This is a genomic window from Burkholderia sp. MSMB1498 (assembly GCF_001526245.1).
GTDB classification, from domain to species: Bacteria; Pseudomonadota; Gammaproteobacteria; order Burkholderiales; family Burkholderiaceae; genus Burkholderia; species Burkholderia savannae.
Map to the genome: position 1 here is coordinate 54834 of NZ_LOYJ01000016.1, position 57671 is coordinate 112504.

42 protein-coding genes and 1 riboswitch (2 of these 43 cut by a window edge) are annotated in these 57671 nt (G+C 69.6%); of the genes, 21 read left to right on the plus strand and 21 right to left on the minus strand.

The window, feature by feature from the left end:
* Positions 1-346, minus strand: the start of a protein-coding gene (locus WS91_RS03720) for a DUF1223 domain-containing protein (protein ID WP_038744837.1). 494 nt of this gene lie to the left of the window's left edge; the window shows 346 of its 840 coding nt (coding positions 1-346); it begins with the start codon at positions 344-346; its stop codon lies off the left edge, out of view.
* 196 nt (positions 347-542) lie between these two features.
* Positions 543-815, minus strand: a complete 273-nt coding sequence (locus WS91_RS03725) for a pentapeptide MXKDX repeat protein (protein ID WP_038744791.1) — start codon at positions 813-815, stop codon at positions 543-545.
* Positions 816-1134: 319 nt separating this feature from the next.
* Positions 1135-1252: riboswitch (TPP riboswitch) on the plus strand.
* Positions 1253-1374: 122 nt separating this feature from the next.
* On the opposite strand from WS91_RS03725, the gene thiC reads away from it, so the two are divergent.
* The 4 genes from thiC to WS91_RS03745 all read left to right on the plus strand — a co-directional run bounded on the left by thiC (position 1375) and on the right by WS91_RS03745 (position 5444).
* Positions 1375-3306 (plus strand): phosphomethylpyrimidine synthase ThiC, encoded by a 1932-nt coding sequence (gene thiC / locus WS91_RS03730; protein ID WP_038744790.1) that lies wholly within the window; start codon positions 1375-1377, stop codon positions 3304-3306.
* Between the two features lie 216 nt (positions 3307-3522).
* Entirely contained in the window at positions 3523-3735 is a 213-nt protein-coding gene (locus WS91_RS03735; RefSeq protein WP_059669761.1) for a hypothetical protein, read from the plus strand.
* A gap of 365 nt (positions 3736-4100) precedes the next feature.
* Positions 4101-4319 carry a hypothetical protein gene (locus WS91_RS03740; RefSeq protein ID WP_059575330.1) on the plus strand — a complete coding sequence of 73 codons (219 nt, stop codon included), beginning with the start codon at positions 4101-4103 and terminating at the stop codon, positions 4317-4319.
* 192 nt (positions 4320-4511) lie between these two features.
* Positions 4512-5444, plus strand: coding sequence for a DMT family transporter (locus WS91_RS03745; protein WP_059575328.1), 933 nt, complete (start codon positions 4512-4514; stop codon positions 5442-5444).
* Positions 5445-5956: 512 nt separating this feature from the next.
* Here WS91_RS03745 and WS91_RS03750 read toward each other — a convergent pair.
* Positions 5957-6304: a hypothetical protein gene (locus tag WS91_RS03750; protein ID WP_059669762.1), complete on the minus strand. Its 348-nt coding sequence runs from the start codon at positions 6302-6304 to the stop codon at positions 5957-5959.
* 503 nt (positions 6305-6807) lie between these two features.
* Between WS91_RS03750 and WS91_RS03755 the strand changes: the two genes are divergently transcribed.
* Positions 6808-8112: a sensor domain-containing phosphodiesterase gene (locus tag WS91_RS03755; RefSeq protein ID WP_059575322.1), complete on the plus strand. Its 1305-nt coding sequence runs from the start codon at positions 6808-6810 to the stop codon at positions 8110-8112.
* 230 nt (positions 8113-8342) lie between these two features.
* Here the strand turns inward: WS91_RS03755 and arfB are convergent, their stop codons facing one another.
* The 4 genes from arfB to recC are packed head-to-tail and all read right to left on the minus strand — an operon-like array spanning position 8343 to position 18557.
* Positions 8343-8747 carry an alternative ribosome rescue aminoacyl-tRNA hydrolase ArfB gene (gene arfB, locus WS91_RS03760; protein ID WP_038744785.1) on the minus strand — a complete coding sequence of 135 codons (405 nt, stop codon included), beginning with the start codon at positions 8745-8747 and terminating at the stop codon, positions 8343-8345.
* Positions 8744-11395 (minus strand): AAA family ATPase, encoded by a 2652-nt coding sequence (locus WS91_RS03765; protein WP_059669763.1) that lies wholly within the window; start codon positions 11393-11395, stop codon positions 8744-8746. The genes arfB and WS91_RS03765 overlap by 4 nt, the downstream gene beginning before the upstream one ends.
* On the minus strand, positions 11392-15210 hold the full coding sequence (recB, locus tag WS91_RS03770) for an exodeoxyribonuclease V subunit beta (RefSeq protein ID WP_059669764.1): 3819 nt from the start codon (positions 15208-15210) through the stop codon (positions 11392-11394). The genes WS91_RS03765 and recB overlap by 4 nt, the downstream gene beginning before the upstream one ends.
* Positions 15207-18557, minus strand: coding sequence for an exodeoxyribonuclease V subunit gamma (gene recC / locus WS91_RS03775; protein WP_059669765.1), 3351 nt, complete (start codon positions 18555-18557; stop codon positions 15207-15209). The genes recB and recC overlap by 4 nt, the downstream gene beginning before the upstream one ends.
* Before the next feature lie 22 nt (positions 18558-18579).
* Here recC and WS91_RS35455 point away from each other — a divergent pair, with 22 nt between their 5' ends.
* From WS91_RS35455 to WS91_RS03785, 4 genes are all read left to right on the plus strand, one after another.
* The gene (locus WS91_RS35455) at positions 18580-18837 is read left to right on the plus strand and encodes a hypothetical protein (protein ID WP_156432278.1); all 258 of its coding nucleotides are present in this window, start codon (positions 18580-18582) and stop codon (positions 18835-18837) included.
* Between the two features lie 122 nt (positions 18838-18959).
* Complete coding sequence (locus WS91_RS03780) at positions 18960-21236, plus strand: FUSC family protein (RefSeq protein ID WP_059669766.1); 2277 nt, start codon at positions 18960-18962, stop codon at positions 21234-21236.
* Positions 21233-21424, plus strand: coding sequence for a rod shape-determining protein MreB (locus WS91_RS32000; RefSeq protein ID WP_081989369.1), 192 nt, complete (start codon positions 21233-21235; stop codon positions 21422-21424). The genes WS91_RS03780 and WS91_RS32000 overlap by 4 nt, the downstream gene beginning before the upstream one ends.
* Positions 21421-22785 carry an amino acid permease gene (locus tag WS91_RS03785; RefSeq protein WP_059575315.1) on the plus strand — a complete coding sequence of 455 codons (1365 nt, stop codon included), beginning with the start codon at positions 21421-21423 and terminating at the stop codon, positions 22783-22785. The genes WS91_RS32000 and WS91_RS03785 overlap by 4 nt, the downstream gene beginning before the upstream one ends.
* A 122-nt stretch (positions 22786-22907) precedes the next feature.
* Here the strand turns inward: WS91_RS03785 and WS91_RS32005 are convergent, their stop codons facing one another.
* The gene (locus tag WS91_RS32005) at positions 22908-23084 is read right to left on the minus strand and encodes a hypothetical protein (protein ID WP_038744779.1); all 177 of its coding nucleotides are present in this window, start codon (positions 23082-23084) and stop codon (positions 22908-22910) included.
* A gap of 240 nt (positions 23085-23324) precedes the next feature.
* Here WS91_RS32005 and WS91_RS03790 point away from each other — a divergent pair, with 240 nt between their 5' ends.
* From WS91_RS03790 to WS91_RS03800, 3 genes are read left to right on the plus strand one after another with little or no spacing between them, the layout of a single operon-like run.
* A complete protein-coding gene (locus tag WS91_RS03790; RefSeq protein ID WP_059669767.1) occupies positions 23325-24368 on the plus strand; it encodes a Fe(3+) ABC transporter substrate-binding protein in 1044 nt (347 codons plus the stop codon).
* Positions 24358-26064, plus strand: coding sequence for an ABC transporter permease (locus WS91_RS03795; protein WP_059669768.1), 1707 nt, complete (start codon positions 24358-24360; stop codon positions 26062-26064). Before WS91_RS03790 ends, WS91_RS03795 begins: the two co-directional genes overlap by 11 nt.
* Positions 26065-26074: 10 nt before the next feature.
* Positions 26075-26845 carry an ABC transporter ATP-binding protein gene (locus WS91_RS03800; protein ID WP_059575313.1) on the plus strand — a complete coding sequence of 257 codons (771 nt, stop codon included), beginning with the start codon at positions 26075-26077 and terminating at the stop codon, positions 26843-26845.
* Between the two features lie 207 nt (positions 26846-27052).
* Here WS91_RS03800 and WS91_RS03805 read toward each other — a convergent pair whose 3' ends face one another.
* Positions 27053-27520, minus strand: coding sequence for an Lrp/AsnC family transcriptional regulator (locus WS91_RS03805; RefSeq protein ID WP_038744775.1), 468 nt, complete (start codon positions 27518-27520; stop codon positions 27053-27055).
* Positions 27521-27665: 145 nt separating this feature from the next.
* On the opposite strand from WS91_RS03805, the gene WS91_RS03810 reads away from it, so the two are divergent.
* Positions 27666-28286, plus strand: coding sequence for a cysteine dioxygenase family protein (locus WS91_RS03810; protein WP_059575311.1), 621 nt, complete (start codon positions 27666-27668; stop codon positions 28284-28286).
* 318 nt (positions 28287-28604) lie between these two features.
* Here WS91_RS03810 and WS91_RS03815 read toward each other — a convergent pair whose 3' ends face one another.
* From WS91_RS03815 to WS91_RS03835, 4 genes are all read right to left on the minus strand, one after another.
* A complete protein-coding gene (locus tag WS91_RS03815) occupies positions 28605-31178 on the minus strand; it encodes a mechanosensitive ion channel family protein (RefSeq protein WP_082758077.1) in 2574 nt (857 codons plus the stop codon).
* A 424-nt stretch (positions 31179-31602) separates the two neighbouring features.
* On the minus strand, positions 31603-32244 hold the full coding sequence (locus tag WS91_RS03825; RefSeq protein ID WP_059575308.1) for an NAD(P)-dependent oxidoreductase: 642 nt from the start codon (positions 32242-32244) through the stop codon (positions 31603-31605).
* 330 nt (positions 32245-32574) lie between these two features.
* Positions 32575-33036 (minus strand): Rrf2 family transcriptional regulator, encoded by a 462-nt coding sequence (locus WS91_RS03830; RefSeq protein WP_059646437.1) that lies wholly within the window; start codon positions 33034-33036, stop codon positions 32575-32577.
* Positions 33037-33126: 90 nt separating this feature from the next.
* Positions 33127-33600: a hypothetical protein gene (locus WS91_RS03835; RefSeq protein ID WP_038744771.1), complete on the minus strand. Its 474-nt coding sequence runs from the start codon at positions 33598-33600 to the stop codon at positions 33127-33129.
* A gap of 306 nt (positions 33601-33906) precedes the next feature.
* Here WS91_RS03835 and WS91_RS03840 point away from each other — a divergent pair, with 306 nt between their 5' ends.
* The 6 genes from WS91_RS03840 to WS91_RS03870 all read left to right on the plus strand — a co-directional run bounded on the left by WS91_RS03840 (position 33907) and on the right by WS91_RS03870 (position 46863).
* Entirely contained in the window at positions 33907-35868 is a 1962-nt protein-coding gene (locus tag WS91_RS03840) for a PhoX family protein (protein WP_059669770.1), read from the plus strand.
* Between the two features lie 553 nt (positions 35869-36421).
* A complete protein-coding gene (locus WS91_RS03845) occupies positions 36422-37249 on the plus strand; it encodes an IclR family transcriptional regulator (protein ID WP_038744769.1) in 828 nt (275 codons plus the stop codon).
* A gap of 508 nt (positions 37250-37757) precedes the next feature.
* Positions 37758-39086, plus strand: a complete 1329-nt coding sequence (locus WS91_RS03850; RefSeq protein ID WP_038744767.1) for an MdtA/MuxA family multidrug efflux RND transporter periplasmic adaptor subunit — start codon at positions 37758-37760, stop codon at positions 39084-39086.
* 13 nt (positions 39087-39099) lie between these two features.
* Positions 39100-42210 carry an MdtB/MuxB family multidrug efflux RND transporter permease subunit gene (locus tag WS91_RS03855; RefSeq protein WP_038744766.1) on the plus strand — a complete coding sequence of 1037 codons (3111 nt, stop codon included), beginning with the start codon at positions 39100-39102 and terminating at the stop codon, positions 42208-42210.
* On the plus strand, positions 42211-45513 hold the full coding sequence (locus tag WS91_RS03860; protein WP_038744765.1) for an efflux RND transporter permease subunit: 3303 nt from the start codon (positions 42211-42213) through the stop codon (positions 45511-45513).
* 720 nt (positions 45514-46233) lie between these two features.
* A complete protein-coding gene (locus WS91_RS03870; protein ID WP_038744764.1) occupies positions 46234-46863 on the plus strand; it encodes an SDR family oxidoreductase in 630 nt (209 codons plus the stop codon).
* Between the two features lie 222 nt (positions 46864-47085).
* Here WS91_RS03870 and WS91_RS03875 read toward each other — a convergent pair whose 3' ends face one another.
* Positions 47086-47634 carry a peroxiredoxin gene (locus WS91_RS03875; RefSeq protein ID WP_038744762.1) on the minus strand — a complete coding sequence of 183 codons (549 nt, stop codon included), beginning with the start codon at positions 47632-47634 and terminating at the stop codon, positions 47086-47088.
* A gap of 290 nt (positions 47635-47924) precedes the next feature.
* On the opposite strand from WS91_RS03875, the gene cdpA reads away from it, so the two are divergent.
* Both cdpA and WS91_RS03885 read left to right on the plus strand, forming a co-directional pair.
* Positions 47925-49667, plus strand: a complete 1743-nt coding sequence (cdpA, locus tag WS91_RS03880; protein ID WP_081989375.1) for a cyclic di-GMP phosphodiesterase CdpA — start codon at positions 47925-47927, stop codon at positions 49665-49667.
* Between the two features lie 34 nt (positions 49668-49701).
* Positions 49702-51159: an HDOD domain-containing protein gene (locus WS91_RS03885; RefSeq protein WP_038744760.1), complete on the plus strand. Its 1458-nt coding sequence runs from the start codon at positions 49702-49704 to the stop codon at positions 51157-51159.
* 471 nt (positions 51160-51630) lie between these two features.
* Here WS91_RS03885 and WS91_RS03890 read toward each other — a convergent pair whose 3' ends face one another.
* From WS91_RS03890 to WS91_RS03920, 7 genes are all read right to left on the minus strand, one after another.
* Positions 51631-52419, minus strand: a complete 789-nt coding sequence (locus WS91_RS03890) for a c-type cytochrome (protein ID WP_059669772.1) — start codon at positions 52417-52419, stop codon at positions 51631-51633.
* Positions 52416-54041 carry a b(o/a)3-type cytochrome-c oxidase subunit 1 gene (locus tag WS91_RS03895; RefSeq protein WP_059575299.1) on the minus strand — a complete coding sequence of 542 codons (1626 nt, stop codon included), beginning with the start codon at positions 54039-54041 and terminating at the stop codon, positions 52416-52418. Before WS91_RS03895 ends, WS91_RS03890 begins: the two co-directional genes overlap by 4 nt.
* Complete coding sequence (locus tag WS91_RS03900; RefSeq protein ID WP_059575298.1) at positions 54028-54585, minus strand: cytochrome C oxidase subunit II; 558 nt, start codon at positions 54583-54585, stop codon at positions 54028-54030. Before WS91_RS03900 ends, WS91_RS03895 begins: the two co-directional genes overlap by 14 nt.
* Before the next feature lie 25 nt (positions 54586-54610).
* The gene (locus WS91_RS03905; protein ID WP_004534842.1) at positions 54611-54793 is read right to left on the minus strand and encodes a hypothetical protein; all 183 of its coding nucleotides are present in this window, start codon (positions 54791-54793) and stop codon (positions 54611-54613) included.
* Between the two features lie 7 nt (positions 54794-54800).
* On the minus strand, positions 54801-56093 hold the full coding sequence (locus WS91_RS03910; protein ID WP_038744755.1) for a c-type cytochrome: 1293 nt from the start codon (positions 56091-56093) through the stop codon (positions 54801-54803).
* A complete protein-coding gene (locus WS91_RS03915; RefSeq protein ID WP_052145011.1) occupies positions 56093-56809 on the minus strand; it encodes a c-type cytochrome in 717 nt (238 codons plus the stop codon). Before WS91_RS03915 ends, WS91_RS03910 begins: the two co-directional genes overlap by 1 nt.
* A gap of 394 nt (positions 56810-57203) precedes the next feature.
* Positions 57204-57671, minus strand: the 3' end of a protein-coding gene (locus WS91_RS03920; RefSeq protein ID WP_059669773.1) for an aspartyl protease family protein. It continues 774 nt past the right edge of the window; 468 of the gene's 1242 nt are visible here — the last part of the coding sequence; its start codon lies beyond the right edge, outside the window; its stop codon occupies positions 57204-57206.

The following is a 57671-nucleotide window of genomic DNA, read 5'->3' on the forward strand; positions in this document are numbered from 1 at the left end:
GGCCGCCGCCGCGCGATGCGAGCGCGTGCTGCCGTTCGGTGAAGCGATGCTGCGCGAAGCGGTCGGTCCAGCCGAGGCCGTCCCAGTAATCGACGTGCAGCGCGAGCGGCACGACCCGCAGCGCGGCGCGATGCGGGGCAAGCCGCGCGAGCCAGTCGTCGGCGCTCGGGCAGCTGCTGCAGCCCTCGCTCGTATAAAGCTCGACGAGCGCCTGCCGGCCGTCGGGGCTGCGGGCGACGCAGGCGCCGCCCGCGGCCGCCTGCGCGATGCCTGCGGCGGCAAGCGCGAGCGCCGCCGCAACGGCGCGCATCGAAACGGAAAATGAATTCGACATGGGAAAGCTCATCGTTCGGCGCCGGAGCGCGGGCGCGGTGCGCCGCGCGCGCCGGCATGCGCGCCGGCATGCGCGACGCGAACTGCGCGACGCGATCCGGCATCGCGCGACGCACCGCGCCGCGAAACACGGGCCGCCCGCACGGCGAGCGAGCGGGCGGGCGGGCCGAGCCGGATCGCGCGTTCAAGCGCGCGTTCGACGACGCCGCTCAGTTCGACATCGGGCTCATCTTGTCGGACGACATCGGCTTTTTCATCGCGTCCTTCGGCGTGTGGCCCTTCTTCATGCCGCCCTTCGCCATGTGATCTTGCTTCTTCATGCCCATCTCGTCCTTCGACATCGCGCCCTTCGACATCTCGCCCTTCGACATCGCATCCTTCGACATCGCATCTTTCGACATCGCGTCGTTCTGCGCATGGGCGAGCGGCGCGGCGAGCGCGAGACCGGCGACACAGGCGAAAGCAAACAGATTCCTTTTCATGGGATAGCTCCATCGTTATTGATTGAGGAGCCGAATAGTCGGGATGCGACGGCGAATATGACAACGGCCGCAAAATTTTTTTTCGGCACCGGCGCTTGCGCGGGCGACGGGCGCTCGCGCGGCGCACCATCGCGCCGCCGCGCACGCCGACCGGGGCCCCGCGCCCCAAGAAGCGGCGCCCGCGCGGCCCGGATGCCTGCGCGACGACCCGATCCGCACCCGCCGCGCCGCGCCGCAGCATGCGCGCCCGACCGCGCATTCGCGCGCAACCAATCTGTCCCCTGTTGAAACCTCGGCCGACCCGGTGTATCTTCTGCGCTTGCTAACGCGGGGGTCCTGCATTGCGCTCGGTCAAGCGATCGTGCGGCGCGGGTGAGAAATACCCTTTGAACCTGATCTGGGTAATGCCAGCGCAGGGAAGCGTCCGGGTTTCGCCGCCGTTCCACGTCAGAATCCCGTCGCGTCGCGAATCTCGTCTCCTGCTTAGCGCCCCACACCCGCTTTGCATGGGACCCGAGTCAGCGCTCAAGCGCCAGCTCGAGTCGACACAGGAGATCGCATGAACGCCAATCCCAAATTCCTGTCGGCCGACGCCCGCGTCGACGCCGCCGCCGTCGCCCCGCTGCCGAACTCGCGCAAGATCTACGTGACGGGCTCGCAGCCCGACATTCGCGTGCCGATGCGCGAGATCACGCAGTCGGACACGCCGACGAGCTTCGGCGGCGAACGGAATCCGCCGATCTACGTGTACGACACGTCGGGCCCGTACACGGACCCCGACGCGAAAATCGACATCCGCGCCGGCCTGCCCGCGCTGCGCCAGCGCTGGATCGACGCGCGCGGCGACACCGAGACGCTCGAGGGCCTCACGAGCGAGTACGGCCGCGAGCGCGCGGCCGATGCGGCGACGGCCGAGCTGCGCTTCCCCGACCTGCACCGCCATCCGCGCCGCGCGAAGGCGGGCAAGAACGTCACGCAGATGCACTATGCGCGTCAGGGCATCATCACGCCCGAGATGGAATTCATCGCGATCCGCGAGAACCAGCGCCGCGCCGAGTATCTCGAAAGCCTGAAGGCGAGCGGCCCGAACGGCGCGAAGCTCGCCGCGATGATGGGCCGCCAGCACGCGGGCCAGGCGTTCGGCGCCGCGGCCTTCGGCGCGAGCGCGCTTGCGCAGATCACGCCGGAGTTCGTGCGCGACGAAGTCGCGCGCGGCCGCGCGATCATCCCCGCGAACATCAATCACCCGGAAACCGAGCCGATGATCATCGGCCGCAACTTCCTCGTGAAGATCAACGCGAACATCGGCAACTCGGCCGTCACGTCGTCGATCGGCGAGGAAGTCGACAAGATGACGTGGGCGATCCGCTGGGGCGGCGACACGGTGATGGACCTGTCGACCGGCAAGCACATCCATGAAACGCGCGAGTGGATCATCCGCAACAGCCCGGTGCCGATCGGCACGGTGCCGATCTACCAGGCGCTCGAAAAGGTCAACGGCAAGGCCGAGGACCTGACCTGGGAAATCTTCCGCGACACGCTGATCGAGCAGGCCGAGCAAGGCGTCGACTACTTCACGATCCACGCGGGCGTGCGCCTGCAGTACGTGCCGCTCACCGCGAACCGGATGACGGGCATCGTGTCGCGCGGCGGATCGATCATGGCGAAGTGGTGCCTCGCGCATCACAAGGAAAGCTTCCTGTACGAGCATTTCGAAGAGATCTGCGAAATCATGAAGGCGTACGACGTGAGCTTCTCGCTCGGCGACGGCCTGCGCCCCGGCTCGATCTACGATGCGAACGACGAAGCGCAGCTCGGCGAGCTGAAGACGCTCGGCGAGCTCACGCAGATCGCGTGGAAGCACGACGTGCAGGTGATGATCGAAGGCCCCGGCCACGTGCCGATGCAGCTGATCAAGGAAAACATGGATCTGCAGCTCGACTGGTGCAAGGAAGCGCCGTTCTACACGCTCGGGCCGCTCACCACCGACATCGCGCCGGGCTACGACCACATCACGTCGGGCATCGGCGCGGCGATGATCGGCTGGTTCGGCACCGCGATGCTGTGCTACGTGACGCCGAAGGAGCACCTCGGCCTGCCGAACAAGGACGACGTGAAGGAAGGCATCATCACGTACAAGCTCGCCGCGCACGCGGCCGACCTCGCGAAAGGCCACCCGGGCGCGCAGGTGCGCGACAACGCGCTGTCGAAGGCGCGCTTCGAGTTCCGCTGGGAAGACCAGTTCAACATCGGTCTCGATCCGGACAAGGCGCGCGAATTCCACGACGAAACGCTGCCGAAGGATTCGGCGAAGGTCGCGCACTTCTGCTCGATGTGCGGCCCGCACTTCTGCTCGATGAAGATCACGCAGGACGTGCGCGAGTTCGCCGCGCAGCAGGGCATGTCGGAAAACGACGCGCTGAAGAAAGGCATGGAAGTGAAGGCCGTCGAGTTCGTGAAGAGCGGCTCGGAGATCTATCACCGGCAGTAATGCCGGCGTACGCTCCGCCGCGCCCCGAAAGCCCGCCTCGCGCGGGCTTTTTTGCGTCCGCGCAACGGCGCTTCGGGGGACGAAACAATTGATTACGAAAGCCGCGGCGCTCTAACAAGTCCTTACAGCGCATAACGGACCGCCCGCGTAGATTTTGAATGTGGGCTGCATCGAAGCATGCGTGCCCACGCGTCTCTTTCATCCGAGGAATGAACAATGAAATCGATTCGGCGTATTGGGGTATGCGCAATGCTCATCGCGGCAGCCGCCAGTCTGTCGGCTTGCGACACGATGACCCATCAGCAACGTAACGCAGCAATCGGCGCGGGCATCGGCGGCGGCGCCGGCGCGGCGATCGGCGGCAACGCCCTGTCGACGATCGGCGGCGCGGCCGCGGGCGGCCTGATCGGCAGCCAAGTCGGCAAGTAAGCCCGCGAATCGGGCGCACCGTGCAGACGGGCCGCGCCCTTGAATGCGGACGGCGTGCGCCGCCTTCGTCGCGGCGCGCACCGTCCGGCCGTTTCGCGCAGCCGGTTCACGCAACCGTTTCACCCGGCCGTTTTACCCGGTCGTTGCCCGCTCGTTGCCCGCTCGTTGCCCGCTCGTTGCCCGCTCGTTGCCCGCTCGTTGCCCGGTCGCGCCGCATAGCGTCGCGAGCATGGCGATGCACGCGACGCCCGCGCCGCGCCCGCGGCGGAAATGATCCGTTACCGTTTCACACAGCGTTTCACACGAGAGCGGTCTAAGCTCGCAAGCATCGAATCCTGCCCCGCACGCACGACTGCGGAACCATCATGAACAAGACACTTGTCGCCGCCGCGCTCGCGAGCGTCGCGCTCGCCGGCTGCTATTACCCGTACGGCTACTACCCGGCGGGCGGCTATTACGCGGCGCCGGTGGAAACCGCGCCCGTGTACGTCGCGCCCGCGTATCCGTCGTACTACTATCCAGCGCCGTCCCTGTCGCTGAACTTCGGCTACTGGGGCGGCGGCCGCGGCTGGCACCGCCACTGACCCCGCGCCGCGCGCGAACTTCCCGCGCGCGGCGCGACGGCCCCGCTTTCGCATCCGCCGCACGTCGTCGATGCGCGGCCCGGGCGTTCGTTCTCGAATCTTGCTGTTTCATCTCAGCCTGAAACATCGCGTAACAGCGCGGTGTAAGATGCTTGGCCAGCCCTCCGTCGACAGCCAAGTGCCCGATCCTCGATGAACCTCAAGAACGCCTTCCTGCTGATCGTCCTCGCCGCGCTCTGGGGCGCGTCGTTCCTCTTCATTCGCGTCGGCGTCACCGAATTCGGCGTCGCGCCGCTGATGGCGCTGCGCGTCGGCATCGGCGCGCTCTTTCTCGTCGCGCTGATGCTCGCGCGCCATTCGCCGCGCGAGCTGGCCACGCTGCTGCGCAAGCACGCATGGCCGCTCTTCGTCGTCGGGCTGCTCAACTCCGCCGCACCGTTCTGCCTGTTCGCGTTCGCCGAGCTGACGCTGTCGGCGGGCGTGACGTCGGTCATCAACGCGACGACGCCGCTCTGGGGCGCGCTCGTCGCGTATCTGTGGCTCAAGGATTCGCTGTCGCTGCCGCGCGCGCTCGGCCTCGTAGTCGGCTTCGCGGGCGTGCTGACGCTCGTCTGGGATCAGGTGTTCTCGCCGCACGGCGCGAATCCGGGCTCGCCCGCGACGGCCGCGCTCGCCGCCGCCGCCGCGCTCGGCGCGACGTTGCTGTACGGAATCGCCGCGAACTTCACGAAGCGCAAGCTCACGGGCGTCGATCCGCTCGTCAACGCGACGGGCAGCATGATCGGCGCGACGATCCTGCTTCTGCCGTTCGCGCTCGCGACGTGGCCCGCCGCGCCCGTCTCCGCGCACGCGTGGGGATCGGTGCTCGCGCTCGGCATCGCGTGCACGGGCATCGCGTACTTCATCTTCTTCTACCTGATCGCGCACATCGGGCCGGCCCGCGCGATCACCGTCACGTTCGTGATCCCGGTGTTCGGCATTCTGTGGGGCGCGCTCTTCCTCGGCGAACACGTGTCGCTCGCGATGCTCGAAGGCTGCGCGATCGTGCTGCTCGGCACCGCGCTCGCGACTGGTGTGATCAAGCGGATTCCCGGCGTTCGGACTCGGCGGAACGAGGCGGCCTGACGGTCGTGCGGGAACCGGGCGGCACGCCGCATCGCGTCGCGTCGCGTCGTCGGCGGATGGCGCGGAGGTCGTTCGCGAAGCTCGAAGACCGGTCGAGCACGCTGCTCGGCGCTGTGCTCGCGATCGGCGTGATCGAGCGGGTTCCCGGCGTTCAGGTTCGACGAAACGGGGTGGCGTGCCGCGTCGTCAGTGGATGGCGCGGAGGTCGTTCGCGAAACTTGAAGGCCGGTCGAGCACGCTACTCGGCGCTGCGCTCGCGATCGGCGTGATCGAGCAGGTTCCCGGCGTTCAGGTTCGACGAAACGGCGTGGCGTGCCGCGTCGTCAGTGGATGGCGCGGAGGTCGTTCGCGAAACTTGAAGGCCGGTCGAGCACGCTACTCGGCGCTGCGCTCGCGATCGGCGTGATCGAGAGCGTTCCCGGCGTTCAGGCTCGACGAAACGGGGTGGCGTGCCGCGTCGTCAGTGGATGGCGCGGAGGTCGTTCGCGAAACTTGAAGGCCGGTCGAGCACGCTACTCGGCGCTGCGCTCGCGATCGGCGTGATCGAGCAGGTTCCCGGCGTTCAGGTTCGACGAAACGGCGTGGCCTGACAGTCGAACGAAAGTCGGATGCCGCGCGGCAACGCCGGCCGGCGTTGCGCCGTTGCGCCGTTGCGCCGTTGCGCCGTTGCGGCGGTACGGCGGTACGGCGGTACGGCCGGGCGTGCAACGCGACACAGCGCGTGCGGCGGGCCGGACGGCCGGCGAGTCGCGGATGTCGTCCGCGCGCGACGATCCCTCATGTTTCAGACGCCATGGTTCGCCCGACAAGCGAATGATCGGGCGCTGCAGCCCGGCACCGGTAGCAAACGCGCGCTGCAAGCAGTGAATGCGCCGACCCGCGGCGCACGCGCAACCGTTTGTCCGCCGGCCGACGGCGCGCGGCCCGATCCGCAGTGCGCGGCCGACGTGCGTCCGGCGTCGCCCGTCTGAACCGACTGGTGAGTCGGATTCGCCTCGATCGGCGCGCAGCCTCGCCCGTCGCCACGGAAAATCCGCGAATACCCTCGTTCCGGCGACGCCGCACGGATGTCGGAATCCCCCGCCCCGCCGGCCTCCGCCGGCTCGCCGCCGCTTCGTGCGCGCGCCTCGTCGGCCGCCGCGAGCCGGCGCTCGCCCGGCCCGCGACGCGACATTGCGACGCCGGGTTAAGCGTATCCCCGATGCGCAAGACCCACCGACATTCGTTACACTCGATTCAATTCCCCGCCGGACAGCAGAAATGACGCGTATCGTCTTTCGCCGCGTGGCCTTCCCCAGCGCTCGCGCGCACGTCCGCCGCGCGATGCGCGCCGTTTTCCGCTCATAGCGGCGAAGCTGACAACATGCCGAAAACGCAGGGGCTCTCACTCGAAAGCCTGCTCTCGCAGCTCGCCCGCTGCGACGATGGCTGGTGCGCGCAATATCACGATGTCGCCCTTGCAAGCGCCTTTCAGCCGGTGATTTCGATCACGCACAAGCGCGTCGTCGGCTACGAGGCGCTCGTGCGCGCGACCGACGCGAACGGCGCGCCGATCTCGCCCGACACGCTGTTCGCGCGCGCGCAGGCGCGCGGCGAGACGATGCTGCTCGACCGGATGACACGTTGCCTGCATGCCGCGAACTTCGCCGCGCAGGATACGGGCACGTGCTGGCTGTTCCTGAACGTGCTGCCGCAGATGTTCGACGCCGGCGTCGCGCCGCGCGAATTCATCGAGGCGCTCTGCGCGCACTTCAAGCTGCCGCCGACGCGCGTGGTGCTCGAGGTGATCGAGCAGCCGTCGCGCAACGAGGCCGCGCTCGCCTGCACGCTCGACATGATCCAGCACGGCGACTTCCTGATCGCGATCGACGATTTCGGCACCGGCTTCTCGAACTTCGATCGCATCTGGCAAATGAAGCCCGACATCGTGAAGCTCGACCGCTCGATTCTCGAGCGATCGCTCGCGGCAAGCGACGCGCACCGGATCGTCCATCATCTCGTCACGATGCTGCACCATGCGGGCACGATGGTGCTCGCGGAAGGCGTCGAGAACGAAGACGCGCTGCAGATCCTGATGGACGCCGACGTCGATTTCGTCCAGGGCTTCTGCTTCGGCCAGCCGGATCAGTCGATCGAGCGCGCGCGCAGCGACGCGCCGGCGCGCATCGAGGCCGCGTGGAAGCGTTTCGCCGAGCGCGCGAAGGAGCGGCGCAGCGACGCCGTGCACCCCGGCTTCGACACGATCGAGCGGATCGTGCTCACAGGCGCCGCCGACTATACGCAGACCCGCAATTTGCGCGGCACCGCGCAGCGGCTGCTCACGAATTCGATCGTGCGGCGCGTGTTCATCGTGGAGGCGAACGGCGAGCAGATCGAGCCGTCCGTCACGGCCGAGACGCCGGATGCGCCGGACGCGACGACGCGCCGGCTCGCGCCGCTGCTGCCGGACTTGCACAGCAACTGGTCGCGGCGCGCGTACTTCCAGCGCGCGATCGCGGTGCCCGGACGCGTCGCGCTGATGGGGCCGCACTTCTCGCTGACGGACGGCCGCGACTGCTACACGGCTGCCGTCGCGATCCATCTCGAAACGACGCTGAAGGTGTTCTGCGTCGACTTCGATTTCTCGTCGTCGGGCGAGGACGAGGGCTACGGCGAGGGCGAGGGCTAGGGCTGGGGCGAGGGCCAGGCACGGCGACACGGTCGCGCATCGCGTTCGGCGCACGGGACGAGGGTCTTCGGGATGCACGGGATGCACGCGCCGCCGCTCGAGGCATGCGGCGACATCGGCGAAACGGCGGTTGCGCGAATTTGCCCGCCGCCATCGCGCCGAGCATGACCGCTAACGGCCGGCGCATGCCGACCGCAAACGGCGCACCGCACCCGGAAGGCCGAACGCGTTCATTCGATGACCCTGCCGCGCCCGGACTTCACCTCGCCGCGCCGGCTCTTCTCCGCAAGCCGGCGTTCCTTCGACGCGCGCGTCGGCCGCGTCGCGACCCGCTTGCGCGGCGCGACGCCCGCGCCGCGGACGAGCGTGTCGAGCCGCGCGAGCGCGGCCGCGCGGTTCTTTTCCTGCGTGCGGTACTCCTGCGCCTTGATGACGACGACGCCCTCGCGCGTGATCCGCTGATCGGAACGCGCAAGCAGCCGCGCCTTCACTTCATCGGGCAGCGACGATGCGCGAATGTCGAAGCGCAGGTGAATCGCGCTCGACACCTTGTTGACGTTCTGCCCGCCCGCGCCTTGCGCGCGCACCGCGCTCAGCTCGACTTCGTCCGGCGAGAATGCGTAATGCAGCGTCATCGCGCCGCCTCCTGTCGGGCACGCAGCGCGTCGGCGATCCGCGCGGCGAGGCCGGAGTCGCGCGCCGTACGCGTCGCGATCGCGAGCGCGAGCACGGCGCGCGAGCCGATCACCTGCACGCGCGAACGCGCGCGCGTGATCGCCGTATAGACGAGCTCGCGCGACAGCACACGGTTGAACGACGCCGGGAGAATCAGCGCCGCGTCGTCGAACTCCGAGCCCTGAGATTTGTGGACGGTCAGCGCGAACGCCGTGTCGTGCGGCGGCAGCGCGGCGGGCGACACCGCGCGCGCGCGGCCGTCCGCGCCGCGGAACCAGACGCGCAGCGCACCGCGCGCGTCGGGCAGCGCGATGCCGATGTCGCCGTTGAACAGCCCGAGCGCGTAATCATTGCGCGTCACCATCACGGGCCGCCCCGCGAACCAGTGCGCGCCGATCGCGAGCGGCACGCGCACCGCGCGGCGCACCTCGGCCGCGATGAGCGCGTTGACCTCGTCCGCGCCGCGCCCGCCCCTGCGCGTCGCGCAAAGCACGCGAAAGCGGTTGAGCACGTCGAAGAGCGGCGGCGGATCGGGCTCGGCCGTCGCGAGCGCGTCGCGCAGCGCGGCCGCGTAGCCGGCGAACCCCTGCGCGAGCCGCTCGATCGTCGCGGCCGACAGCGTCGCGCCGCCATCGTCGAAAAAGCGCGCGGCCGCGTCGTCTTCCGTCGACAGCGCATCGAGCGCGTCCTGCACCGCGCCGCTGCGAATCGCCAGCGACAGTCTGCCGATCGGCGAGTCGAGGCCGAAACGATAATTGCGTTCGAGCCAGACGACGCAGTCGGTCAACGGCGCGACGGCGGGCAGCGCCGACGATGCGGGCCCGGCGGGCATCGTCGATATCGCTTCTTCCGGTTCGGCGTCAGGCTTGACGCTCGCGGCCGTCAGTCGACCGGCACGCGTGCGCTCGCCTGCATCGGCGGCCGCTGCGGTTCGCCGCGCATCGGATGCGGTATTCGTCGATGCGGGTTCGGGCGCCGGAAAATCCGCGTCGTCGAGCCACGCGAGTTCGCCCGCGTCGATCCACGCGGCCGGCTCGCCAAAGGATGCGCCCCACGGCAAGCCGTCGGGGAATCCTTCCTCGGCCTTCGCCTGCGCGCCCTTTGCGTGCTCGACGCGATGAACGCGTTGCGGGCCCGACGGCGAGTGCGACTGCGGCGTGTTGCGCCGATTTCGCGGATCGTCGACGAATGCGGATGCACCGCCGCCCGGCTGATCGGTGCCCGGCGTGTCGCCGCCCGGCACGTCTTCGTCGTCGAATGCGAACAGCGATCCCTGCGCGTCGTCGACGGCCTGTTTGGTTCCGCGCATGCCGCCGCGCCGGCCCGCGCGTGGCGACGCCGCGCTCGGCGCGGATACCGAAACGGCTTTGGCCGACGCAGCGGCGGCCGCCGCTCGCGCAGCCCGAGCGGCGTCGCCAGCCGACGCGAAAGCCGTTGCGTCCGCATCGACCGAAGCCGCGCGCGTATCGGCGCCCGTTTCCGCGTGCGTCGTCCCGGCCGCGCCGCGAGCGAACCCGTCCGGCAGCGCCGCCGCGAACTCGGCCTCGCCGATGCCGAGCGCGCGCGCGATCGCCGCACACGCCGTCGCGCTGAACGCGGGCTGCGCGCTCAGCTCCGCGAACACCGCGCCCGCCTCGACGGCCGCGAGCTGATCCTTGTCACCGAGCAGCACGAGGCGCGTGTTCGGCGCGAGCGCGTCGAGCAAGTGCGCGGCGAGCGCGACGTCGATCATCGACGCCTCGTCGACGACGACGAGATCGTACGGCAACGGGTTGTCGCGGTGATGCGCGAAGCGCCCGTTCGGGCCGCCGCCCAGCAGCCGGTGCAACGTATAGGACGTCTGCGGCAGGCGCGTCGCGAGCTCGGCCGGCAGGCTGCCGGCGCGCGCGTGCAGCGCCTCCTGCATCCGCTGCGCCGCCTTGCCGGTCGGTGCGGCGAGCGCGATTCGCAAGTCCGGATGCGCATCGAGCAGGCATGCGATCACGCCGACGACGGTCGTCGTCTTGCCGGTGCCCGGCCCGCCGCTCACGATCGTCACGCGGCCCGTGAGCGCGACGAGCGCCGCGACGCGCTGCCAGTCGACGCCCCGCTCCTTCTGCGGCCCGAAATAGCGGGCGAGCCGCTCGCCGAGCGCATCGGGCGCATCGGATGCGAGCCCGCCGGCGCCGCCCGACGATGCGTCGCCGGCAAGACGGCTGCGCGCGACGAGCGCGCTCGCAAGGCGCGTCTCGTATTCGAAGTAGCGCGCGAGATAGAGGCGCGCGTCGCGATCGACGACGAGCGGACACTCGCCGCCGCGCGCGATCGCGTCGAACGCGGTCACGCCGCTCGCGGCGAGCGCGTCGCGCACGTCGTCGAACGGCTCGTCGTAGCGCTGCGCGAGCGCGCGCAACGACACGCACACGTGCCCCGCCGCCGTCGCGCGGCTCGCGGCGAACGCCGCGCGCGCCGCCCAGCGCGCCGCCGCCGCGGGCGCGCCCAGGCGGCGCGACAGCATCCCGATGCGGCGCGCGAAGCCCTCGGCGAGCGCGAGCCCGAAATCGGCCGGCTCGGGCAAGCGGTCGGCGAGGCCGCCCGTCCATGCGAAGCGATCGTCGACCGTGGTCATGCAGCCCCCTCGCGCATCAGCGCGTCGAGCGCCTCCACCAGCGCGCGCGCCGGCCGGCGCACATGCACGCCGGCCGGCGCGCCGCCGCTGCGCCAGTCGGGCCGCACGCCGCGCACGAACAGGTACAGGTAGCCGGCGATGTGCGTGTCGTAGTCGTAATCGCGCACGCACACGCGCAAATAGCGATGCAGCGCGACCGTATAGAGCAGCGCCTGCAGGTGATACGCGTGGTGCGCCATTGCGGCGTCGAGCGCGCGCGCACCGTACGCGTCGGGCGTCGTGCCGAGATGGTTCGATTTCCAGTCGACGATCCAGAAGCGGCCGTCGTGCTCCACGATCATGTCGATGAATCCCTTGACGAATCCGGCGAGCGTGCCCGCTTCGAGCGCGACGTCCGGATAGCCGTGTGCGGCGAGCAATCGCCGCAACGCGTTGAAATCGAGCGCGGGCGCCGGGAACAGGAACTCCATTTCCGTCAGGCGCCGCGCCGGATCGAGCGCCGCCAGGCGCATGCCCGGCACGAGCTCGGCGGCGGCGAGATCGGCGACGAGCCGCGTCATCATCGCGGGCAGCCGCTCGGCGAGCGCGAGCTCGGCTTCGACCGGACGCTCGTGCAGCGCGCGCAGCGCGGCCGCCGGCCATGTCGACGCGTCGGAAAAATCGCTCAGCTCGAAAAGCCGGTGCAGGCATTCGCCCGCCGCCGCGCCGCGCGGAAACGCGAGGATGTCGTCTTCCGCGGGCTCGGGTGCGACCGCGGCCGCCGCTCGCGCGACGGCATCGGGCGCGCCCGCGTCGACCGCCGCATCGGGCGCGTCGGCGAGCGCGTCGTGATCGGGCCGCATCTCTTCGTCGGCGACGCTCGCGACGCCGCTTTCCTCGCGCGCGATCGCCGACGTCAGCGAGCTGAAGCTCGCGATCCGCCATGCGTCTCTCAGCCCGCGCGTCGCGCGCCGCGCCGCTTGCGTCGCGCTCGCGTCGTGCCCGGCCGCGAGCGGCTCGCGATGCGCGGGCACGGGCAGCGGGCCGAGCGTCACCGGACCGCTCGCGAGCGCCTGCCAGCGCTCAGCGAGCTCCGCGTCTTCGGGCGGCTCCTTCAGCCACGCATCGAAATCGCGTCCCGCGCCCGCGACGAGCCAGTTCAGCACGCTGCGCCGCGCCTCCTTCGTCGAACGCGACGATACATAGGTGCCCGCGACCAGATAGCACCGATAGACGGCGCGCGTGAGCGCGACGTAGACGAGCCGCGCGCGTTCCGCCGCCTGCTCGCGGATCGCCTCGCGCGACGCGCGCTCGGCCGCCTCGTCGTCGCAACCGTAATGCAGCACCGCGCCGCCCGCTTCGTCGTGATACTCGCGCGCGTCCGGCAAGCCCGAGCCGCCGGGCTCGCGCAGCCCGCCGTCGTTCAGGAAAGGGCAGAACACGATCGCGTATTCGAGCCCCTTCGACTTGTGCACGGTGACGATCTGCACGAGGTTGCGATCGGATTCGAGCCGCAGTTGCGCGTCGTCTCCGCCGCCTTCGAGGCGCTGCGCGGCGAGCCAGCGCAGTGTCGGCGCGATGCCCGGCTGCGCGGACGCGCGCGCCTGCGTGAGCTCGGCCAGATGATTGATGTCGGTCACGCGCCGCTCGCCGTCGGGGCCCGCCATCAGGCGCTCGGCGATCCGCAGCTCGTTGGCGAGCGTGCGCCACATCACCGCGAAGCCGCGCTCGCGCCACAGCAGCCGGTAGCGCGAGAAGCGCTCGACCCAGCCCATCGCGTCGGCGTCCGCCGAAGGCTTCGCGGATGCGCCCGCCGATGCGCGCGCGCGGCCGTCGCTTTGTCGTGCGTCACCCGCCTTCGCGTCGCGCTCGGCCCCTTCGGCATCGCCCTGCGCCGCATCGCCCTGCTCGAGGCGCCAGAGCGCCGCCGCGTCGAGCCCGAACCAGTCGGACGCGAGCGCCGAGCGCAGGCGCCGCAAGTCGCCGGGCGCGTCGATCGCGGCGAGCACGCGTTCGAGCTGCTCGGCGTCGATCGTCGCGAACACCGACGCCTGCGCGAGCTCGACGCTGCCGATGCCCCACGCGGCCAGCACGCGCTTCACGAGGCTGCCCTGCTTGTGGGTCTGCACGAGCACCGCGATATCGGACGCCGCGAGCGGCTCGCCGCCGAGCGTCGCCTCGCGCGCGCGCGCGCCGCGCATCAATCGCGCGATCTCCGCCGCGCACGCATGCGCGGCGTGCCGCTGCGCGTCGCGCTTCGTCAGCGCGTCGTCGCCAGCGGGCAGCGTCCACACGCGGAAATCGCCCGCGCCCGCGAGCGGATCGGTCGCGTCGGCGAGCGGCGCGCGCACGCGCGAGCCGGCGCGCACCGGCTCGTAATCGAGCCCGTCGAGCACGAACGCACGCGGGTTCGCGCTGAACACGCGGTTGCACGCGTCGACGATCGCGGGCGTCGAGCGCTGGTTCACCGCGAGCGTGTAGCGTGCGGATGCCCGTGCGCGCGCGGCGAGATACGTATGCAGGTCCGCCGCGCGGAAGCTGTAGATCGCCTGCTTCGGATCGCCGACGAGAAAGAGCGGGCCGACGGGCGCGAAGATCGTGTCGAAGATCGCGAACTGCAGCGGATCGGTATCCTGAAACTCGTCGATGAGCGCGGCCGGATAGCGCGCGCGCAGCGTCTCGCGCAACCACGGATGCGCTTCGAGCGCGCGATACAGGTTCGTGAGCAGATCGTCGAACGACACGACGCGGCGCGTGCGCTTGCGCTGCGCGAGCTCGGCGGGCGCCGTGTCGAGCCATTGCGCGACGAGCGCCAGCCAGCGCCCGCGCTGCGCGGCCTCGACCGCCGCGACGGCCGCCTCGAGCGCCTGCGCGACGTCGAAGAACGCGTGGCGCGGCGTCGCGCCGCCCTTCTTCGTCGCCTTCTCGAGCGCGGTCTGCGTGAGCTTGAGCGCCGCGCGCGGCAATGCGGCCACCGCGCTCGCCTGCTCGAAATAGCGCGCCCACGCGTCGAGCGCCTCGGCCACCGCTTCCGGCTTGTGCGAGCGCTGGTTCAGCGACGGCTGCGCGTCGGCGAGCAGCGCGTCGAGCGCGCCGCGTTCGTCGCGCCAGATGCCCGCCGCCGTGTCGAAGTGCGCGCGCGCGGCGGCGGGCGCGTCGTCGTCGGCCGTGTGCAAGCCGTCCCAGCGCAGCTCGGCGAGCGGCTTCTTCAGCCGCCGCGCGAGCTGCGCGTCGAGCGCCGCGGGCCCCGCGCCGTATTCGACGAGCCATTCGGCGAACGCCGGATGCGCGGCCGCGACCGGCTCGACACGCGTGCGCCAGAAGTCGGCGGCAAGCTCGAAGCGCAGCGCGCCGTCGTCCGCCTCCATCTCGAACGCGAACGGCATCGCCGCCGCGAACGGCGCTTCCTGCAGCGCGCGCTGGCAGAACGCGTGGATCGTGTGGATCGCCGCCTGATCGAACGCGCGCAGCGCACGACGCACGCGCTTGGCGGCCGTCTGCGGATCGAGGCCGCATTCGGGCGATAGCGTCGTCTCGAACAGGCGCGCGACGAACGGATCGCCGCCGTCGTCGCCGGTGTCGAGCGCATGCGCGAGCTGCGCGAGGCGAGCGCGAATCCGCTCGTGCAGCTCGGCCGTCGCCGCCTTCGTGAAGGTGACGACGAGAATCTCGTCCGCGCCGAGATCCTTTTCGAGCAACAGGCGCACGTACAGCGCGCAAATGTTCCACGTCTTGCCGGTGCCCGCGGACGCCTCGATCTGGTTCACGCCGTCGAGCCGGCACGCGAAGACGTCGAGCTCGCGCGGCAACGCGGCGGCCGGTGCGGCGCGGCTCATGACGCCCTCCGCAGATGCTCGACGAGCGGATCGAACACGAGGTGCGCGAGCGCGCCGAACGGCTCGTCGAGCGACGGATTCGCGCCGCGCCATGCGAGCGCGAGCGCCGCGTCGTCGGCCTCGCCCGCGACGCGATCGTTGATCCATACGCCCGCCGCCTTCGATTCGCTTTCCGACACGAGCGCCCAGGCGCTTCTCGGAAAAAACGCGAGCGGCATCCGGCGGCCCGCGCGGAACAGCGCGGCGAGCGGCGCGAGCCGATCGAGCGGCGCGGCGACGGGCGCGAATTCGAACGTATCGCCGCTGCCGAACCACAGCGTGCGGCGCGGCCCGTCGGGATCGATCGTGCAGTAGACGAGATGCGCGAGCCACGCGGACAGATAGTCGCGCGCGCCCGGCCGCGCATAGCGGTAGATCACCTGCCCCGCCGGCGTGAGCCGCGCGAGCGCGCCGTGCAGCCGCAGCGGCTCGCGCGTCGCGGAGGGCGCGAGCTCCGCATCGTGTGCGCCGAACCACGGCGCATCGCCCGCCGCGGGCCACACGGGCGCGATCTCGAACGCGAACGGCACCCGCGTCGCGCCGTCGGCGAGCGCGCGTCGCACGTTGCCCGCGAGCTGCGCGAGCGCGTCGAGCTCGTGGTCGCGCCGCACCGCGCCCGTCGCGCCGCCCGGCACCTCGGGGCTCGCGTCGGCGACGCGCAGCGCGTGCTCGAACGCCGCCGCGTCGGCCGTCTCGACCAGAAGCGGCAGCACGCGTTCGGCGAGCGCGTCGCTGCCCGCGTAATCGAGCTCGAACGGCTCGATATCGACGAGCTCCGCCTGCGCGTCCGCGAGCACGATGCCGAGCCGCGCGCGCAGCAGCGAGCGCGCCGGATGGCGCCAGAAGCGCTCGAAATCGGCGAATGCGACGGGCTCCGCGGGCTCGGCCGGCAGCGGCGCCGAGAAAAACGGCCGCGCCGCGGCCTGCGCGCCTTCGGCAAGCAGGCGCGCGAGCGTCGCGCGCGACGCGTCGTACGTGAACAGCGCGCCGCCCGGCGCGAAGTATTCGGCCGAGAACGGCTGCAGCGGATGCTCGATCACGTAGGCGCGGCGAGCATCTTCGATCGCATCGGGCGATGCGTCCGGGCCGGCGGACACGGTCGCCAGATGGTCGAGCAGCTCGTCGACGAGCGCCGCGGGCGGCAGCGGCGCATTGTCGCGAATGCTGCGGCCCGTGTACGCGATCAGCAGACGGTCGCGCGCGGCGAGCAGCAGATCGAGGAACAGGTTGCGTTCGTCGTCGCGGCGCTGCCGATCGCCGAGCTTCGCGAACACGGCCATCAAGTCGAATTCGTCCGCGCGCGTGAGGCTCGGCAGCACGCCGTCGTCCATCCCGATCAGGCACACGACGCGATACGGCAGCCCGCGCAGGCTCGTGAGCGACGAGAACGTGACGCCGCCCCACGGCACGCCGCCGCGCGCCGGATCGTCGAGCGCGGCGGCAAGGCCCGCGCGCACGACGGCGGCCGGCATTTCGACGTCGCCCGCCCCTTCCGCCATCGCGGCGAGCATCGCATCGAGCGCATCGCGCACGCCGGACAACGCATCGGCGAACGCCGGGCCCGAATCGAAGAAGCGCGCGAGCGCATCGGCGAACGCGTCGCCCCAGCCTTGCGGCGTCAGATCGGCGGCGATCCGCTTCGCGAAACCGTCGAGGTCGTCGGTGAAGCGCGCGAGCCGGCCGAGCAGCTCGGCCTCGCCGCCTTCCGCGCCGGAGATCGGCAGCCACGCGGCAACGGGCGCCGCGCCGTCGGGCATCGCGTAGCCGAGGAAGAGCCGCGTGAGCGCATCGGCGAACGTGTGGCGCGGCGCGGGCACGGCGGCGTCCGCGCCCGCCTGTTGCGCCGCGTCGGGCGCGAGCCCGCGCCGCGCGCCCGACGCGGCGAGCCATGTCTGCACGGTCTCGAGCGCCGCCGCGTCGATGCCGTAGCGCGCGGCGATCGCATCCACGCGCAGCCATTCGACCAGCTCCGGCGCGCCGACGTTGCGCTCGGGCAGCGCCAGCCAATCGAGCAGCACGCGCGCGACGGGATTCGCCTGCGACGGCGGCAAGCCGGTGATCCGATACGGGATGCGCGCGGCGTCCGAGCCCGACGAGGTGCCGAACGCCGCGTCGACGAGCGGCCCCGCCGCCGCGAGATCCGGCATCGCGACGAGCACCTCCGACGGCGCGAGGCTCGGGTCCGCGTCGAACCACGCAAGCAGCCGATCGTGCACCACCTCAAGCTGGCGCGCGAGGCTGTGGCACACGTGCACTTCGATGCCGCGCTCGGCGGGGCGCGCGCCGAGCGCGTCCTCCGGCTGCAGGTCGAGGATCGCGTTCTGCACGCGCGCGAGCCACGTCGGCGCGGGATTCTCCGCGTAGCGCGACGCGTCGCTCGCCGCCGCGCTCTCGGTCAGCTCGTGCAGCATGTGCAGTTGCGCCTGCGTCTGCCGCCCCCATTCGGCGAGGAGCGGATGGCCGACTTCCTGATAGTCGAGCTGCCCGGCCGCGTCGAGCGACTCGGCGCGCGCGGCGGTGACGATGTCGAACCAGAATTCGCGGCACGGATTGAGCGCGTAGATGCGCACGTCGATCCAGCGCGACAACTCGCGCAACAGCGCGACGTGCAGCGGCGGCATCGTCGGCAGCGCGAACACGCTGACCGACTCGGGCCACTTCGCTCGGGCCTGCGCGATCACGTCGGAACCGAGCGCGCCGACGTCGCGCAAGAACCGGTGCGCGGGCGGCATCCCGCTGTCGGACAGCTCGGCGAGAAGCGCGCGCCAGAGCGCCGCCTGCCACCCCTCGTCGTCGCGCGCGGCCTCGCCGCCGTGACGCGGCGCGCCTTCGAGCGCGAAGATCGATTCGCCGTCCTGCCATTGCGCGAGCCACTCCGGACGATACGTCAGATAGTGGTCGAACACGGTCGCGACCCGGTGCGCGAGCTCGTGGCGCATCGGCGCGTCGGCCGCGGCCAGATAGGCGGCAAGCCGCGGCGACGCGCGCCAGGGCTGCGCGCCGTCGCCGGACAGCAGCCGGTAGCAGCGCCACACGAGGCGATCGGGCGCGAACGGAGAATGCACGGGAACCGTCAGCACTTCGCCGATCTGCGCCCACAGCCATTGCGCGAGATAGCTGAAGCGGAGGTTCGCGCACACGCCGTGGCGCTTCGCGATGTCGAGCTCGAGCCGCCGGCGCAGCGCCGCGCTCGGCACGATCACCTGCTGCGCGGCCCACGGCCCCGCGCCGTCCGACGCGACGGCGAGATCGTCGAGCAGCGCGTCGGCAAGCGTCTCGTGGCGGTTCGAGTAGAAGAGATGGAGCATGAAACGGAGCAAAGGACGCCGGATGGACGGCCGGCCAGTCGAGGAGCCAAGGATAGCAAAGCGCGAAGCGCGCGAGAACCTGGCCGATCGGCCGATCCTCGCTTTGATCCAGCTTCGATCGCGCTTCGATCCCGCTTCGATCCGCGCCTCGATCCCGCGCCGTTGCCGCATCGGCAAGCGCGACGCGCGCGGCCCGGCCGAATCCCGGCCCGTGCCCGCGCGCCGTCGCGGCCCGACGCGCCGGCGACGCGCCGAACCTGCAGCCCGCCCGGCGGTCTGAGCCCGAACGCGCGAACATCAGGCGCCCCGCCCCGAAACGCGGCTTTCGCGACGCGGAAATACGATAGACTCGTCGCCAACCAGAACACCCCGACGCCCCGTCGCCAGCTCACTCGCCCATCGATGCGCTATTCGGTCGAAATCAGAAAGTTTTTCTACAGCCAGTATTTCTTCGGCGGCCTACGGATCGCGCTCGGCGTCTCGCTGCCCGCGGTGCTGAGCCTCATCGTGCTGCACGACCGCGACCTCGGCTTCACGATCGCGACGGGCGCGCTCGGCGCATGCGTCGTCGACATGCCGGGCCCGCTCAAGTACAAGCACAACGAAATGCTCGCGTGCAGCGTGATCGGCTTCTTCTCCGCGCTCGCCACGGGGCTCGCGACGCCGAACATCTTCGCGCTGTGGCTCACGATCGTGCCGCTCACGTTCATGCTGTCGCTCATCGTCGTCTACGGCAACCGCTGGCCGCAGATCAGCTTCGCGACGCTGTTCATGATGGTGATGACGCTGGAGGAAAAGTTCACGCCGCTGCAGGCGCTCGTCAACGCGTCGTGGATTCTCGCGGGCGGGCTCTGGTACACGTACTGGGCGACGCTCGTGTCGCGCTGGCAGGCGCGCCGCATCGAGCAGCAGGCGCTCGCCGAGAGCCTCTTCGCATGCGCGTCGTACCTGCTCGCGCGCGCGGATTTCTACGATCTCGACGCCGACCTGGACGAGTGCTACCGCAATCTCGTCGCCAAGCAGATCACCGCGGTCGAGACGCAGGAAACCGCGCGCGACATCGTGCTGCGCAACCTGCCGAAGCTGCGCCGCGGCAAGCTCGATCCGGGCCGCACGATGATGTTCAACCTGTTCATCAACAGCGTCGACCTGCACGAGATGTTCGTCGGCGCGCACACCGATTACCCGCTCGTGCGCAGCACCTTCGGCGGCTCGGATCTGATGATCTTCTACCGCGACCTGATCCGCAAGGCGGCCGCCGATCTGGAAGAGATCGGCTTCGCGGTGCTCGAGAACCGGCTGCCGCATTCGCGGATCAGCGTGAAGGCCGAGCTGCGCGCGATCGAATACGAGATCGAGCTGATGCGCAAGAAGCAGTTCGCGGCGACCAACCCGGAAGCGTACGCGGCCGTGCTCGCGACCTTCCGCCGAATCTGGAGCGCGACGCGCCTGATCGACAAGATGCGCCGCAACCTGTCGGGCAGCGCCGACGCGCAGCGCACCGAGCTGAAGATCGACAAGGCGCTCACGCGCTTCCTGCAGAAGCGCCGGATGTCGCCGCTGCTCATCTTCTCGAACCTGAACATGGGCTCGCCGAGCTTCCGGCATGCGCTGCGCGTGACGATCGCGGTCGCGGTCGGCTTCTGGCTCGGGCGGCTCCTGCCGCTCACGAACGCATACTGGATCGTGATGACGAGCATCATCATCCTGAAGCCGGGCTACTCGCTGACGAAGCAGCGCAACGTGCAGCGTATCGTCGGCACGCTGATCGGCTGCACGGCGAGTCTCGCGCTCATCTACACGGTCCACGAGCCGCACGTGCTGATCGCGTTCATGTTCGCGTCGATGGTGATGAGCTACAGCCTGCTGCTCTTCAACTACGCGGCGAGCGTCGTGTTCACGTCGTCGTACGTGCTGCTCCTCTTCCACCTGCTCGCGCCCGGCAACATGCGGATCATCGGCGAGCGCGCGATCGACACCGTCGTCGGCTGCATGATCGCGATCGCCGCGAGCCGGCTGTTCCCGTACTGGGAATACCGCGCGATCGGCAAGCTCGTCGCCGACACGCTCACGACCACCCGCAAGTACTTCGAAGCGACGTGGCGCGCGGGCCGCGGCAAGACGGCGGCCGCCGTGCCCGCGGCCGACGGCGCGGCGGCCGTGCCAGCGGTCGCGGCCGTCGTCGATGCCGCGGCGCCCGGCCTCGACGGCGACTACCCGTACCGGCTCGCGCGCAAGAACGTGCACATCGCGTTCGCGAACCTCGGCCAGGCGTTCCAGCGGATGATGCTCGAGCCGAAGGCGCACCAGAGGTTCGTGCCGGAGCTGAACGACCTGCTCGTGCAGACCCACGTGCTCGGCGCGCAGATCACCGCGGCCGCGCCGCTGCTGCGCCACGCGTGCGAGCAAGGCAACCCGCCCGCGCTCGAGCGCGGGATGGCCGCCGTGCGCGAGCATCTCGAGCAGGCGGAGGCCGGCGCGCCGCCGCCGTCGAACCAGGCCGAGACGAGCAAGCAGTTGGCGCGCGAGCTCGATTCGATGGTCGTCGACGCCGAGCGCTCGGACGCGAGCGCGGATCTCGCGCACGACCTGAAGGTGCTCGCGCATCAGTGCAAGCAGATGCTCGCGTCGTCGCTGCTGATCCGCAAAGACGCGAGCGTGATCCGCCTGCCCGAGTGAGTCGCCCGCGTCCCCCTTTCCCCTGCACCGTTTCGCGCCGCGCACGCACTCAGGGATTCCCTGACTACTGCGCACGCGCGCCGATTGGTATGATCTTTCCCGCGCCAAGTTGTCTATACAACTTCACGGGCGCGAGCGCCGGGCCGCTTCGTCCGGCCGACGACACCAATCATTCGGAGACACGATGAAGAACTTGCAGCGCCATCTGAGCGCGCGGCACATCCGCTTTCTCGCGCTCGGCTCGGCGATCGGCACGGGCCTCTTCTACGGCTCGGCGTCCGCGATCCAGCTGGCGGGCCCCGCCGTCATCCTCGCGTACATCCTCGGCGGCGCGGCCGTCTACATGGTGATGCGCGCGCTCGGCGAAATGGCCGTGCGCGAGCCCGTGCCCGGCTCGTTCGGCCACTACGCGACCGAGAACCTCGGGCCGTTCGCGGGCTTCGTCACCGGCTGGACCTACACGCTCGAGATGGTGATCGTCGCGATCGCCGACATCACCGCGTTCGGCATCTACATGGGCTTCTGGTTTCCGGACGTCCCGCAGTGGATCTGGGTGCTCGCGATCGTCGCGATCATCTGCGGGCTCAATCTGTGCCACGTGAAGGTGTTCGGCGAGCTGGAATTCTGGCTGTCGATCATCAAGGTGGGCGCGATCGTCGCGATGATCGGCGGCGGCGCCGCCATCCTCTTCACCGGGATGAAGCTCGGCAGCGGCGGCGCGCCGTCGGTCGCGAACCTGTGGTCGCACGGCGGCTTCCTGCCCAACGGCATGGGCGGGCTCGTCGCGTCGCTGTCGGTGGTGATCTTCGCGTACGGCGGCATCGAGGTGATCGGGATGAGCGCCGGCGAGGCGAAGGAGCCCGAGCGCGTGATTCCGCGCGCGATCAACGCCGTGCCGGTGCGCATCCTGCTCTTCTACGTGCTGACGATGGTCGTGCTGATGTCTATCTTCCCGTGGACGGGCGTCGGCTCGAGCGGCAGCCCGTTCGTGCAGATCTTCTCGGCGCTCGGCGTGCGCTCCGCGGCCGAGATCCTGAACCTCGTCGTGATCAGCGCGGCGATTTCCGCGATCAACAGCGACATCTTCGGCGCGGGCCGGATGATGTTCGGGATGGCGCTGCAGGGCCAGGCGCCGCGCGCGCTCGCGGCGACGTCCGCGCGCGGCGTGCCGTGGGTCACGGTGCTCGTGATGGCGGGCGCCCTCCTCGTCGGCGTCGTGCTCAATTACCTGATGCCGAAGGACGTGTTCCTGATGGTCGCCGCGATCGCGACGTTCGCGACGGTCTGGGTCTGGCTGATGATCCTGCTGTCGCAGGTCGCGATGCGCCGCCGGCTCAGCGCGGCCGAGACCGCCGCGCTCAAGTTCAAGGTGCCGTTCTGGCCGCTCGGCCCGGCGCTCACGATCGCGTTCATGGCGTTCGTGATCGCGATGCTCGGCTATTTCGACGACACGCGCGTCGCGCTCTTCGTCGGCGGCGCGTGGCTCGCGATCCTCGCGCTCGTGTTCTACACGCGCATCCGGCCGCGGCTCGCCGCCGTCGCGCGCTGACGCGACATCCGAACGCCGGCGCGCGGCCGAACGCCGGCGCGCGGCGTGCGCCCGCCGGCGCTCAGACGCTCAGACGCTCAAGCGCACGCAGGCGCGGGCGCGCCGCCTCCGCCCGCCGGCGCTCAGCCGTGCGCGGACGCCGCGCTCGGCGCCGACGACGTTTGCGGATGCGCTTCGTCGTATTCGCGTTTCTGCGAAATCGCGTTGTACAGGACCGTGCCGATCACGAGCCCGATGACCACGACGATCAGGATCGCCACGCCGAAAACCGGATTCTTCTTGCTGCGCGGGTCGTTCATCGCCTGCTGCGCTCCGTCAAAAAATCGTCAAGCCGGCATTCTACGCGCAACCGCGTGCGCATCGCGGCCGGCCGCGCGCCGTCCGATTCGTCAGTTTTTTGCAAACGGCTCGCATTTGTGAATCATTCCCGTTTCGCATTACAATCAAAATCTTTCAATTTGTAATGTTTGCTCCGCGAAGGCCGCATGCCCCGCCTGCCGGAGCGTTCGTCCATCGCACGTCTTTCGCCGGAGCCCTCCATGTTCCTGAAGCCAGTCCGTCCGCCGCTGCGCGCGCTCGCACTCGCGTTTGCGCTCGCCGCCGCCGCGCCCGCCGCGCATGCCGCGAACGAAGTCAACCTGTACACGACCCGCGAGCCGAAGCTGATCCAGCCGCTCGTCGACGCGTTCACGAAGCAGAGCGGCGTCGCCGTCAACACGGTGTTCGTCAAGGACGGCCTGCTCGAGCGTGTGAAGGCGGAAGGCGCGCGCTCGCCGGCCGACGTGCTGATGACGGTCGACATCGGCAACCTGCTCGACCTCGTCGACGGCGGGCTCACTCAAGCGGTGCGCTCGCGCTCGCTCGACGACGCGATTCCCGCGAACCTGCGCGGCGCGGGCAGCGACTGGTACGCGCTGTCGCTGCGCGACCGCGTGCTGTACGTCGACAAGAACATGAAGCTCGACGCGATCACGTACGAATCGCTCGCCGATCCGACCTGGAAAGGCAAGGTCTGCATCCGCTCGGGCCAGCATCCGTACAACACCGCGCTCGTCGCCGCGATGATCGCGCACGACGGCGAGGCCGCGACCGAAAAGTGGCTGCGCGGCGTGAAGGCGAATCTCGCGCGCAAGGCGACCGGGGGCGACCGCGACGTCGCGCGCGACATCCTCGGCGGCATCTGCGACGTCGGGCTCGCGAACGCGTACTACGTCGGCCACATGAAGCACGCGGAGCCCGGCACCGACGCGCGCAAGTGGGGCGACGCGATCAAGGTCGTGCGCCCGACGTTCGCGAACGCGAAGAGCGGCGGCACGCACGTCAACGTGAGCGGCGCGGCCGTCGCGAAGCACGCGCCGAACAGGGACAACGCGGTGAAGCTGCTCGAATACCTCGCGTCGCCGCCCGCGCAGGCGCTGTACGCGCAGGCGAATTACGAATACCCGGTGCGCGCGGGCGTCGCGCTCGATCCGGTGATCGCCGGCTTCGGGCCGCTCAAGGTCGATCCGCTGCCGCTCGTCGAGATCGCGAAGTACCGCAAGCGCGCGAGCCAGCTCGTCGACAAGGTCGGCTTTGACAACTGACGTCGACGCCTTCGCCGCGCGCCGCTCGCGTTCGCGCGTGGACGCGCGCATTCGCGCGTTCGTCCGCGGTATCGCTGCGCGCGGCTGGCTCGCCGCCGCGGCAGCGATCGCGGCGCTCGTCGCGACGCCGCTCGTCGCGCTCGCGTGCGCGGCGCTCGGCGCCGATCTGTCGCACTGGCGGCACCTCGCCGAATTCGTGCTGCCGCAAGCCGCGGCGAACACGCTCGCGCTGCTCGCGGGCGTGGGCGCGATCGTCACGTGCGTCGGCACGGGCGCCGCGTGGCTCGTCACCGCGTACGACTTCCCCGGGCGTCGCACGCTCGCGTGGGCGCTGCTGTTGCCGCTCGCGGTGCCGTCGTACATCGTCGCGTTCGCGTATCTCGACCTGCTCCACCCGATCGGCCCCGTGCAGAGCGCGCTGCGCTGGGCGCTCGGCTTCGACGGCCCGCGCGAGTTCCGCCTGCCCGACCTGCGTTCGCTGCCGGGCGCGATCGGCGTGCTCGGCTTCGTGCTGTATCCGTATGTCTATCTGTGCACGCGCGCGATGTTCGTCACGCAATCGGCGAGCCTCGTCGAAGCCGCGCGCACGCTCGGCGCGGGCCGCATCGAAACCTTCTTTCGCGTCGTGCTGCCGCTCGCGCGGCCGGCGATCGCGGTCGGCGCGAGCCTCGCGCTCCTCGAGACGCTGAACGACGTCGGCGCCTCCGAATTCCTCGGCGTGCAGACGCTCACGGTTTCCGTCTACACGACGTGGGTCACGCGCTCCGATCTCGCGAGCGCCGCGCAGATCGCGCTCGCGATGCTCGCGATCGTGCTCGGCGCGCTCGCGCTCGAACGCTACGGCCGCCGCCGCGAGCGCTACGCGCACGGCAGGCGGATGCGCGCGATCGAGCCGCAGCGGCTGCGCGGCGCGGCCGCCGTCGGCGCGGCCGCGGCGGGCTGGCTGCCCGTCGTCGTCGGCTTCGGCGCGCCCGCCGCGTATCTGGTTCACGAAACCGCGAAGCGCCTGCATCTCGTCGGCGGCGTGTCGAGCCAGCTGCTCGCGAGCCTCGCGAACACGCTCGCCGTCGCGCTCGCCGCGACCGTCGTCACGCTCGCGGGCGGGATCGTCGTCGCGTGGGCGACGCGACGCGCGCGCGACAGCGCCCGCTTCCAGCCGGGCCGCATCTGCGCGCGGCTCGCGAGCGTCGGCTACGCGGTGCCGGGCACGGTGCTCGCGATCGGCCTCCTCGCACCGCTCGCGCTCGCCGATCGCGCGATCGCCGCCGCGTTCGGCCGCGACGCGCTCGTGCTGATGGGCTCGGCCGCCGCGCTCGTGATCGCGTACGCGATCCGCTTCCTCGCGATTCCGGCGGGCGGCATCGAGGCCGGCCTCGCGCGGATTCCGGCGTCGCTCGAGCAAGCATCGCGCACGCTCGGCGAATCGGCGGGCATGACGCTCTGGCGCGTGCATCTGCCGCTGCTGCGCCCGGCGCTCGGCGCGAGCGCGCTCCTCGTGTTCGTCGACGCGATGAAGGAGTTGCCCGCGACGCTGCTCCTGCGCCCGCTGAACTTCGACACGCTCGCGACCTGGCTGTACGCGGAGGCCGCGCGCGGCACCTACGAGGAAGGCGCGGTCGCGGCGCTCGCGATCGTCGCGGCGGGCCTCGCGCCCGTGATCGTGCTCGCGCGCACCCAACTGAAATCCGGACCCTGAAAGGCACACCATGCTGCTCGAACTGAACGCCGTCACGCTCGCCTACGACACGCCGCGCGGCCGGCGCACGGTCGTCGACCGCCTGAATCTCGCGCTCGAGCGCGGCGCGATCGGCTGCCTGCTCGGCGCGTCCGGCTGCGGCAAGACGACGGTGCTGCGCGCGATCGCCGGCTTCGAGCCGGTGCGCGCGGGCGAAATCGTGCTCGCGGGCGCCCCGCTCGCGAGCCGCGACGCAGACGTGCCGCCCGAAAAGCGCCGCGTCGGCATGATGTTCCAGGATTACGCGCTGTTCCCGCACCTGTGCGCGCAGCAGAACGTCGAGTTCGGGCTGCGCCGCACGCCGAAGGCGCAGCGCCGCGCGCGCGCCGCGCAGATGCTCGAGCTCGTCGGCTTGGCCGATGCGGCGAACGCGTATCCGCACGAGCTGTCGGGCGGCCAGCAGCAGCGGATCGCGCTCGCCCGCGCGCTCGCGCCGTCGCCGGAGCTGCTGCTGCTCGACGAGCCCTTTTCGAATCTCGACGTCGACACCCGCGAGCGGCTCGCGTTCGAAGTGCGCGACATCCTGAAGGCGGCGGGCCACACGGCGCTCTTCGTCACGCACAATCAGGCGGAAGCGTTCGCGCTCGCGGACCGCATCGGCGTGATCGCCGACGGCCGGCTTGCACAGTGGGACGCGCCGTACAACCTCTATCACCATCCGGCGAGCGGGTTCGTCGCGGATTTCGTGCGGCGCGACGCGCTTGCCGACGAGCGCCGGCGCGCGCTCGAGCGGGGGCGTTGAGCGCGAGCGACGCGCGGCGCCGTTCGGCGGGCGCATCCGGCACGCGTGTCGGGCACGCGTGTCGGGCGCAGACGGTCGGCGGGACATCGCGCCGCCGCGTCCGGCATTCGGGGCATCGCGCACGGCCGCCGGCTCGCCGCCCCGTCAACTGTCGACCGTCAACCGTCAACCGTCAGCAGTCAGCAGTCGGCAAGCGGCAAGCGGCAGTCAGCGCGCGTCGCCGTCGCGCACGGGCAGCGCGGTCGAGTACTTGATCTGCTCCATCGCGAACGACGAGCTCACGTCGAAGAGCGGCACCGAGCGGATCAGCTTCTTGTAGATGCGGTCGTAGTCGTCGATGTCGGCGACGACTACGCGCAGCAGATAGTCCGTCTCCCCGCTCATCCGGTAGACCTCGACGACTTCCGGCATGTCGCGCACGACCTGCGTGAAGCGCGCCGCCCACTCCTCGGTGTGCTGGTTCGTGCGCACCGCGACGAACACCGTCGTGCCGACGCCGAGCTTGCGCGGATCGCACAGCGCGACCTGCGCGCGAATCGCGCCCGCCTCCTTGAGCCGCTGAATCCGCTTCCAGCACGGCGTCTGCGACAGATTCACGCGCTGCGCGAGTTCCGCGATCGGCAGCGTCGCGTCCTCCTGCAGCAGCTCGAGCAACTTACGATCGATCGCGTCCATTTCCCCGTCCGTAGCGAATAGAAAATTATTCTATTCATTGTTCGCATGAGGGAACAATATGGAATCCCTTTCTCCAAGTCGACCGGTATAAATACGTACCGGACCCGCGCAACCTCGCCGCGGGACATGAACGACCGAGCCAACGATGAATCACGCCGCCTCTTTTCTCCCGCACGCGCCGGATGCGCATCCGAAACCGCGCGAGCGCGCGCCGTCGGCGATCGAGCGTTTCTGCGCGCGGCTCGACGCGGCGTTCGACTCGCTCGCCCGAGAGTCCGCGCCCTCCCGCCATCCGGCGTTCGCGCGCGAGTTGCGCATCGCGCTCGCGCAAGCCGCCGCGACGCCCGACTTCCTCACGCCCGCGCAACGCGAGAGCGGCGCGGCGGGCTATCGGCGCCATTTGCTTGCCGCCGATCCGGGCGGCCGCTATGCGGTCGTGTCGCTCGTCTGGGAGCCGGGCCAATGGAGCCCGGTGCACGGCCATCATGCGTGGTGCGGCTATGCGGTGCTGGAAGGCAAGCTGACCGAGATCGTCTACCGCTGGAACGATGCGGCCTGCTGCGCGGTCGACGCGCGCAGGCACGCGCGGCCGACGGGCGCGGTGTCGTACGTCCGCGCGGGGCGCGAGGCCATTCACCGGCTCGGGCACGCGGGCGCGCCGGCCGACGCGCCCGCGATCTCGCTGCACGTGTACGGCGTGGCGGGCGAACGGGTGGCGACGCACGTAAACGACGTCGTCGCGGCCGGCGCCGGCGCGCATGCCTGAGGGCGTGATCGCCCGTGCCGACGCGGACGACGCGGCGAAGCCGCGATTCGACGCCCCGGCGTTCGCGGCCGAGCATGCGGGGTTGCTTGGGCGCGACCATGTCGCGCCGTGAAACGGAGGTGACGGGGGCGCGGCGGCGTGATCGAGCCGTTTGAGTTTGAGCGCCGTGTTTGAGCCGTTTGAGCCGTTTGAGCCGTCGGAGCCGTACGCGCCATCCGAACCCGCCCGGCACCGGCCGTCATGAGCATCGTCCCCCGCAACTCATCGCACCAGCCGATACCTGCGGCACGCCCGGCAGGACACGCCCCTCACACACCGTCACACACCTTTCGCGCCCCGCTCGCCCGCTGCCGCTGCCCGGGCATCGGTGCGCTTCCCGCCGCTGCCTTCGGCGCCAGCGGCCCGCCCTTCGCCGCCGCGCCCCATATCGTCGCGCGCGTCGCGCGCCGGATCGCGCGCATCTTCGCGCGTCGCGTCCTCGGCCGCGGCGCCGCCCGCCGTCGTCGAATACACGTGCATCTGCGGCAGCGGAATCTCGATGCCGGCGTCGTCCATCCGCCGCTTGATGCGCGCGTTGAACGCGCGCATCACGGTCGACTGCTGCTGCGGCCGCGTGCGGATCTGCCCTTTGACGATCATCCAGTTCGGCTCGAAGCGGTCGAGCCCCCACACTTCGACCGCGCCGAGCATCAGCCGGCGCACCGCGCCGTCGCTCCACAGATCCGCGCCCGCGTCGCGAATCAGCCGCGTCACCTGGTCGAGATCCGCCGAGAACGGCGCGCGCACTTCGAACACCGCGCAGCCGTAGTCGCGCGACAGGTTCTTGACGATCTTGATCTGCGAGAACGGAATCGAATGCAGCGCGCCCTGCCCGTCGCGCAGCCGCACCGTGCGGATCGTCAGATGCTCGACGGTGCCCGCGTGGCCGCCGTCCACGTCGATCCAGTCCCCGACCGAAATCGTGTCCTCGACGATGATGAAAAGCCCGGTGATGAGATCCGACACGAGCGACTGCGCGCCGAAGCCGACCGCGAGGCCGATCACGCCCGCGCCGGCGAGGAGCGGCGTCACGTTGATGCCGAGGTTCGCCGCCGTGACGATCGCGGCGACGGTGACGATCGTCACGAATGCGACGTTGCGCACGAGCGGCAGCATCGTGCGCGCGCGCACGCTCGGATTGCGGGCCTTGCCGCGCGAAGTCGCCGAGCTGAGCGCCTCGAGGATCGCGGTGTCGACGACGATCCACGCGAGCCACGCGACGAACAGCGTGACGACGATCGCCGTCACCGCCTGCGCGATCCCGCGCGCGGCGACGCTGTGCTCGACGATCCGCGCGAGCGAGATGCCCCACAGACGCGACGTGAGCTCGACGTAGCCGAGCCAGATGAAGAGCGTCGCGAGCGAGCCCGCGAAGCGCACGAGCCGCGCGACGTACACGGAGCGGTGGCGCCGCTTGCGGTGGACCGGATTCGGGCGCGTGACGCGCAGCACGACGGCCGACAGGAAGAACGCGAGCACGAGCAGCAGCGCGCTCACGATCGAGGTGCGCAGCAGATCGGACGACGAACGGCTGACGAGCAGCGTGCCGGCGACCGCCGCGAACGCGAGCACCAGCACGGGCGCGGGCCAGAGCGCGGCCGCGAAGTCGGCCATCTCCGTCGTCGCGCGATGCCCCGTGCGCTGCGCATGGCTGCGGTTGCGGATCAGGTGCGCGACGGGCCGCCGGTATGCGACCGCGAAGCACGCGCAGAGCACGGCGGCCGTCATGCTCGACGCGGTCGACACGAGGCTCGACAGGTCGAGGCCGAGCTGCCACGCGACGTCGCGGTTGAGCGCCGCGTCGCCGAGCGCGCCGAACGCGCCGATCAGGCGCAGCAGCCGCCACGAGCGCGCGATCAGCACGCGCCCCGCCGCGCGGCGGTGGCCCGAGCTGAACAGCGCGAACATGATGAGGCACAGCGACGCGAACACCGAGCCCGACACGATCGCGTACGCGGCGACGAGCGCGAGCGTGCGGCCGAGCGAATCGGGCAGCCCGCGCGCGATCGCGAGCACGGCGACGAACGACACGATCCACGGCCCGACGCGCCGCAACGCGAAGATCAGCATCTCCTTCGCGCTCGGATTCGGATCGAGCTTGACCGTGACGCCGTGGCGCGCCCAGAAACCGTGCTGCGCCCAGATCAACAGCGCCGCGCACGCGAGCCAGCCGGCCAGCATCAGCACGAGATCGAGCAGGATTCGCGTGCTCGGCTGCGGGCCCGCGCCGCTCGCGAGCCCGTAGAGCTCGCGGCCCGCCGCGCGAAAGCGCGCGGACCAGTAGCGCAGCGGCGTGTCGCGCTCGCGCAGGCTCGCCTCGACGGACGCCATCCCCGACGCGATCGCGCCGAGAAGCCCCGCGCCCGCCGCGCCCGCCGCGCCGGACGCCGCCGCCGGTGCCGATGCGGCCTGCCCGGCCTGCGCGACGAGCGCCACGCTGCGCAATTGCTTGAGCTGCGCGACGAGCTGCGTACGCTGCCGGTCGTTGTCGAGCATGCGGATCACCGAGTCGAACGAGCGCGCGATCTCGGCGGCACTCGCCGGCGACGGCGCGGCCGCCGACGCGCTCGCCGCGGCCGAGGCGCCCGATGCCGGCGCGGCGGCGTCCGACGCGGCGGCGGGCGCGATCAGCTTCTGGAAGGTGGCGAGGCCCGGATTGGTCGCCGCTCGCGCGGCGAACGGCGCGACGGCGAGCGCGAAGCCGACGGCGGCGAGCGCGAGCGCGGCAGCGCGTGCGCTCGACGGGGTCGATCGCCGCCCGCTCGGCCGCGATGCGATCGACGGGCAAGCGGCGAGCGCGGCGAGAACGACGGCGGCGCCGCGCGCGAAGAGCGAGCGAGGCGAAATCGGCATGCGATCGTAGGAGTGGTGACGACGATCGCCAGTGTAGCCCCAACGCGCGCATGCGCCGCCCGCTTCGCGGGTAGCGCGCGCCCTGAACGACGGCGCGCGCGTCGTGCCGGCGCGAACCGGCGCGACGCGCGTGCGGAAGAACGCCTCGGCTGACGCGCTCGGTCGACATGCCTGGCCGAATGCTCCCGCCTGGCGCTTCGGCATGCCCCTTCGGCATGCCACTTTCGGCCTAGCGCTTCGGGCTAGCGCTTCGAACTCGGGCTAGCGCTTTGGACTGCCCCTTCGGCGTGACGCTCCCGGCCCGACACTTCCGGCCGGCCCCTTCGGCGATGTCGCCCGGCCGGACCACCCGGCCGAACGCCATCGCCCGGCCGCTCCGCTCCGAGCGAACGCCGCGCGCGTCGCGCCGGCGTCCGCGCCGCGATCAGTACGCGACCGTCGCGGCCTGGCGCACGAAGCGGCTCTGCTCGATCTCGTCGACGAACGCGACCGCGTAGTCTTCGACCGAGATCTTGCTGTTGCCGTCGGCGTCGACAATCAGCTTGCCCTCGCCCGTGCGGAACTGGCCGGTGCGCTCGCCGGGCGCGATCAGCGCGGCGGGCGAGAAGAACGTCCAGTCGAGGTCCTGCACGCTCGCCAGGTAGTCGTACGCGTCGCGGTGCGCGAGCGCAACGGCCTTGTACGCGTCCGGGAAGCCCTCGGCATCGACAAGCTGCTTGCCGGGCGCGACTTCCAGCGTACCCGCGCCGCCCACCACGACGACGCGCTTCACGCCCGCCTTGCGCGCGCCCTCGACGAGCGCCCGCACGGCGGCGGCGACCTTCGACGCGTCCTCCTGCTTCGGGCCGTAGGCGCTCGCGACGACGTCCTGCCCCGCGAGCGCGGCGGCGATGCTCGCCGGATCGAACAGGTCGGCCGCCTTCACGGTGACGTTCTGCGCGCCCGCCGCCGGGTTGCGCGACAGCGCCGTCACCTGGTGGCCGCGTCGCGCCGCCTCGGCCGCGATTCGCGAGCCGATCATGCCGGTTGCGCCGAACAAAGCGATTTTCAAAGTACGTTGCGTCATGTCGATTCTCCTGGTTGGCGAATATGTAACTATATCAATTACATATTCAATCGAAAAAAGAGGGACCCACGATCCCCATCATAGTCAATTCATCCGCCCGTCGTGACCGCCGGGCGGCATTTCATCGGGCGGCAAGCCCTTGGCGCCTCATCCTGCGCCCGCCCACAACGGGCCGACGGCGAATCCCGATACGGCTCGCAGCCGCAGCGCGCCCGACATCGCGCGCTTTGCCGCTTTGCCTTTCGCCGCATCGCCGCTTCGCCGCTTCGCCGCATCGCACCCGTCCACGCGAACCTTCAAGCGGCCGAGCACGCTCCGCCGCGCAATCGCTCACGCGCTCGTCTGCCGCGCCCCGCCCGGCCGCCCGGACGCCTCCGAGCGCAGCACGTCGGCCGACACGTCGGCGAGCGTGCGCGTCGCGAGCGAGGCCTCCATCGCCCGCTGCGCGTCGCCGATGTAGCCCGTCAGCGCGCCCTGGATGTGCCGCCCGACGAGGCAGGCCGGATTCGGCGCCTCGCGGTGCAGCGCGAAGAGCTGCGCATCGTCGACCGCCCGGTAGACGTCGAGCAGCGTGATGCCCGACGGCTCGCGCGCCAGCAGCGCGCCGCCGCCCGCGCCGAGTTGCGACGTCGTGAGCCCCGCCGCCGCCAGCATCGACAGCAGGCGGCGAATCAACGCCGGATTCGTGTTCACGCTGCCCGCAATCACGTCAGACGACAGCGGCACGCCTTCCTGCATCGACAACAGCGCGAGCACGTGAACGGCAAACGCGAACCGGCTGCTCGTATTCATGATTCACCTGAAACGGCGCGCTCGCGCACCCCGTTCCGACGACAATGTGTAACCATAATAATTACATTTAATCCGCGATGCAAGCGAAATTCAGCGGCTCGCCGCCGAGCCGCTCGCGGCCGACGCGCCCGATACGCCCAGCGCGGCCGTCTGGCTCCATTGCTGCAGCTTCCGGCCGGCCGTTTCGAGACTCGTGCCGGCCGCGGCGGCGGCCTGCCCGAGCACGGCGGACGCGGCGCCCTGCGCGGCGGCCTGCGCCGAGCTCGCGGTGACGGGCGGCACGGCGGACGCCGCCGACGCGACGCCCCGCTTCGCCGCGTCGATCTGCTGATTGACGAAGCTCGCGACCTGGTCGAGCTGCTGCGTCGTCTGCTGGGCGGCATGCGCGGCGGCACTCGCCGCGTTGTCGGGCGGCGCGCTCGCTTGGTCGGGCTTCTTGCATCCGGCCAGCGCAGCGACGGCAACCGCCGCGAGCGCGGCGGCGCGAAGCCGGCTGCGGCCGGCGCGGGAAATGGGTGCGATGGCGTGAACGTGTGCGGTTGCGTCGGCGATCTCGATCGTCATGGCGAATGGCGCGGCAAAGCGGCTCCGTGTGGCGAAAAAGCGATGATACGACGCACCGGCGCGCGCCCAACGGCTTGCGCTTCTTTTTTACATGTCGTTGCCGCATCGGCGGCGCCCCGCCCGACGGGCCGGCGCCCGCGCACGCCGCATCGGCGCGTCCCTCGCGAGACGCCCGTCCATTCATACAAATTCAATTCAAAAAACTTTCATTTTCAAAAAATACACTTCCATGCGGTTCTCACCGCCGTTCGCCGCGCCCGCGCCGGCCACCGGCGGCTCCCGTCGCCCACAACAACTGGATTCCCCATGCCCGCGTTGCCCAATCCCTCCCGCCGCCATGCCTTGAAGATCCTCGCCGGCGCGCCGATGCTGCCGCTTTCCGGCGTCGCGCTCCCCGCCCTGCTCACCGGCTGCGGCGGCGACGAAGACGTCGCCGCCGCGCCGCCCGCCGCGAGCTTCGCGGCGGCCGCGTTCGCGTCGATGGCCGCGCCGACGCTCGCCAGCCCGGCCGCGATGGCGACGACGACGGTCGGCTCGACGCTGTCCGTCTCGTTCACCGACGGCACGTCGCGCGACTACAAGCTCGCGTACCGGCCGTTCTTCGTGACGGGCGACCAGGTGCCCGACGGCAAAGGCGGCACGACCCTCGCGGGCGGCTACTACGACATCGACAACCGGCCGATCGTCGATCGCTCGGCGCCGGGCCAGGCGCGCCAGTTCTACTCCGACTGCCCGGACGGCAGCTCGCTGCTCACGCTCAAGAACGCGAGCGTGCCGGGCGTGAAAGGCAACGCGGTGTTCGCCGTCGTGCAGTTCGAATACACGACGCGCGACCTGGCGAGCGCGTCGCAATACGGCCGGCTGCCGTCGCCGATCGCCGTGCTGACGCTCGACCAGGACCCGGCCACGGGCGCGCTCAAGCTCGTCAAGTATCACAACGTCGACACGTCGGCCGCGCACGGCCTGTGGATCACGTGCGGCGCGAGCCTGTCGCCGTGGAACACGCATCTGTCGAGCGAGGAGTACGAGCCGGACGCGACGAAGGCCGCGACCGACGCGCAGTTCAAGGCGTTCAGCAAGAACACGTTCGGCAGCGAGACGGCCGCGAACCCGTACCACTACGGCCACCTGCCCGAGATCACGGTGAACCCGGACGGCACGGGCTCGGTGCGCAAGCACTATTGCCTCGGTCGAATCTCGCACGAGCTCGTGCAGGTGATGCCGGACCAACGCACGGTGCTGATGGGCGACGACGCGACGAACGGCGGCCTCTTCATGTTCATCGCCGACAGCGCGGCCGATCTCTCGGCGGGCACGCTGTACGTCGCGAAGTGGACGCAGACCTCGTCGATTGGCCCGGGCTCGGCGACGCTCACGTGGATCAATCTCGGCCACGCGACGAGCGCGGAGATCGAGGCGCTCGCGAACCGGCTGACGGCGACCGACATCATGGACGTCGCGACGAAGGACCCGGGCGACGCGTCGTTTTCGAAGATCAACTTCAGCGGCACGTTCAACTGGGTCCGCATCAAGCCCGGCATGACGAAGGCCGCGGCGTTCCTCGAAACGCACCGCTTCGCCGCGTACGCGGGCGGCAGCATGGGCTTCACGAAGCTCGAAGGCACGACGGTCAACGCGAAGGACAAGGTGCTCTATACGGCGATGTCGTACATCCAGAAATCGATGGTTCGCGGCAACGCGGCCGCGGGGCCGGACATCGCGCTCGACCGCGCGATCAACGCGGGCGCCGTCTACGCGCTCAACATGCGCGGCGGGCAACGCGACACGTCGGGCGCGACGATCGCGAGCGAATGGGTGCCCGTCGACATGAGCGCGCCCGCGGCGCTCGTCGGCGAGGATCTCGCCGCGGCCGACGCGCTCGGCAACCTCGCGAATCCGGACAAGATCGCGAATCCGGACAACCTGAAGTACTCGGAGAAGCTGCGCACGCTCTTTGTCGGCGAGGACTCGGGGATGCACGTGAACAACTTCCTGTGGGCGTACAACGTCGACACGAAGCAACTCTCGCGCGTGCTGTCGTGCCCGGCGGGCGCCGAATCGACGGGCCTGCACGCGGTCGACGAGATCAACGGCTGGACGTACATCATGAGCAACCTGCAGCACGCGGGCGATTGGGAATCGCCGCTGCACGACAAGGTGAAGGGCGTGCTCGATCCGCTCGTGCGCGCGAACTACAAGGACCGCTTCGGCGCGAGCGTCGGCTATCTGACGGCCGAGCCCGCCGCGATCCAGCTCAAGAAGGCGTGACCCCGGATTCTCTTCGCCGTCACGGCTGATTCGCCGGCGCTCGATGCCGGGTTGGCGCGATGCCCTCGTGGAACCGCGCCTTTTTTTATGCGCGCTCGCCGCGTGCGGCGGCGCAGCTCGGCGCGAGAACGGCAACGGAAGGCCGCGTCGGCATTGCCCGGCGAAATCCCAATATTTGGGATGCCTACCTGGACAGTGAACAGGCAAAAAAAAAAGCGCCACGGAGACCGTGGCGCTAAAAAAGTTCTAGCCATTCCGAGGGCCGTGCTAGAACCTGAGAGACTGCATCGAACGTCGTTCCCGACTAAACTAACGAAACAACGTTTCGAAATTGGGAGACATTTTTTCCGTTTCCGGGCGACAAGTCAAGCGAAAAATACATGCCGCCCGCGCATTTTCGACTGTGCGCGACCCGACATTTCCCTAATAAACTCAGGGTAAGTGAGTAAGTATTGCGCATCGTGAAAGATTATCGCAAAACGCGCGCACTTTCCGGCATTCGTCTTACAATTGATAAAAATCTGAAATCAAGTTTCGAAAAAGAGAGATTTCCGTGACGACACGCTCCAACGCTCAGGCCATTTCCCGTGAACGGGAAGCCACTTCCGACGAAATCACGGCCCTCGCGCGCGGTTTGGCCGTTCTGCGCCGCATCGCCACCTCCGACGCCCCGGTCAGCAACCGGGAACTGGCAGAATTGACAGGCATCCCCAAGCCAACCGTATCGCGGATCACGGCGACGCTCGTGAACGCGGGCTTCCTGTTCCAGTTGCCCGACAGCGAGCGCTTCGTGCTGACCGCGTCGGTGCTCGAGCTCAGCAACGGCTTCCTGCGCAACTTCGACATCCGCGCGCGCTCTCGGCCGTTCCTCGTCGAGCTCGCCGAAAAGACCTCGCTGTCCGTTCACCTCGCCGTGCGCGACCGCCTCGACATGGTCGCGATCGACGTGATCCGTCCGCGCTCGGCCGTGCTCGTCACGCGGCTCGAGACGGGCTCGCGGATGGACATCGCGCGCACGGCGGTCGGCCGCGCGTATCTCGCGGCGCTCGAGGACGACGCGCGCCGCGAGCTGATCGGCGCGCTGCAGGCCGCGGCGGGCGACGACTGGCCGTTCGTCGTGTCGAGGCTCAATTCCGCGCTCGCCGACATCGCGCAAAACGGCTACGCGATCGCGATCGGCGAATGGCGCGAGGAGCTGAATGCGATCGCGGCGGGCTTCGTCGCGCCGACCGGCCAGCGCTACGCGGTCAACTGCGGCGGCTCCGCGCACCAGTGCACGCCCGATTTCCTGCGCTCGGTCGCGGTGCCGGCGCTGCGCGAGTGCATCGCGAGGATCACGCGCGAGATCGGCGGCTCCGCGTGGCCGAACCGCGCGCCCTGACGCGCGGCCCTTGGCGCGCGTCCTCGCATGCCCCGACACGCCCTGCCCGCCCTTGCGCGCGCGCGGTGTGCGCCGGCGGCGCATACCGCGTCCGATGCGGCGAACGGCCGCCTTCGCCTTCGCCTTCGCCTTCGCCTTCGCCTTCGCCTTCGCCCTTCGCCCTTCGCCCTTCGCCCTTCGCCGGCCGCCCGCAGCCCGCAGCCCGCAGCCCGCAGCCCGATCCGCCCCGACAACACCCCGCCCCGCCCGATCTGCAACCGCAGCATCTTGCGCGTCATCGCGACACCGTCATCATCCGTTCATCTGTAACGACCGTAATTCGCTGAAAGATAGGGCGCTGGACTGTAACCGTCATGGGGACGTAGCATCATGCAACCCCGCGCCCAAACGGCGCGCCCCGCTCTTTTGCGTCGCGACCGGGCCGCAGTCGGCCCGCGCCGCGCCGCCCGCGAACGCTGCCCGCCCGCGCCTGCCGTAAGCGCTGCACGCCGACTTCCAGATCGAACCGATGGACAATCAAGAAAAGCCCACGCCCCGCTCTCCCGCCCACCCGCCGTCGGGCCCCGAAGCCCCCCGCCCGCGCCGCAAGCTGATCGCGTTCTGCGCGATCGCGGCCGTCGTGGCCGGCGGCCTGCTGTGGTGGCATCCGTGGAAGAGCGGCGGCGACTCGACCGCCGCGAGCCAGCAAAGCGGCGCGCGCAAGCGCGGCGGGCCGGCCGCGCTCGCGAACCTGCCGCAGCCCGTCCAGGTCGCGACCGCGGCGCGCGGCGAGATGCCGATCGTCCTCAATTCGCTCGGCACCGTCACGCCGCTCGCGAACGTGACCGTGCGGACCCAGCTGTCCGGCTACCTGCAGTCGGTGTCGTTCCAGGAAGGCCAGATCGTCAAGAAAGGCGACGTGCTCGCGCAAGTCGATCCGCGCCCGTACGAGATCTCGCTCGCGAACGCGCAGGGCGCGCTCGCGCGCGACGAGGCGCTCCTCGCGACCGCGCGCCTCGACCTGAAGCGCTACCAGACGCTCGTCGCTCAAGACTCGATCGCGAAGCAGACGGCCGACACGCAGGCGTCGCTCGTCAAGCAATACGAAGGCACCGTGCAGATCGACCGCGCGGCGATCGATTCCGCGAAGCTCAACCTCACGTACGCGCGGATCACGGCGCCCGTGTCGGGCCGCGTCGGCCTGCGCCAGGTCGATCCGGGCAACTACGTGACGCCGTCGGACACGAACGGCATCGTCGTCATCACGCAGCTGCAGCCGATGAGCGTCATCTTCACGACCTCGGAAGACAACCTGCCCGCGATCCTCAAGCAGGTGAGCGCCGGCAACAAGCTGTCGATCACCGCGTACAACCGCAACAACACGTCGCCGCTCGAAACCGGCATGCTCGACACGCTCGACAACCAGATCGACACGACCACCGGCACCGTGAAGCTGCGTGCGTCGTTCGAGAACAAGAACAACCTGCTGTTCCCGAATCAGTTCGTCAACACGCGCCTTCTCGTCGACACGATGCGCGACGCGACGATCGTGCCGACGTCGGCCGTGCTCACCGGCTCGATCGGCCAGTTCGTCTATGTCGTGAAGCCGGACAACACCGTGACCGTGCGCAAGGTGAAGCCCGGCCCCGTCGACGGCGAGCGCACGAGCATCGTCGACGGGCTCGCGGCCGGCGAGCGCGTCGTGACGGACGGCTCCGACCGGCTGCGCGAGGGCTCGGCGATCACGGTCCCGGCCGAGCAGCCGAAGCAGGCGTCGGGCGCGAAAGGCGCATCGGCCGCGTCCGGCGCGCACGGCGGGCATCGCCGCCGCGGCGCGTCGCAGGCACAATCGCAATGACGCCGGCTGACCGATGAACCCGTCCCGCGTCTTCATTCTTCGCCCGGTCGGCACCGCGCTGCTGATGGCGGCGATCATGCTCGCCGGTCTCGTCGCGCTGCGCTTCCTGCCGCTCGCGGCGCTCCCCGAGGTCGACTATCCGACGATCCAGGTCCAGACCTTCTATCCGGGCGCGAGCCCCGAGGTGATGACCTCGTCCGTCACCGCGCCGCTCGAGCGGCAGTTCGGGCAGATGCCGTCGCTCAACCAGATGTCGTCGCAAAGCTCGGCGGGCGCGTCGGTGATCACGCTGCAGTTCAGCCTCGACCTGCCGCTCGACATCGCCGAGCAGGAAGTGCAGGCCGCCATCAACGCGGCCGGTAACCTGTTGCCGTCGGACCTGCCCGCGCCGCCCATCTACGCGAAGGTCAATCCGGCCGACGCGCCCGTCATCACGCTCGCCGTCACGTCGAAGACGCTGCCGCTCACGCAGGTGCAGGATCTCGCCGACACGCGGCTCGCGATGAAGATCTCGCAGGTGTCGGGCGTCGGCCTCGTCAGCCTGTCGGGCGGCAACCGGCCGGCCGTGCGGATTCAGGCGAACCCGCTCGCGCTCGCGTCGTACGGCCTGAACCTCGACGACCTGCGCACGACCATCTCGAACCTGAACGTCAACACGCCGAAGGGCAACTTCGACGGCCCGACGCGCGCGTACACGATCAACGCGAACGACCAGCTGACGAGCGCCGACCAGTACAACGACGCCGTCGTCGCGTACAAGAACGGCCGGCCCGTGATGCTGACCGACGTCGCGAAAGTCGTCGCCGGCTCGGAGAACACGAAGCTCGGCGCGTGGGTCGATTCCGAGCCCGCGATCATCCTGAACGTGCAGCGGCAGCCGGGCGCGAACGTGATCCAGACGGTCGACAACATCAAGGCGATCCTGCCGAAGCTGCAGGAATCGCTGCCCGCCGCGCTCGACGTGCAGATCGTCACCGACCGCACGACGATGATCCGCGCCGCCGTGCGCGACGTGCAGTTCGAGCTCGCGCTCGCGGTCGTGCTCGTCGTGCTGGTGATGTACCTGTTCCTCGCGAACGTCTACGCGACGATCATCCCGAGCCTGTCGGTGCCGCTGTCGCTGATCGGCACGCTCGCGGTGATGTACCTGTCGGGCTTCTCGCTGAACAACCTGTCGCTGATGGCGCTCACGATCGCCACGGGCTTCGTCGTCGACGACGCGATCGTGATGATCGAGAACATCGCGCGCTACGTCGAGGAAGGCGATTCGGCGCTCGAGGCGGCGCTGAAGGGCTCGAAGCAGATCGGCTTCACGATCATCTCGCTGACGGTGTCGCTCATCGCCGTGCTGATTCCGCTGCTCTTCATGGGCGACGTCGTCGGGCGCCTCTTTCACGAGTTCGCGATCACGCTCGCGGTGACGATCGTGATCTCGGCCGTCGTGTCGCTCACGCTCGTGCCGATGATGTGCGCGAAGCTCCTGCGCCACACGCCGCCGCCCGAGAGCCACCGCTTCGAGGCGAAGGTGCACGCGCTGATCGACCGCGTGATCGCGCGCTACGGCGTCGCGCTGCAGTGGGTGCTGAACCGGCAGCGCTCCACGCTCGTCGTCGCGGTGCTGACGCTCGCGCTCACCGCCCTCCTCTACGTCGTGATTCCGAAGGGCTTCTTCCCGACGCAGGACACCGGCGTGATCCAGGCGATCACGCAGGCGCCGCAGGCGGTGTCGTACGGCGCGATGGCCGAGCGCCAGCAGGCGCTCGCCGCCGAGATCCTGAAGAACCCGGACGTCGTGAGCCTCACGTCGTTCATCGGCGTCGACGGCTCGAACATCACGCTCAACAGCGGCCGCATGCTGATCAACCTGAAGCCGCGCGACGAGCGCAGCGAATCGGCGAGCGACGTGATCCGCTCGCTGCAGCAGCAGGTGGCGAACGTCACGGGCATTTCGCTCTACATGCAGCCGGTGCAGGATCTGACGATCGATTCGACGGTGAGCCCGACGCAGTATCAGTTCATGCTGACGAGCCCGAATGCGGAAGAGTTCGCGACCTGGGTGCCGAAGCTCGTCGAGCGGCTGAAGAAGGAGCCGTCGCTCGCCGACGTCGCGACCGATCTGCAAAACAGCGGCAAATCGGTCTACATCGAGATCGACCGCGCGAACGCCGCGCGCTTCGGGATCACGCCCGCGACCGTCGACAACGCGCTCTACGACGCGTACGGCCAGCGGATCGTGTCGACGATCTTCACGCAGTCGAACCAGTACCGCGTGATCCTCGAATCCGAGCCGCAGATGCAGCACTACGCCGATTCGCTCAACGGCATCTACCTGCCGTCGGCGGGCGGCGGGCAGGTGCCGCTCGCTTCGATCGCGACGTTCCACGAGCGGCCGGCGCCGCTTCTCGTGTCGCACCTGTCGCAGTTCCCGGCGACGACGATCTCGTTCAACCTCGCTCAGGGCGCGTCGCTCGGCGAGGCGGTCAAGGCGATCGAGGCGGCCGAGCGCGAGCTCGGGCTGCCCGCGTCGTTCCAGACGCGCTTCCAGGGCGCGGCGCTCGCGTTCCAGGCGTCGCTGTCGAACCAGCTGTTCCTGATCCTCGCCGCGATCATCACGATGTACATCGTGCTCGGCGTGCTGTACGAGAGCTACATCCATCCGATCACGATCCTGTCGACGCTGCCGTCGGCGGGCGTCGGCGCGCTGCTCGCGCTGATGATCACCGGCCACGACCTCGACATCATCGGGATCATCGGCATCGTGCTCTTGATCGGCATCGTGAAGAAGAACGCGATCATGATGATCGACTTCGCGCTCGAGGCGGAGCGCGTCGAGGGCAAGCCGCCGCGCGAGGCGATCTACCAGGCGTGCCTGTTGCGCTTTCGGCCGATCCTGATGACCACGCTCGCGGCGCTCCTCGGCGCGGTGCCGCTCATCGTCGGCTCCGGCGCGGGCTCCGAGCTGCGCCAGCCGCTCGGGATCGCGATCGCGGGCGGGCTCATCGTGTCGCAAGTGCTCACGCTCTTCACGACGCCCGTGATCTACCTCGGCTTCGACGCGCTCGCGCGCCGCATCCGCGGCTTCTTCGATCGCTCCGGCCCGGCGGCCGCGCATCCGGACGCGTAAATGAACCTGTCGCGCCCGTTCATCACCCGCCCCGTCGCGACGACGCTGCTCGCGCTCGGGATCGCGCTCGCCGGCCTGTTCGCGTTCGTCAAGCTGCCCGTCTCGCCGCTGCCGCAAGTCGATTTCCCGACGATCATGGTGCAGGCGTCGCTGCCCGGCGCGAGCCCCGAGACCGTCGCGACGAGCGTGACAAGCCCGCTCGAGCGGCACCTGGGCTCGATCGCCGACGTCTCCGAGATGACGTCGATGAGCTCGGTCGGCAACGCGCGGATCGTGCTGCAGTTCAACCTGAACCGCGACATCGACGGCGCCGCGCGCGACGTGCAGGCGGCCATCAACGCCGCGCGCGCCGATCTGCCGGCGAGCCTGAAGAGCAACCCGACGTACCGCAAGGTCAATCCGGCCGATTCGCCGATCATGGTCGTGTCGCTCACGTCGAAGACGGCCTCGCCCGCGAAGCTGTACGACGCCGCGTCGACGGTGCTCCAGCAATCGCTGTCGCAGATCGACGGCATCGGCCAGGTGAGCTTGAGCGGCTCGGCGAACCCGGCCGTGCGCGTCGAGCTCGAGCCGCACGCGCTCTTTCACTACGGGATCGGCCTCGAGGACGTGCGCGCCGCGCTCGCGTCGGCGAACGCGAACAGCCCGAAAGGCGCGATCGAGTTCGGCCCGAACCACTACCAGCTGTACACGAACGACCAGGCGTCTCAGGCGTCGCAGTACAAGGATCTCGTGATCGCGTACCGCAACAACGCGGCCGTGAGCCTCTCGGACGTGTCGAGCGTCGTCGACTCGGTCGAGGACCTGCGCAACCTCGGCCTCGCGAACGGCGAGCGCGCGGTGCTCGTGATTCTCTACCGGTCGCCCGGCGCGAACATCATCGAGACGATCGACCGCGTGAAGGCGGCGCTGCCGCAGCTCACGGCCGCGCTGCCCGCCGACATCAAGGTGGCGCCGGTGCTCGACCGCTCGCGCACGATCCGCGCGTCGCTCGCCGACACCGAGCACACGCTGCTCATCGCGGTGAGCCTCGTCGTGATGGTCGTGTTCCTGTTCCTGCGCAACTGGCGCGCGACGCTGATCCCGAGCGTCGCCGTGCCGATCTCGATCGTCGGCACGTTCGGCGCGATGTACCTGCTCGGGTTCTCGCTGAACAACCTGTCGCTGATGGCGCTCATCGTCGCGACGGGCTTCGTCGTCGACGACGCGATCGTCGTGCTCGAAAACATCTCGCGCCACATCGAGAACGGCACGCCGCGCCTGCAGGCCGCGTTCGACGGCGCGCGCGAGGTCGGCTTCACGGTGCTGTCGATCAGCCTGTCGCTCGTCGCGGTGTTCCTGCCGATCCTGCTGATGGGCGGCATCGTCGGGCGGCTGTTCCGCGAGTTCGCGCTCACGCTGTCGCTCGCGATCGCCGTGTCGCTCGTCGTGTCGCTCACGCTCACGCCGATGATGTGCGCGCGCCTTCTGCCCGAGCCGCACGATCCGCGGGACGAGAGCCGCTTCGCGCGCTGGCTCGAGCGCGGCTTCGAGCGGATGCAGCGCGGCTACGAGCGCACGCTGTCGTGGGCGCTGCGCCATCCGCGCACGATCCTGATGACGCTCGCCGCGACGATCGCGCTCAACGTGTTCCTCTACGTCGTCGTGCCGAAGGGCTTCTTCCCGCAGCAGGACACGGGGCTCATGATCGGCGGCATCCAGGCCGACCAGACGACGTCGTTCCAGGCGATGAAGCTCAAGTTCACCGAGATGATGCGCATCGTGAGCGCGAATCCGAACGTCGCCAACGTCGCGGGCTTCACGGGCGGCACGCAGACCAACTCGGGCTTCATGTTCGTCGCGCTGAAGGACAAGCCGCAGCGCAAGCTGTCGGCCGACCAGGTGATTCAGCAGCTGCGCGAGCCGCTGTCGCACGTCGCGGGCGCGCGCACGTTCCTGCAGGCGGCGCAGGACATCCGGATGGGCGGCCGGCAGAGCAACGCGCAGTATCAGTTCACGCTGCTCGGCGATTCGTCGGCCGATCTGTACAAATGGGGGCCGATCCTGACGGAGGCGCTGCAGAAACGCCCCGAACTCGCCGACGTGAATTCCGACCAGCAGCAAGGCGGCCTCGAGTCGATGGTGACGATCGACCGCGCGACGGCCGCGCGCCTCGGCATCAAGCCCGCGCAGATCGACAACACGCTGTACGATGCGTTCGGCCAGCGCCAGGTGTCGACGATCTACAACGCGCTCAACCAGTACCACGTCGTGATGGAAGTCGCGCCGCAATACTGGCAGAGCCCGGAGATGCTGAACCAGGTGTACGTGAGCACGTCGGGCGGCAGCGCGAGCGGCGCGCAGACGACGAACGCGGCGGCGGGCACCTACGTCGCGACGTCGACGCGCGCGTCGACGGCCGGCACGGCCGCGCAGAGCGCCGCCGCGATCGCCGCCGATTCGGCGCGCAACCAGGCGCTCAACTCGATCTCGTCGAGCGGCAAGTCGAGCGCGTCGTCGGGCGCGTCGGTGTCGACGTCTAAGTCGACGATGGTGCCGCTCTCCGCGATCGCGCGCTTCGGGCCGAGCACGACGCCCTTGTCGGTCAACCACCAGGGCCTGTTCGTCGCGACGACGATCTCGTTCAACCTGCCGCCCGGCGTGTCGCTGTCGAAGGCGACGCAGGTGATCTACCAGACGATGGCGCAGATCGGCGTGCCGCCGACGATCCAGGGCAGCTTCCAGGGCACCGCGCAAGCGTTCCAGCAGTCGCTGAAGGATCAGCCGGTCCTGATCCTCGCCGCGCTCGCGGCCGTCTACATCGTGCTCGGCATCCTGTACGAGAGCTACATCCACCCGGTGACGATCCTGTCGACGCTGCCGTCGGCGGGCGTGGGCGCGCTGCTCGGCCTGCTGCTCTTCAAGACCGAGTTCAGCATCATCGCGCTGATCGGCGTGATTCTCCTCATCGGCATCGTGAAGAAGAACGCGATCATGATGGTCGATTTCGCGATCGATGCGTCGCGGCAAGGCAAGTCGTCGTTCGACGCGATCCACGAGGCATGCCTGCTGCGCTTTCGGCCGATCATGATGACGACGATGGCGGCGCTCCTCGGCGCGCTGCCGCTCGCGTTCGGGCGCGGCGACGGCGCCGAGCTGCGCGCGCCGCTCGGGATCGCGATCGCGGGCGGCCTCATCGTGTCGCAGATGCTGACGCTCTATACGACGCCCGTCGTCTACCTGTACATGGACCGGCTGCGCGTGTGGGCGGAAAAGCGCCGGAACCGCGGGACGTCGGGCAACGCGGCCATCGTGGGCGATTGACGCGCCGGGCGCGCGCGATGCGAGCCGCGCCGGTCGGCCGGCTTCGGCTGCGCGTCGCACGCATGTCGCACGCATGTCGCACGCATGTCGCACGCATGTCGCACGCATGTCGCACGCATGTCGCACGCATGTCGCACGCATGTCGCACGCATGTCGCACGCATGTCGCACGCATGTCGCACGCATGTCGCACGCATGTCGCACGCATGTCGCACGCATGTCGCACGCATGTCGCACGCGGACGGCGCGCGCCGGGCGCGCGGGCCGTCCGCGTCGCCGCCACTCGCAAACTGGGCGATCCCGGACGGGAGTCTCGAACGGGCCCGCCCCATTCTGGCCGTCTCGCCCGGCCCGAACCGCACCGGGCGCGCCGCCCGCCGGCGCATCGCCCGATGCGCGATCGCAGGCGACGCCGCGATGTCACAAATGCTTACGCCTGATACGAAGCCCTTCGCCTATTCATAAATGAGCGGGCCCCGCGCGCGGCGGCAGCACCATCGCGCCGGCGCGCCGCCCGCGCACGCCGCCCGCAGTCGCGATCGGCCGGACCGGAGCGCGCGCGCCGCCATGTGCGCCAGCCCGCCGTCGCACGTCGGCGCTTGATCCGAATCTCGTTTCGGCGCCACCGATCGGACGCGAATTCGGCATACACTTGTACGTTCGTCGTCAGTCCCTCGTTCAGAGGGCGCCATTGACGCAACGCCATGCAAGGAGTGGTTTCATGTCGATGAAGGTACTGCTGATTGGCGCGTCCGGCCGCACGGGCCGCGCGCTCGCGGACCTGCTGCTCAAGCAGCAGGATTTCGAGGTCACGGCGCTGGTGCGCCGGCCGGATTTCGCGCTGCCGGGCGCGAAAGTCGTCGTCGCCGATCTGACGGCGGACTTCTCGTCCGCATTCAACGGAATCACGCACGCGATCTACGCGGCGGGCTCCGCCGAATCCGAAGGCGCGGCCGAAGAGGAGCAGGTCGACCGCGACGCGGTTGCGCGCGCGGCCGAATACGCGAAGGCGCACAACGTGCAGAAGCTCGTCGTGATCAGCTCGCTCTCCGCATACTGGCCGGAGCGCAGCCCCGAGTTCCTGCGCCACTATTCGCAGATGAAGCGCGAAGGCGACGACCGCGTGATCGCATCGGGCATCGACTACGTGATCCTGCGGCCGGGTCCGCTGTCCGACGATCCGGGCGTCGGCAAGATCGCGCTCACCGAGGATCGCCTCGACGACTCAGCGCCCGTCGCGCGACAGGACGTCGCATGGGCGGCGATCGAGGCGATCAAGCTCGGCATCTCGAAGAAGACGATCGGCTTCGTCGGCGGCGGCGTGCCGATCGAGCAGGCGCTGCGCGCCTGAACGAACGAGCCGGGGCGCGCAGCGCGCCGGCCGGCCTCCGCTGCCGGCCTCCGCTTCCGGCCTCCGCTTCCGGCCTCAGTCGCCGGCACCCGCTGCCGGCCCCAACTGCCGGCCTCAACTGCCGGCATCGCGCCCGGCATGCTTCGCGCTCCGCGCGATGGGCAGCCCTCCTGACACGGCGCCGCCCCCGCCTTGGCCCGCCTCACGCGGCCGCCGCCCGCGTCACGGCTGCTTGTGCGACGCCGCCCACGCCTTCACCGCGTTCAGCGTGTTCTCGACGTGCTTGTCGGGCGACAGGCTCGTGTACTCGTAGAGGATCTTCCCTTCCGGCGAAATCACGTACGACACGCGGTTCGCCTTCGAAATCGCCGGCAGCTTCGCGTCGTACTCGCGGATGATCTTCGCATCCGGATCGGCGGCGACCGGGAACTTGCTGCGGCACTCGCTGACCGAAAACTTCGTCAGCGTCTCGATGTCGTCCGCCGAGACGCCGATCACCGTCGCGCCATACTGTTTGTAAGCATCGACCGCGTCGGCGAACGCGTGCGCCTCGATCGTGCAGCCGGTCGTGAACGCGGCCGGATAGAAGTACAGCACGACGGGGCCCTTCTTCAGCGCGTCGGCGAGCGAGTACGTGTAAGTCTTGCCGCCGAGCGACGCCTGCGCGCTGAAGTCGGGCGCCGCATCGCCGACCTTCAGCACCGCATGGGCCGCGACCGTGTACAGCGCGAAGAGCGCGGCCGCCGCGCCCGATGCCAGTTTTCGATTCATCTGAGTCCTCGTCTTCGAATGTCCATACGTTCAACAGGGTCCGGCACCCGGCAAGCCGTCCAGTCGCGTTCGCATGCCGAACTGCCGCACATGACGAAATGCTCTAGATCCTTTCTTCCCTGACGCTAAAGAATCGGCACAATGCGCCGTTATTGCGTCCGGACACCGGTTCCAGCCCCTTCACGCCAGCGAGATACATGGAAGCCATCAGGAACAAGACGCCCCGCAAAGGCTCCTGGCGCGCCGCATTTCACAAGCTCCGCCGCTTCGCCTGGTCGGGCGGCGCGCTGATGCCCGCGCGCGCCGGCACGCCGCGCGCCGACGATACGGTCCGAAGCTGGCTGGAGCAAACCGTCGGTGCGGTCGATTTCCTCGCTCACGTCGACCGCGATCTGCGCTTCCTGTACGTGTCCGACGCGGGCCTGCGCTTCATCGGCTACCACCGCGAATATCTGCACACGCTCACGCTGCGCGACCTGATCCCCGAGCAGGATACCGCGACGCTCGACGGCCTGCTCGCCCGCGCGTCCGCGTCGGGCGACGTCGAGAAGGCGACGCTCTGTCTCGTCAAGTCGCTGACCTACCCGCTCGACGTCGAGGTGCGCGCGGTGCGCAGCCGCCACCACGGCGTCGACGGCTTCGCGATCGCGGCGTTCGACGTGTCGTCGTGGCGGGCGATCGAGGCGCGGCTCACCTACGAGCTGCACCACGACCCGATGACGGGGCTCGACAACCTGTCCGCGCTGCTGCCCGCGCTGATGCGCGCGCAAAAGACGGCCGACGAAGGCGGCGGCTGCACCGCGCTTTTGCTGCTCGATCTCGACGACTACCAGCGAATCAACCGCGCGCTCGGCTACGACGCGGGCGACGCGCTGCTGCGCGACACCGCCCAGCGGCTGCAGCGGCTCGCGACCCGCGGCGAACGGCTCGCGCGCGTCGCGAGCGACAAGTTCGCGGTGATGCTGAACGCGCCCACGCGCATCGACGCGATCGACGCGGCCGAGGCGCTCGCCCGACAGCTGCAGACGGCCGTGCAGCGGCCGTACGCGTACGACGGGCAGGCCGTGCACCTGTCGGCGAGCGTCGGCATCGCGATCTATCCGGACGCGCGCGCCGCGTCGAAGCACGCGCAGCACCACAGTCCGCTGCTGCGGCGCGCGGACCGCGCTCTCTCGCGGGCGAAGGCGGCGGGCGGCAACGCGCTCGCGTTCCACCAGCCGACCGACGATCCGGCCGACGCCGAGCGCCTGAAGCTCGAGGCCGATCTCTACAACGGCGTGCGCAACGGCGAGTTCTCGCTGCACTTCCAGCCGATCACGAAGAGCCACACGGGCGCCGTCGTCGGCGTCGAGGCGCTGATCCGTTGGCATCACCCGGTGCACGGGCTCGTCGCGCCGGCAACGTTCATTCCGCTCGCGGAGTCGATCGGCCTCATCAACTATCTCGGCAACTGGGTGCTGAAGGCCGCGTGCATGCAGCTCGTGTCGTGGGACCGGCAAGGCATCGCGCTGCAATACGTGGCCGTCAACGTGTCGCCGCAGCAGTTCCGCGATCCGCGCTTCACGCAGAGCGTGCGCGACGCGATCAAGCTGACGGGCATCGATCCGTGCCGGATCGTTCTCGAGATCACCGAAAGCCTTCTGATGCACGATCCGCATCACGCGAAGACGCTGCTCGAGGAAGTGACCGAGCTCGGCATCCGGTTCGCGGTCGACGATTTCGGCACCGGCTATTCGAGCCTTGCGTACCTGCAGAGCTTCCCGCTCGCGAAGTTGAAGATCGACAGAAGTTTCGTCGAAAATCTGTTGACGTCGAGAAACGACCGCGCGATCGTGTCGGCGGTCGTCGGCCTTGCGCAGACGCTCGAGCTCGAGCTCGTCGCCGAGGGCGTCGAGACCGAGGCGCAGCGCACGCTGCTGACGGAGATGGGCTGCAACCACATCCAGGGCTGGCTCGTCTGCCGCGCGCTGCCGTCGGACGAGCTCGCGCAGCGCTTCGAGGCGCAGGAGCTTTATCTGCACGAAGCCGCATGACGCCCGCCGCCGGCTTCATCAATCACTGATTCGTATGCCAATCACCGCACAACTGCCGCGAACGGCGCTGCTCGACAAGCTCTGGGCCCGGATGAACGAGCGCGGCGATTTTCCGCTGCTGTCGGACGCGCTGCGCGCGACGATGGCCGCGATGAAGAACGACGATCTCGACTTCACGGCGCTCGTGCGCGTCGTGCTGTCGGATTTCGCGCTGACGCAAAAAGTGCTGCGGCTCGCGAACTCGGCGATGTACATGGCGTTCGGCGGCAACATCACGACCGTCACGCGTGCGCTGATGGTGCTCGGCATGGACGCCGTCGGCCATCTCGTCGTCGGGCTCAAGCTCGTCGACCATTTCCATCACAGCGCGCCGCGCCGCATCGACGCGAAGCTCGAACTGAACCGCGCGCTGCTGTCGGGCTGCGTCGCGCGCAAGCTGACCGAGCATGTCGATCTGCGCGCGGGCGAGGAAGCGGTTGTCTGCACGTTGATGCGCCAGGTCGGCAAGCTGCTCGTCGTCTGCTATCTCGACGCCGAGTGGGAAGCGATCCGCCGGCGCGCGGCCGAGCATGACGACGACGACGAAGCCGCGTGCCGCACGGTGCTCGGCGTCGGCTTCGACGAGATCGGCCTCGAGGCGGCGTCGCGCTGGCGGCTGCCGGAGCTGATCCGCGCGGGCATGGCGCGCTTCGACGCGAACGACGGCGCGCCGCACGACGTCCAGTGGCTGCGCGCGGTGAGCCACTGCTCGACCGACGTCGCGACCGCGCTCACGTCGTTGCACGCGCAGCAGCGCGACGCACGGATCGCGGCGCTCGCGCACCGCTTTCACGGCGCGCTCGGCACCGGCGCGGACGAGCTCGCCGAGATCGCGGCGTCGCTGTCGCGCGAAGAGACGAGCGACACGGTGATGCGCGAGATCGTCGAGCTGCGCGCGAACGCGGACAAGATCGCGCGCGGCGCGTCGACGCCGCAGGCGTGCCTCGAAGCGGGCCTCGCGGATCTGCGCGCGCTGCCGTCCGAGCACGTGCTCGGCCCGGTGCTCGCGCTCGCGTCCGAAAGCGTGCTCGCGGGCCTCGCGTTCACGCGCACCGTGATGTTCGTGCGGCGCGACGACGGCATGTTCGCCGCGCGGCTCGGCTTCGGGCCGAACGTCGACGCCACGCTTGAACAGTTGCGCTTTCACGAGGCGTTCCAGCCCGACGTGTTCCATCTCGCGATCACGAACTCGGTCGGCATCTTCATCGAGAACGCGCATGATCCGAAGATGGTCAAGCGGCTGCCCGCGTGGTATCGGGACGCGTTCGACGACGCGCGCGCGTTCGTGCTGCTGCCCGTGACCGCGGAGCAAAACGCGGTCGCGCTGCTGTACGGCGACTGGTCGGCCGGCCAGCCGGCGCGCAAGATCACGCAGCAGGAAATGGGCGTGCTCAACGAGCTCGCGACCGAGCTCGGGCGCTTCTTTCACGACGCGCAGGCCGACGACAAATAGTGCGCGCGGCAGCCGCGCGCAACGCGGCCGCACACGCGATGCGGCGACGCATGCGGCACGCGGCGACGGACGGTTCGATGCGCTCGCACTCGCCCCCACCCGCTCGCCGCGCAGCGCGAAGCGCCGCGGCTCGCGCGCCTGACGCAACGCGGCCGCCGCGCCCCGCCTGCCCTTTCGAGCACCGTTGGCGCTTCCGGGCATCGTCGGCCCCGGCGAACATCGTCAGCCGCCGCGCGATGGCGATCCGCCAACGCACGCCGAAGCCCGCCGCCACGGAACCGCGATATCCCGCCCGGTGCGCATCGCACTACGCGCCCGCCTTCCTTCATCGACCGTCATCAACAAGAAGCGGCAAACGGGCCCGCCCCGTTTGCCGCTTCTTTCAATGCGGCGTTGCCTGCGACGCAGCGTTCGTGCGCGCCCGCCACCTTCGCGGCTCGCGCCGGAGCGCGGCCGCAACCGCGCCGCCCGTCAGGGCCGGCCCGCGTAATACCGCGCGGCGGCCGCGATCTCGCCGGGCGTCATCTGTCGCGCGACGTTGCGCATCTGCTCGCTGATGTCGTTGTGCCGCGCGCCCGACGCGAACGCCCGCAACTGCGCGTTGATGTAGACCTCCGGCTCGCCTTCGAGCCGCGGCCCGCCGACCTTGTTGTCCATCCCGCCGTGGCACGACGCGCACGGCGCGATGTTGCGCATCGGCGCGCCGCTCGCGACGATCTTCGGCGGCGCGGCGGCGAGCTGCGTCGCGGTGTGCGGCAGATACGAGTAGAACGCCGCGAGATCGCGCATGTCCTGGTCGGTGAGGTTCGCGACCATCGGCGCCATCACCGCGTTCGTGCGCGCGCCCGTCTGGAAGTCCTTCAACTGCTTGTAGATGACGACCGCGTACTGGCCCGCGAGGTTCGGCGAATTCGCATCGCTCATCCCGCGCGCGCCGTGACACATCGTGCAGCGCATCGCGAGCGTCGCGCCGCGGCCGATCGACAGGCTGTCCGCGCCCGCCATCATCTGCGGCGTGACGACGACCGTGCTCGTCTTGACGGCCGAAGGCGCCGGCTCCGGCTGCGACGCGAGCCATGCGCGCGGCACGCCGGCCGCGCTGCAGATCGCGTTCCAGATGCCCTGGAACTGCGCGTCCTTCTGCACCGACGGCAGCCAGACGAAGCCGATCAGCACCGACGCGACCACCGCGAACAGCGTGAGACCGACACTGACCGTGAACCAGCGGTTGCGAATCGAAAACAGACGTTCCGTGCTCATCGCTGTGCCCCCATGTAGATCGCCGGCACCGACGGTTGCTTGAGCGCCATCAGCTGCGCGATCGGATAGCCGTAGTTGACGACCGTGAGGCCGATCATCAGCGCGATCCACAGCGCGAAGCTGTTGAGCGCGACGGGCAGCGTCTTCGGCTCGTGGACGGCCGAGCTGAACGTGAACTCGGCGGGCTTCACCTTCGCGCCGCAATGGCTGCGTATCAGCACGACGAAGAACAGCACGGCCGACGCGACGAGGATCAGCGCGCCGACGACGGACATGATCACCCACGCCGCCTGCGGCGCGAGCGCGGGGTCGCTGTAGTCGTAATAGGCCATCCGGCGCGGCATGCCGAGGATGCCGACGTAGTGCCACGGGAACGTCGTGACGATCATCCCGATGAACCACAGCCACAGCTGCGTCTTGACGAGGCGCAGGCTGCCGAGCGCGCGGCCCGTCAGATGCGGCCACAGCTCGTAGGCGATCGCGAAGTACATGATGACGACAGCGCCGCCGAAGATCAGGTGGAAGTGGCCCGTGATCCACTGCGTGTTGTGGATCGTCGAATCGAGCTGGTAGCTCATGTTGATGAGCCCGCCCGCGCCGCCGAAGCCGAGCATCACGAACGAGAACGCGACGGCGAGCATCATCGGCTCGTGCCACGGCAGCGCGCGCAGCCAGCCGAACGCGCCCTTGCCGCCGCGCAGGCGCGCCGCGATCTCGACCGACGCGCACACCGTGAACACCGTGAGGAGCGTCGGCACCGCGACGAGCGCCGTGAACACCGATTGCAGGAACTTGAAGCCGGAGCCCACCTGCGGATCGGCGAACAGGTGGTGAATGCCGATCGGCATCGCGCCGACGAGGAACAGGATGAACGAGATGCGCGCCATCCCGTCGCTGTACAGCTTGCCGCCGATCGCGCGCGGCACGAGCGTGTAGTACGCGATGTACGCGGGGATCAGCCAGAAGTAGACGATCGCATGCAGCGTCCACGAGAAGAACACGCGCGCGAGGCCCGCGTCGATCGTCGACTTGAGCCCGACCGCGACGGGCAGGATCTGGAACAGGATCTCGATCGCGGCGCCGACCGCGGTCCAGCCCCACAGATACGCGCCCGCGACGTTCGCGAACATCGCGAGCGGGATCGGCTTGCCGCGATTGCCCTTCTTCCACGCATACAGGTTCACCGACATCAGCGCGACCCAGATCCACGAGCCGACGACGACGAGCACGACGCCGAGGTAGTAGAACGGGCTGCCGATCATCGGCGGATAGAACGTGTACAGCACCGACGACAGGCCGAGCGACACGGGCGTCATCGCGACGACCGAGCCGAGCGCGATCAGCCAGAAGCCCGTCCACGCCCAGCGGCGGCCGACGAGCGGCATCTTGAGCGCGAGCTCGCTGATCGCGTAGCCGAAGCCCATCGCGATCAGCGTCGGGAACACGTAGCCCATCACGGAGCCGTGCGCCGTCACCGAACGATAGTAGAGCTCGGGATTGCCGAGCCAAGGATGCAGCGGGCTGCGCGCGAGCATCTGCCACGCGCCGAGCAGCAGCGCGACGCCGAACACCGCGAACGCGAGCCAGAAGTGGGCGAGCACCAGTCGATTATTCTTTAACACAGCTCAGTCTCCGCGCGCCGGACGCCAGTTTGTCGAATTCCGCACGGTCAATGACCTTGACGTGCGCCCACATCCCCTCGTGCCCCGTGCCGCAATACTCGTGGCACGGCATCAGGTGGTCCCTCGGCTTGTCGAAGGTCGTCCGGAACGTCGCGACGTAGCCGGGCTCGAGCATCGAGTTGATGTTGGTGTCGGTGATGAGGAAGCCGTGCACGACGTCCGCGCTCGTCGCGCGGAACGTGACGGGCGTGTTCGCCGGCACGAGGATGCACTGCGGCGTGAACGAATACTGCTGGCCGATCACGCGCACCGTGACCGAGCCGTCCGGCTCGCGCGCGGTGCCGAGGTTGCTCTCGACGAATTCGCCGGAGACGTGCAGCGTCGTCGGATCGATCGTTTCGACGCGCGACGGCGGCATCATCGCCCAATGCAGGCCGGTGAACACCATCATGGCGACGAGGACGACCATCAGGCCGACGGCCAGGATCGCCCACCTGCGCTCGATCCGGGCCGCGAGCTGCGCGCCGTCGAGACGGTCTGGCATAGGTTGTTTGGACATGGGAGCCGTTTTATTGGATCACGCCGCGAGGCAGGAAGACGAGAAAGTAAAAGGCGAACCACAGCGCGATCACGATCGCGGTCGCGGTGCCGGCAAGCGCGAGCGCGCCGCGCGGCCCCGCGCGGACGATCTCGTCGACCGCGTCGTCGTGCGGTTCGGGGTCGCCCCCGTGTCGTTGGGAAGTGTCGCTCATGATGTCCTCAATAGAGCGGAGCGGAACGCAGCGCGTTGGCTTCCTTCGCGGAAACCGGCGTGCCGCGATTGCCCCAGGCGGTGCGGATGAACGTCGTCACGGCAGCCACTTCGTCGTCCGACAGCGACTGGGCGAACGGCGGCATGCCGTAGGGCTCGGGATTCTTCGCGGTGCCGGGCGCATAGCCGCCGTTCAGCACCATGCGGATCGGGTTCACCGCGGAGGTCATCTGGATCGACTGGTTGCCCGCGAGCGGCGGGAACGCGGGCGTCTTGCCGCGCCCCGTCTTGCCGTGGCAGCTCGCGCACTGCGCGTCGTAGATCTTCGCGCCGAGCTTGTGGAGGCGCGCCTGCTCCGATGCGGGCATCGTCGTCTTCAGCGCGGCCTCGGCCTCGCCGCCGCGCTGCGGCAGCGACTTCAGATACACGGCCATCGCGCGCACGTCGTCGTCGGACAGGTGCTGCAGGCTGTCGTAGACGACTTCGGCCATCGGCCCGTACACCGCGCCGCGATGCGATGCGCCCGCCTGCAGGAGCCCCGTGATGTCGGCGATGCTCCAGTCGCCGAGCCCCGCTTCCCGGTTCGACGTGAGCGAAGGCGCGTACCACGCCTGCATCGGAATCAGTCCGCCCTCGAACGCGTTCGATTCGGAGCTGCCGCCGAGCGCGTTGATCGCGGTGTGGCACATCGAGCAATGGCCGAGCCCCTGCACGAGATACGCGCCGCGATTCCATTCCGCCGACTTCGAGTTGTCCGGCTGATATTCGCCCTCCTTGAAGAACAGCGTGCGCCAGCCGATCAGCAGCTGCCGGTTGTTGTACGGAAAGCGCATGTCGTGCGGCCGGTTCGCGAGCTTCACGGGCGGCACCGAGCGCAGGTACGCGAAGATCGCGTCCGAATCCGCGCGCGTGACCTTCGTGTACGCGGCGAACGGCATCGCCGGGTACAGCAGCGAGCCGTCGCGCGAACGCCCGGTGTGCATCATCGTGTAGAACTCGTCGGCCGTCCATTTGCCGATGCCCGCCTCGTTGTCGGGCGTGATGTTCGGCGAATACAGCGTGCCGAACGGCGTCGGCATCGCGCGGCCGCCCGCGAAGAGCTTCTCGCCCGGCACCGTATGGCACGCGATGCAGTCGCCCGCGCGCGCCAGATATTCGCCGCGCTTGACGCTCGCCGCGTCGGCGGCGGGCTGCGCGTGCGCGGCGGATGCGGCGAACGCCGCCGCGAGCAGCGCGAACGCGGCATTCGCGAGCGCACCGCGGAATTTGACGATCAAATGCTTGTGCACCGAGGCCTCCATTAACGCGGTTCGCTACCGCATGCGAGCGGCATGTCGAGCGAGCCCGCGGGGGCGGGCGACGGGTTCGCGGGCGCGGGCTGCGTAGCGAGCCACGCGGAGATGGCGGTCACGTCCGTGTCGGTGAGGCGGGATGCGACCTGTTGCATGCAGTCGGGCGCGATCGACGTGCGGGTGCCGTAACGCCACGCGCCGAGCTGCGCGCTCAGGTATTCGGCGTGCAGGCCGAGCAGGCCCGGCACGGCGGGCTCCATGCCCGTCAGCGCCGCGCCGTGGCACGACGCGCACGCGGGAATCTTGCGCGACGGGTCGCCCGATTTCACGAGCTGCCGGCCGCTCTCGAGCGCCGCGGGCGCGACGGCGGGCGCCGCGATCGCCGGGAACGGCGGCCGCTGGCTCGCGAAGTGGTCGGCGATCCGGTGCAGGTACGCGTCCGGCAGGTACGCGAGCAGATAGTTCATCGGCGGGTACTTGCGCCGGCCGTCGCGAAACGCGACGAGCTGGTTGTACAGATAGCCGGCGGGCTTGCCGGACAGGCGCGGGAAGTAGTCGTTCGACGTCCCCTCGCCTCGCCGGCCGTGGCATGCGGCGCATGCGAGCACGCGCGCCTCCATCGTGTCGGGCGCGCGCTCCGTCTGGGGTTCCTGGGATAGCGCCGTCTGGCTCAGCAAGCCGCACAGCACGGCAAGTACAGCGGTGGGTCTCGAGGTCACTGTCATCCTCTCCGGCAAGGCATGCAGTTCCCGCCATCGACGCGAGCCGCCCCTGCGGCTCGTGAGGCAAGCGGGTCCGTCGCGCGCACCATCGCTTTCATTGGTCTCATGGGAACTTGTTGTTCAAATTTTCAATGACGCGAAAATCTCATGAGCGCCGTTGATTTGCGTTGATTCATGTCAATCGAGTACTTCTTTATATTGATAGTCGATTGGCCGCTCGATCGCAAATCTCATGCTTTTTGAATTTAGTCGCTCGCCCGCCAAGCGCAATGCCCCGCGACGCCTCGCTCGGCGTCGCGATCTTTTTCCTTATTCGGCAATGCGTTACGCGCGGCTGGTCCGCGCGGGCCGACGCGGCCGCGGCGCGTGACGCGCGCGGCCGGACGAACGCCGTGCGTCAAATCCGCACGCGGCGGCGCTCGCCGCCGCGTTCGACCTCGATTTCGAGCGATCCCGAAGGCGCGGTGCTCAGTCGGTCGCGCGCGTCGTCGATCGCCGAAGGATCGACGCGCTTGCCGTCGATCTCGACGAGCACGTCGCCGTTCTCGAGGCCGTAGCGCGCGAGATCGTCCGGACGATTGTGGAACAGCTCGACATGGCCGTCGACGAAGCGGATCGCGATCGTGCGCAGCGGCCGCGGATCGTCCCGCGTGAAGCGGCTCGCGTCGTAGCAAAACTCCATCGTGCTCGGCACGAACATGTAGCGATCGAGGCGCGCGAGGAAGTTCATCCCGAGCATGTCGCCGCCGCCTTCGGCGATGCGCAGGCTGCCGATCGGCTTGCCGTCGAACGACAGCCCTTTCGCGAAGTAATCGCGCGACTGGCCGACGCCGTTCGCCGACACGCTCGGCACCGTGCCGCCGAG

Coding starts and splice junctions, on each gene's coding strand:
- recC (WP_059669765.1), bottom strand. CDS start 18,557: ATGCTCCATCTCTTCTACTCGAACCGCCACGAGACGCTTGCCGACGCG.
- WS91_RS32005 (WP_038744779.1), bottom strand. CDS start 23,084: ATGAACGACCCGCGCAGCAAGAAGAATCCGGTTTTCGGCGTGGCGATC.
- WS91_RS03735 (WP_059669761.1), top strand. CDS start 3,523: ATGAAATCGATTCGGCGTATTGGGGTATGCGCAATGCTCATCGCGGCA.
- WS91_RS03890 (WP_059669772.1), bottom strand. CDS start 52,419: ATGAGCACGGAACGTCTGTTTTCGATTCGCAACCGCTGGTTCACGGTC.
- cdpA (WP_081989375.1), top strand. CDS start 47,925: ATGCCCGCGCGCGCCGGCACGCCGCGCGCCGACGATACGGTCCGAAGC.
- recB (WP_059669764.1), bottom strand. CDS start 15,210: ATGAGCCGCGCCGCACCGGCCGCCGCGTTGCCGCGCGAGCTCGACGTC.
- WS91_RS03805 (WP_038744775.1), bottom strand. CDS start 27,520: ATGGACGCGATCGATCGTAAGTTGCTCGAGCTGCTGCAGGAGGACGCG.
- WS91_RS03850 (WP_038744767.1), top strand. CDS start 37,758: ATGGACAATCAAGAAAAGCCCACGCCCCGCTCTCCCGCCCACCCGCCG.
- WS91_RS03835 (WP_038744771.1), bottom strand. CDS start 33,600: ATGACGATCGAGATCGCCGACGCAACCGCACACGTTCACGCCATCGCA.
- WS91_RS35455 (WP_156432278.1), top strand. CDS start 18,580: ATGGACGGCCGGCCAGTCGAGGAGCCAAGGATAGCAAAGCGCGAAGCG.
- WS91_RS03915 (WP_052145011.1), bottom strand. CDS start 56,809: ATGACAGTGACCTCGAGACCCACCGCTGTACTTGCCGTGCTGTGCGGC.
- WS91_RS03790 (WP_059669767.1), top strand. CDS start 23,325: ATGTTCCTGAAGCCAGTCCGTCCGCCGCTGCGCGCGCTCGCACTCGCG.
- WS91_RS03860 (WP_038744765.1), top strand. CDS start 42,211: ATGAACCTGTCGCGCCCGTTCATCACCCGCCCCGTCGCGACGACGCTG.
- WS91_RS03800 (WP_059575313.1), top strand. CDS start 26,075: ATGCTGCTCGAACTGAACGCCGTCACGCTCGCCTACGACACGCCGCGC.
- WS91_RS03870 (WP_038744764.1), top strand. CDS start 46,234: ATGTCGATGAAGGTACTGCTGATTGGCGCGTCCGGCCGCACGGGCCGC.
- arfB (WP_038744785.1), bottom strand. CDS start 8,747: ATGACGCTGCATTACGCATTCTCGCCGGACGAAGTCGAGCTGAGCGCG.
- WS91_RS03755 (WP_059575322.1), top strand. CDS start 6,808: ATGCCGAAAACGCAGGGGCTCTCACTCGAAAGCCTGCTCTCGCAGCTC.
- WS91_RS03815 (WP_082758077.1), bottom strand. CDS start 31,178: ATGCCGATTTCGCCTCGCTCGCTCTTCGCGCGCGGCGCCGCCGTCGTT.
- WS91_RS03875 (WP_038744762.1), bottom strand. CDS start 47,634: ATGAATCGAAAACTGGCATCGGGCGCGGCGGCCGCGCTCTTCGCGCTG.
- WS91_RS03900 (WP_059575298.1), bottom strand. CDS start 54,585: ATGCCAGACCGTCTCGACGGCGCGCAGCTCGCGGCCCGGATCGAGCGC.
- thiC (WP_038744790.1), top strand. CDS start 1,375: ATGAACGCCAATCCCAAATTCCTGTCGGCCGACGCCCGCGTCGACGCC.
- WS91_RS03810 (WP_059575311.1), top strand. CDS start 27,666: ATGAATCACGCCGCCTCTTTTCTCCCGCACGCGCCGGATGCGCATCCG.
- WS91_RS03905 (WP_004534842.1), bottom strand. CDS start 54,793: ATGAGCGACACTTCCCAACGACACGGGGGCGACCCCGAACCGCACGAC.
- WS91_RS03910 (WP_038744755.1), bottom strand. CDS start 56,093: ATGGAGGCCTCGGTGCACAAGCATTTGATCGTCAAATTCCGCGGTGCG.
- WS91_RS03855 (WP_038744766.1), top strand. CDS start 39,100: ATGAACCCGTCCCGCGTCTTCATTCTTCGCCCGGTCGGCACCGCGCTG.
- WS91_RS03785 (WP_059575315.1), top strand. CDS start 21,421: ATGAAGAACTTGCAGCGCCATCTGAGCGCGCGGCACATCCGCTTTCTC.
- WS91_RS03740 (WP_059575330.1), top strand. CDS start 4,101: ATGAACAAGACACTTGTCGCCGCCGCGCTCGCGAGCGTCGCGCTCGCC.
- WS91_RS03825 (WP_059575308.1), bottom strand. CDS start 32,244: ATGACGCAACGTACTTTGAAAATCGCTTTGTTCGGCGCAACCGGCATG.
- WS91_RS03830 (WP_059646437.1), bottom strand. CDS start 33,036: ATGAATACGAGCAGCCGGTTCGCGTTTGCCGTTCACGTGCTCGCGCTG.
- WS91_RS03745 (WP_059575328.1), top strand. CDS start 4,512: ATGAACCTCAAGAACGCCTTCCTGCTGATCGTCCTCGCCGCGCTCTGG.
- WS91_RS03725 (WP_038744791.1), bottom strand. CDS start 815: ATGAAAAGGAATCTGTTTGCTTTCGCCTGTGTCGCCGGTCTCGCGCTC.
- WS91_RS03780 (WP_059669766.1), top strand. CDS start 18,960: ATGCGCTATTCGGTCGAAATCAGAAAGTTTTTCTACAGCCAGTATTTC.
- WS91_RS03885 (WP_038744760.1), top strand. CDS start 49,702: ATGCCAATCACCGCACAACTGCCGCGAACGGCGCTGCTCGACAAGCTC.
- WS91_RS03765 (WP_059669763.1), bottom strand. CDS start 11,395: ATGACCACGGTCGACGATCGCTTCGCATGGACGGGCGGCCTCGCCGAC.
- WS91_RS03840 (WP_059669770.1), top strand. CDS start 33,907: ATGCCCGCGTTGCCCAATCCCTCCCGCCGCCATGCCTTGAAGATCCTC.